Source organism: Streptomyces sp. NPDC013157 (genome assembly GCF_042899865.1).
Taxonomy (GTDB): domain Bacteria; phylum Actinomycetota; class Actinomycetes; order Streptomycetales; family Streptomycetaceae; genus Streptomyces.
The window spans coordinates 55,822-112,636 of the sequence record NZ_JBIBAK010000016.1 but is presented as its reverse complement, the minus strand read 5'-3'; the positions used below and the strand labels follow the sequence as shown (position 1 = coordinate 112,636).

Annotated in this window: 48 protein-coding genes and 2 pseudogenes (2 of these 50 running past the window's edge); 26 read left to right on the top strand and 24 right to left on the bottom strand. The window is 70.8% G+C overall.

Features of this window, described 5'->3' with window-relative positions; all coding sequences use genetic code 11:
* Positions 1–760, bottom strand: partial view of a PP2C family protein-serine/threonine phosphatase gene (locus tag ACFY6U_RS37735; RefSeq protein WP_390045652.1) — the 5' portion only. The gene continues 362 nt to the left of window position 1, outside the view; only the first 760 of its 1,122 coding nucleotides appear in the window; it begins with the start codon at positions 758–760; its stop codon lies off the left edge, out of view.
* A gap of 170 nt (positions 761–930) precedes the next feature.
* On the opposite strand from ACFY6U_RS37735, the gene ACFY6U_RS37730 reads away from it, so the two are divergent.
* The 3 genes from ACFY6U_RS37730 (at position 931) to ACFY6U_RS37720 (ending at position 3,368) form a co-directional block, all read left to right on the top strand.
* A complete protein-coding gene (locus ACFY6U_RS37730; protein WP_390045650.1) occupies positions 931–1,371 on the top strand; it encodes a hypothetical protein in 441 nt (146 codons plus the stop codon).
* Positions 1,372–1,691: 320 nt separating this feature from the next.
* Positions 1,692–2,657 carry a hypothetical protein gene (locus tag ACFY6U_RS37725; RefSeq protein WP_390045931.1) on the top strand — a complete coding sequence of 322 codons (966 nt, stop codon included), beginning with the start codon at positions 1,692–1,694 and terminating at the stop codon, positions 2,655–2,657.
* 114 nt (positions 2,658–2,771) lie between these two features.
* On the top strand, positions 2,772–3,368 hold the full coding sequence (locus tag ACFY6U_RS37720; protein WP_390045648.1) for an HAD family acid phosphatase: 597 nt from the start codon (positions 2,772–2,774) through the stop codon (positions 3,366–3,368).
* Here ACFY6U_RS37720 and ACFY6U_RS37715 read toward each other — a convergent pair.
* Positions 3,347–4,715: pseudogene (locus ACFY6U_RS37715) on the bottom strand (PLP-dependent aminotransferase family protein). The gene ACFY6U_RS37720 and the pseudogene ACFY6U_RS37715 sit on opposite strands and share 22 nt — an antisense overlap.
* 76 nt (positions 4,716–4,791) lie before the next feature.
* On the opposite strand from ACFY6U_RS37715, the gene ACFY6U_RS37710 reads away from it, so the two are divergent.
* The 5 genes from ACFY6U_RS37710 to ACFY6U_RS37690 all read left to right on the top strand — a co-directional run bounded on the left by ACFY6U_RS37710 (position 4,792) and on the right by ACFY6U_RS37690 (position 13,139).
* Positions 4,792–5,604: an alpha/beta fold hydrolase gene (locus ACFY6U_RS37710; RefSeq protein WP_390045647.1), complete on the top strand. Its 813-nt coding sequence runs from the start codon at positions 4,792–4,794 to the stop codon at positions 5,602–5,604.
* Between the two features lie 306 nt (positions 5,605–5,910).
* On the top strand, positions 5,911–7,866 hold the full coding sequence (locus ACFY6U_RS37705; RefSeq protein ID WP_390045645.1) for an FUSC family protein: 1,956 nt from the start codon (positions 5,911–5,913) through the stop codon (positions 7,864–7,866).
* Between the two features lie 263 nt (positions 7,867–8,129).
* Positions 8,130–9,632 (top strand): VWA domain-containing protein, encoded by a 1,503-nt coding sequence (locus ACFY6U_RS37700; RefSeq protein ID WP_390045643.1) that lies wholly within the window; start codon positions 8,130–8,132, stop codon positions 9,630–9,632.
* 136 nt (positions 9,633–9,768) lie between these two features.
* The gene (metG, locus tag ACFY6U_RS37695; protein WP_390045641.1) at positions 9,769–11,487 is read left to right on the top strand and encodes a methionine--tRNA ligase; all 1,719 of its coding nucleotides are present in this window, start codon (positions 9,769–9,771) and stop codon (positions 11,485–11,487) included.
* A 161-nt stretch (positions 11,488–11,648) separates the two neighbouring features.
* Positions 11,649–13,139 carry a polysaccharide pyruvyl transferase family protein gene (locus ACFY6U_RS37690; protein ID WP_390045639.1) on the top strand — a complete coding sequence of 497 codons (1,491 nt, stop codon included), beginning with the start codon at positions 11,649–11,651 and terminating at the stop codon, positions 13,137–13,139.
* Between the two features lie 73 nt (positions 13,140–13,212).
* Here the strand turns inward: ACFY6U_RS37690 and ACFY6U_RS37685 are convergent, their stop codons facing one another.
* The gene (locus ACFY6U_RS37685; RefSeq protein WP_390045637.1) at positions 13,213–14,565 is read right to left on the bottom strand and encodes a polysaccharide lyase family 1 protein; all 1,353 of its coding nucleotides are present in this window, start codon (positions 14,563–14,565) and stop codon (positions 13,213–13,215) included.
* Between the two features lie 189 nt (positions 14,566–14,754).
* Between ACFY6U_RS37685 and ACFY6U_RS37680 the strand changes: the two genes are divergently transcribed.
* The gene (locus ACFY6U_RS37680; RefSeq protein WP_390045635.1) at positions 14,755–15,231 is read left to right on the top strand and encodes a hypothetical protein; all 477 of its coding nucleotides are present in this window, start codon (positions 14,755–14,757) and stop codon (positions 15,229–15,231) included.
* A 127-nt stretch (positions 15,232–15,358) separates the two neighbouring features.
* Complete coding sequence (locus ACFY6U_RS37675; protein WP_390045633.1) at positions 15,359–16,768, top strand: FG-GAP repeat protein; 1,410 nt, start codon at positions 15,359–15,361, stop codon at positions 16,766–16,768.
* Between the two features lie 67 nt (positions 16,769–16,835).
* Here the strand turns inward: ACFY6U_RS37675 and ACFY6U_RS37670 are convergent, their stop codons facing one another.
* Entirely contained in the window at positions 16,836–17,753 is a 918-nt protein-coding gene (locus ACFY6U_RS37670; protein ID WP_390045631.1) for an intradiol ring-cleavage dioxygenase, read from the bottom strand.
* 141 nt (positions 17,754–17,894) lie between these two features.
* Entirely contained in the window at positions 17,895–19,658 is a 1,764-nt protein-coding gene (aspS, locus tag ACFY6U_RS37665; RefSeq protein ID WP_390045629.1) for an aspartate--tRNA ligase, read from the bottom strand.
* Between the two features lie 169 nt (positions 19,659–19,827).
* Here aspS and ACFY6U_RS37660 point away from each other — a divergent pair, with 169 nt between their 5' ends.
* Positions 19,828–21,951 (top strand): SpoIIE family protein phosphatase, encoded by a 2,124-nt coding sequence (locus ACFY6U_RS37660; RefSeq protein ID WP_390045627.1) that lies wholly within the window; start codon positions 19,828–19,830, stop codon positions 21,949–21,951.
* Here ACFY6U_RS37660 and ACFY6U_RS37655 read toward each other — a convergent pair.
* The 4 genes from ACFY6U_RS37655 to ACFY6U_RS37640 all read right to left on the bottom strand — a co-directional run bounded on the left by ACFY6U_RS37655 (position 21,948) and on the right by ACFY6U_RS37640 (position 27,067).
* Positions 21,948–22,979, bottom strand: a complete 1,032-nt coding sequence (locus ACFY6U_RS37655) for an AI-2E family transporter (RefSeq protein WP_390045625.1) — start codon at positions 22,977–22,979, stop codon at positions 21,948–21,950. The two genes, ACFY6U_RS37660 and ACFY6U_RS37655, sit on opposite strands and share 4 nt — an antisense overlap.
* A gap of 291 nt (positions 22,980–23,270) precedes the next feature.
* Positions 23,271–24,248 carry a pirin family protein gene (locus ACFY6U_RS37650; protein WP_390045623.1) on the bottom strand — a complete coding sequence of 326 codons (978 nt, stop codon included), beginning with the start codon at positions 24,246–24,248 and terminating at the stop codon, positions 23,271–23,273.
* A 112-nt stretch (positions 24,249–24,360) separates the two neighbouring features.
* Positions 24,361–26,316: an Ig-like domain repeat protein gene (locus tag ACFY6U_RS37645; protein WP_390045621.1), complete on the bottom strand. Its 1,956-nt coding sequence runs from the start codon at positions 26,314–26,316 to the stop codon at positions 24,361–24,363.
* Between the two features lie 268 nt (positions 26,317–26,584).
* Positions 26,585–27,067 (bottom strand): SseB family protein, encoded by a 483-nt coding sequence (locus ACFY6U_RS37640; RefSeq protein WP_351486434.1) that lies wholly within the window; start codon positions 27,065–27,067, stop codon positions 26,585–26,587.
* 176 nt (positions 27,068–27,243) lie between these two features.
* Here ACFY6U_RS37640 and ACFY6U_RS37635 point away from each other — a divergent pair, with 176 nt between their 5' ends.
* The 5 genes from ACFY6U_RS37635 to ACFY6U_RS37615 all read left to right on the top strand — a co-directional run bounded on the left by ACFY6U_RS37635 (position 27,244) and on the right by ACFY6U_RS37615 (position 32,239).
* Positions 27,244–29,070 carry an acyl-CoA dehydrogenase gene (locus tag ACFY6U_RS37635; RefSeq protein ID WP_390045619.1) on the top strand — a complete coding sequence of 609 codons (1,827 nt, stop codon included), beginning with the start codon at positions 27,244–27,246 and terminating at the stop codon, positions 29,068–29,070.
* Positions 29,071–29,152: 82 nt separating this feature from the next.
* Entirely contained in the window at positions 29,153–30,451 is a 1,299-nt protein-coding gene (locus tag ACFY6U_RS37630) for a M18 family aminopeptidase (RefSeq protein WP_390045617.1), read from the top strand.
* Positions 30,452–30,525: 74 nt separating this feature from the next.
* On the top strand, positions 30,526–30,777 hold the full coding sequence (locus tag ACFY6U_RS37625; protein ID WP_294008175.1) for a DUF6458 family protein: 252 nt from the start codon (positions 30,526–30,528) through the stop codon (positions 30,775–30,777).
* A gap of 166 nt (positions 30,778–30,943) precedes the next feature.
* Complete coding sequence (locus ACFY6U_RS37620) at positions 30,944–32,050, top strand: glycosyltransferase (protein ID WP_390045616.1); 1,107 nt, start codon at positions 30,944–30,946, stop codon at positions 32,048–32,050.
* A 30-nt stretch (positions 32,051–32,080) separates the two neighbouring features.
* Complete coding sequence (locus ACFY6U_RS37615) at positions 32,081–32,239, top strand: hypothetical protein (protein WP_294008171.1); 159 nt, start codon at positions 32,081–32,083, stop codon at positions 32,237–32,239.
* A 51-nt stretch (positions 32,240–32,290) separates the two neighbouring features.
* Here the strand turns inward: ACFY6U_RS37615 and ACFY6U_RS37610 are convergent, their stop codons facing one another.
* The 3 genes from ACFY6U_RS37610 to ACFY6U_RS37600 form a co-directional block, all read right to left on the bottom strand.
* Entirely contained in the window at positions 32,291–34,102 is a 1,812-nt protein-coding gene (locus ACFY6U_RS37610) for an NHL domain-containing thioredoxin family protein (protein WP_390045614.1), read from the bottom strand.
* 241 nt (positions 34,103–34,343) lie between these two features.
* Positions 34,344–35,204, bottom strand: a complete 861-nt coding sequence (locus tag ACFY6U_RS37605) for a calcium-binding protein (RefSeq protein WP_390045612.1) — start codon at positions 35,202–35,204, stop codon at positions 34,344–34,346.
* 145 nt (positions 35,205–35,349) lie between these two features.
* A complete protein-coding gene (locus ACFY6U_RS37600) occupies positions 35,350–35,742 on the bottom strand; it encodes a cupin domain-containing protein (RefSeq protein WP_390045610.1) in 393 nt (130 codons plus the stop codon).
* Between the two features lie 53 nt (positions 35,743–35,795).
* Here ACFY6U_RS37600 and ACFY6U_RS37595 point away from each other — a divergent pair, with 53 nt between their 5' ends.
* Positions 35,796–36,803, top strand: a complete 1,008-nt coding sequence (locus tag ACFY6U_RS37595) for a GlxA family transcriptional regulator (RefSeq protein WP_390045609.1) — start codon at positions 35,796–35,798, stop codon at positions 36,801–36,803.
* Positions 36,800–37,294: an LURP-one-related family protein gene (locus ACFY6U_RS37590; protein ID WP_351486425.1), complete on the top strand. Its 495-nt coding sequence runs from the start codon at positions 36,800–36,802 to the stop codon at positions 37,292–37,294. The genes ACFY6U_RS37595 and ACFY6U_RS37590 overlap by 4 nt, the downstream gene beginning before the upstream one ends.
* A gap of 3 nt (positions 37,295–37,297) precedes the next feature.
* Here the strand turns inward: ACFY6U_RS37590 and ACFY6U_RS37585 are convergent, their stop codons facing one another.
* Positions 37,298–38,095: a carbon-nitrogen family hydrolase gene (locus ACFY6U_RS37585; RefSeq protein WP_390045607.1), complete on the bottom strand. Its 798-nt coding sequence runs from the start codon at positions 38,093–38,095 to the stop codon at positions 37,298–37,300.
* Positions 38,096–38,277: 182 nt separating this feature from the next.
* On the opposite strand from ACFY6U_RS37585, the gene ACFY6U_RS37580 reads away from it, so the two are divergent.
* Together ACFY6U_RS37580 and ACFY6U_RS37575 are read left to right on the top strand one after the other, a co-directional pair.
* Positions 38,278–39,102, top strand: a complete 825-nt coding sequence (locus ACFY6U_RS37580) for a maleylpyruvate isomerase family mycothiol-dependent enzyme (RefSeq protein WP_390045606.1) — start codon at positions 38,278–38,280, stop codon at positions 39,100–39,102.
* A 79-nt stretch (positions 39,103–39,181) separates the two neighbouring features.
* On the top strand, positions 39,182–39,946 hold the full coding sequence (locus ACFY6U_RS37575) for an SAM-dependent methyltransferase (RefSeq protein WP_390045605.1): 765 nt from the start codon (positions 39,182–39,184) through the stop codon (positions 39,944–39,946).
* A 146-nt stretch (positions 39,947–40,092) separates the two neighbouring features.
* Here the strand turns inward: ACFY6U_RS37575 and ACFY6U_RS37570 are convergent, their stop codons facing one another.
* Together ACFY6U_RS37570 and ACFY6U_RS37565 are read right to left on the bottom strand one after the other, a co-directional pair.
* On the bottom strand, positions 40,093–41,394 hold the full coding sequence (locus tag ACFY6U_RS37570) for a nitrate/nitrite transporter (RefSeq protein WP_390045603.1): 1,302 nt from the start codon (positions 41,392–41,394) through the stop codon (positions 40,093–40,095).
* Entirely contained in the window at positions 41,391–42,041 is a 651-nt protein-coding gene (locus tag ACFY6U_RS37565) for a GntR family transcriptional regulator (RefSeq protein WP_390045601.1), read from the bottom strand. Before ACFY6U_RS37565 ends, ACFY6U_RS37570 begins: the two co-directional genes overlap by 4 nt.
* Before the next feature lie 197 nt (positions 42,042–42,238).
* Here ACFY6U_RS37565 and ACFY6U_RS37560 point away from each other — a divergent pair, with 197 nt between their 5' ends.
* Positions 42,239–43,138, top strand: coding sequence for a D-alanyl-D-alanine carboxypeptidase family protein (locus ACFY6U_RS37560; RefSeq protein WP_390045600.1), 900 nt, complete (start codon positions 42,239–42,241; stop codon positions 43,136–43,138).
* 63 nt (positions 43,139–43,201) lie between these two features.
* On the opposite strand, the gene ACFY6U_RS37555 is transcribed toward ACFY6U_RS37560, so the two are convergent.
* Genes ACFY6U_RS37555 through ACFY6U_RS37545 form a run of 3 tightly spaced genes read right to left on the bottom strand, consistent with a single transcriptional unit; the run spans position 43,202 to position 45,089 of the window.
* Positions 43,202–44,008: a dienelactone hydrolase family protein gene (locus tag ACFY6U_RS37555; protein ID WP_390045598.1), complete on the bottom strand. Its 807-nt coding sequence runs from the start codon at positions 44,006–44,008 to the stop codon at positions 43,202–43,204.
* A complete protein-coding gene (locus ACFY6U_RS37550; protein ID WP_390045597.1) occupies positions 44,005–44,196 on the bottom strand; it encodes a DUF397 domain-containing protein in 192 nt (63 codons plus the stop codon). The genes ACFY6U_RS37555 and ACFY6U_RS37550 overlap by 4 nt, the downstream gene beginning before the upstream one ends.
* Positions 44,197–44,201: 5 nt before the next feature.
* Complete coding sequence (locus tag ACFY6U_RS37545) at positions 44,202–45,089, bottom strand: helix-turn-helix domain-containing protein (RefSeq protein ID WP_390045595.1); 888 nt, start codon at positions 45,087–45,089, stop codon at positions 44,202–44,204.
* Between the two features lie 93 nt (positions 45,090–45,182).
* Between ACFY6U_RS37545 and ACFY6U_RS37540 the strand changes: the two genes are divergently transcribed.
* Entirely contained in the window at positions 45,183–45,860 is a 678-nt protein-coding gene (locus ACFY6U_RS37540) for an ATP-binding protein (protein ID WP_390045593.1), read from the top strand.
* Positions 45,754–46,014 (top strand): annotated as a pseudogene (locus ACFY6U_RS37535) (DNA-binding protein); the annotation flags it as partial. The gene ACFY6U_RS37540 and the pseudogene ACFY6U_RS37535, both read left to right, overlap by 107 nt.
* A gap of 147 nt (positions 46,015–46,161) precedes the next feature.
* Here the strand turns inward: ACFY6U_RS37535 and ACFY6U_RS37530 are convergent.
* Genes ACFY6U_RS37530 through pdhA form a run of 3 tightly spaced genes read right to left on the bottom strand, consistent with a single transcriptional unit; the run spans position 46,162 to position 49,788 of the window.
* On the bottom strand, positions 46,162–47,592 hold the full coding sequence (locus ACFY6U_RS37530; RefSeq protein ID WP_390045591.1) for a dihydrolipoamide acetyltransferase family protein: 1,431 nt from the start codon (positions 47,590–47,592) through the stop codon (positions 46,162–46,164).
* 10 nt (positions 47,593–47,602) lie between these two features.
* Positions 47,603–48,583 (bottom strand): alpha-ketoacid dehydrogenase subunit beta, encoded by a 981-nt coding sequence (locus tag ACFY6U_RS37525; protein ID WP_351486408.1) that lies wholly within the window; start codon positions 48,581–48,583, stop codon positions 47,603–47,605.
* 2 nt (positions 48,584–48,585) lie between these two features.
* Positions 48,586–49,788, bottom strand: coding sequence for a pyruvate dehydrogenase (acetyl-transferring) E1 component subunit alpha (pdhA, locus tag ACFY6U_RS37520; protein WP_390045589.1), 1,203 nt, complete (start codon positions 49,786–49,788; stop codon positions 48,586–48,588).
* Positions 49,789–50,317: 529 nt separating this feature from the next.
* On the opposite strand from pdhA, the gene ACFY6U_RS37515 reads away from it, so the two are divergent.
* On the top strand, positions 50,318–51,361 hold the full coding sequence (locus tag ACFY6U_RS37515) for a phosphotransferase (RefSeq protein ID WP_390045587.1): 1,044 nt from the start codon (positions 50,318–50,320) through the stop codon (positions 51,359–51,361).
* Between the two features lie 45 nt (positions 51,362–51,406).
* On the opposite strand, the gene ACFY6U_RS37510 is transcribed toward ACFY6U_RS37515, so the two are convergent.
* The gene (locus tag ACFY6U_RS37510; RefSeq protein ID WP_390045586.1) at positions 51,407–52,996 is read right to left on the bottom strand and encodes a protein kinase; all 1,590 of its coding nucleotides are present in this window, start codon (positions 52,994–52,996) and stop codon (positions 51,407–51,409) included.
* 318 nt (positions 52,997–53,314) lie between these two features.
* On the opposite strand from ACFY6U_RS37510, the gene ACFY6U_RS37505 reads away from it, so the two are divergent.
* Positions 53,315–54,961 (top strand): protein kinase, encoded by a 1,647-nt coding sequence (locus tag ACFY6U_RS37505; RefSeq protein ID WP_390045584.1) that lies wholly within the window; start codon positions 53,315–53,317, stop codon positions 54,959–54,961.
* A 125-nt stretch (positions 54,962–55,086) separates the two neighbouring features.
* Here ACFY6U_RS37505 and ACFY6U_RS37500 read toward each other — a convergent pair whose 3' ends face one another.
* Entirely contained in the window at positions 55,087–55,626 is a 540-nt protein-coding gene (locus ACFY6U_RS37500; protein ID WP_351486401.1) for a bacterial proteasome activator family protein, read from the bottom strand.
* Between the two features lie 188 nt (positions 55,627–55,814).
* Here ACFY6U_RS37500 and ACFY6U_RS37495 point away from each other — a divergent pair, with 188 nt between their 5' ends.
* Positions 55,815–56,420, top strand: a complete 606-nt coding sequence (locus ACFY6U_RS37495; protein ID WP_390045582.1) for a hypothetical protein — start codon at positions 55,815–55,817, stop codon at positions 56,418–56,420.
* Positions 56,421–56,496: 76 nt separating this feature from the next.
* On the opposite strand, the gene ACFY6U_RS37490 is transcribed toward ACFY6U_RS37495, so the two are convergent.
* Positions 56,497–56,815 carry the end of an NAD(P)H-quinone oxidoreductase gene (locus ACFY6U_RS37490; protein ID WP_390045580.1) on the bottom strand. It continues 662 nt past the right edge of the window, so 319 of the gene's 981 nt are visible here — the last part of the coding sequence; its start codon lies beyond the right edge, outside the window; it ends in the stop codon at positions 56,497–56,499.

Here is a 56,815-nt window from a genome sequence, read left to right as displayed (position 1 = left end):
CCACGACGTCCGGGGCGTCCGGCGGAAAGCCCAGCAGGACCGCCGTGGCGAAGCGGTCGCCGTCGTCCCGGCCCAGCGCCACCGTATGGCTCCGGTGCCGGATCATCCGGGTCTCCAGCCGGTCGGCCACCGTCGCCAGGTCCCGTTCGTGGTAGCCCGCCTCGCGGAACGTCCCCAGCAGCGCCGCCGCCGTCTCCACCGCCCCCAGCCCCTTGCCCTGCACGTCCCCGACCAGCACCCGCGTGCCGTGCAGCCCCGGCTGGATGTCGTAGAAGTCGCCGCCCACCCGGGCCTGGGTGTCGGCGGCCAGGTACACCGCCGCGTGCTCCAGCCCGGCCCACCCCGGCGGCAGCGGCCGCAGCACGGTGCGCCGGGTCGTCTCGGCGATGTCCCGCATGTGCAGCATCCGCCGTTCGCCGTTCCTGCGGATCACGCAGGCGAGGATGGCCAGCAGCCCCGCGAAGGCGACCAGGATGAAGTCGGGCAGGCCGGCCCGGTACTGGTGGGGCCAGGCGTTGTCCACGGCGACGTAGTCGAGGACGGAGAGCACCGCGAAGACCGCCGTCGTCCAGACCCCGCAGATCGCCGCCGCGATACCGGGGACCAGGACGATCCAGGAGACGATCCGGAACCGCTCCGTGGTGTTGAGGTCGACCGCCGTGATCCCGGCGAGCAGCAGGAGCGGCGCCACCCAGGCGATGCTCCGGCCCCTGGCCCACAGCAGCTCCTTGCGCCGCCGCTCGGCCTGGTGGTCGGTCACGAGAGTCAGGGAACCACGGGCGGGGACGCGTCGCACGTCGTGGGACGCGCCGTACGGAACGCCGTACGGAACGCCGTACGGAACGTCGTACGGGATGTACTGACCGACTTGCCAGGGGGTACCCGCAGGTGTGCTCTGGAAGGTGGGGGCGAGGAGAGAGGAGCACGCTCATGGCTCAAGCGGCACCCACGTCCGGCGGAATGCCCCGGAGCGGCCGGACGCCCGACGTGTTCAGCACACAGATGCACGCCAGGGCCCGGGTGGCCATACCGGTCGTGACCGGGCTGATCTACGGCTACTGGGCCGCGGCCAACCGGCGCATGGGCGGGCCCATCACCGGCGGGAACCTGCTGTTCGGCTTCCTGACCGCGCTCGTCTTCGCGGTGGTGCTGTTCGGCGTGCTGACCATTGCCCCACGGCTGCGGCGGGAGCTGCACGCGGTGGTGTGGACGGCGTTCATGGGCGTCGCCTTCGGCTTCCTGTACAGCCAGAGCGGCGACTCGGTCCTCCGGTGCATCGCCATGGCGCTCGCGGTCGCGGCGGTGACGTTCATCGTGATGTTCTACCGGTTCTACACGCACGAGGACGCGGCCGGACACCGCATCCGGTAGCCGGCATCCGCTGGCCGCGTACCCGGTGACAGCGCGTCACCGGTCCGCGCGTGGGCCCCGGCCCCCACGGCCGGGGCCCACGTGTTTCCCCTTTTTCCCCTCACCAGTCGCCGGGACGCCGCGGGCGCTCGGCGACGCCTCCAAACCAGGAAACACCCGTTCGGGTCAACCCTCCACCGGAGCGCGGCGCCCCAAGGGTTTCCGGGCGCCGGCACCGCCGTACCACCCGTTCGGACCGGCCCGCGCCCCGCGATCCCCCGAATGCAGTCACCCCGCTCGCCTGACCGGCCCTCAGGGGCTTGCCTGGAAGCGTGCCCTCCGTGCCCCCGGGGTCCCCCTGGCCCACGCCGCCCTCAGCAGGTCTCCGGCGTGCCCTGTCGGCCCTGCTGATCGCGCTGGGCTGCCTGCTGCTGCCGTTCGGCGCGCTCGCGGCCTGGGCGGCGTACGGGCTGGCGGACACCGGACAGTACGTCAGCACGATGGCACCGCTGGCCGACGACCCGGATGTCCGGGACGCCGTGGCGGACACCGTCGGCGACGGCATCATGCGCGAGGTGGACGTCGGCCGGCCGATGCGGGGCACGGTCGCGCCGTTCGTACGCGAGGCGGTCCGTTCCTTCACCCAGACCCGGGCGTTCCGGCTGGCCTGGGACGCCGGCAACCGGGCCACCCACGACGCGGTGCTGCGCGCGCTCCAGGACGAGCGCGAGGAGCCCGTGACCGTCGACCTCGCGCCGGTCACCGCCCAGGTCAAGGACCAGCTCACCCAGGACCATGTGCCGCTCGCGGCCCGTATCCCGGTCCAGCACACGGCCGTCGCGGTACTCCCGGCGGCCGAACTGGACCGGCTCCGGAAGGGGTTCCACGTGCTCGAGGTCGCCGGCTTCTGGCTGCCCGTCGCGGCCGTCGTCTTCGCGGTCGGCGGCATCGCGCTCGCCGTCCGCCGCCGCCGCGCCGTCACGGCCACCGCGCTGGGCACGGCCCTGGGCGGCGCCCTGCTCGGCCTCGCCCTCGTCATCGGCCGCCGGCTCACCCTGGCCGACCTGCCGCCGGATGTCTCGCACCCGGCCGCGGCCGCCGTCTACGACGCCCTGACCGCCACCCTCCGCACGGTCTCCTGGCTGCTCCTGGCCCTCGGCCTGACGGTGGCCGCGCTGGCCTGGGTCGGCGGACACCTGCGCCGGTCCAGGACGCGGGAGAGGCGGCAACCGGCCGCCGGCCCAGCCGATTCCGCGTCCCTCAGGGCCGATTCACAGGCTCCTGACCAGAACATGCCAGTCATGTAACCGGTTGCTCCTCCCGGAGTCACCCGGCGGGCGCACCGGCCGACCACCGTGGCGCAACGACGGCCACCGGCACGGAACACCGGCGGCCGACGTGAGCTGAGGAGCCCCCACCCGATGAACCGTCTCACCGCGCGCCGTGCCGCTGTTGCCGTGACGGCCGGCCTCGCCCTGTCGTTCGCCGCCGCCCTGCCCGCGCAGGCCGCCGACTCGACCGTCACCGAGGCCCAGTGGCTGTCCGACGTCGCCGCCGTCACCGGCCCCGCGCAGAGCTACATCGACGGCCGCGTCGCCGCCGACACCTCCGGCGCCAAGCCGGCGATCGTCCTCGACATCGACAACACGTCGCTGGAGACCTACTTCGAGGGCGCCGGCACCAGCACCCCCGCCACCCCGCCGGTGCTCGCCCTCGCCCAGGACGCGCACGCCAAGGGGGTGAGCGTGTTCTTCGTCAGCGCCCGCAGCAACCTGTTCAACGCGGTGACCAAGTCCAACCTGACGTCGGTCGGTTACCCGGTCGACGGCCTCTACGCGCGGACCGTCGCCCAGCTGCTGACCGAGTCCGTCGCGGACTTCAAGACCTCGCAGCGCAAGGCGATCGAGGCGAACGGCTACGACGTCGTCGCCAACATCGGCAACAACACGACGGACCTGACCGGCGGTTACGCCGACACCACCTACAAGCTGCCGGACTACGACGGCCTGCTGGACTGACCGTCCGCCGGGGGGTGCCGCGGACCGCGCGCCGCGAGGGCGGCCAGCGTCCGCAGCGCCCCCGCCAGCTCCGGCTCCGCGGCCGACGCGAGCCCGAGCCGTACCGCGTCCGGCGTCCGCTTCGGGTCGACGCGGAAGGCGGTACCGGGCGTGACGGCGATCCCGCGGGCGGCCGCGGCCGCCGTGAAACCGTCCGCCCGCCACGGCTCGGGCAGCTCCCACCAGGCGAAGTACCCGTGCGGATCGGCCCGTACGGCGAACCCGGCCAGCGCCTCGCGGACCAGCCGCTGCCGCCGTGCGGCCTGCTCCCGCTTGGCCGCCACGAGCCGCGCCACGGTCCCGTCCCCGATCCACCGCACCGCCGCCTCCAGTGCGAACGCCCCCGCGCTCCATCCGCCGGACCGCACGGCCGCCGCCACCGCGTCCACCCGGCCCTCCGGCACGACGGCGAACCCGGCGGTGAGACCGGGCGCGACCCGCTTGGAGAGTCCGTCGACGAGATGGACGAGCCGCGGCGCGAGGGCGGCGAGCGGCAGCGGCTCGGGGTCGCGGTGCAGGAACGACCAGATGCGGTCCTCCACGACCGGAAGCCCCAGGCCGTCCACCGCCCGCGCCAGTCGGAGCCGGCGCTCGGCCGGGACGGTCACCGACGTCGGGTTGTGCAGGGTCGGCTGGAGGTAGAGCGCGGACAGCGGCGCGGACCGGTGCACGGCGAGCACGGACTCGACGAGGGGCCCGTCCTCGTCGGCCCGCACCGGGACGAGCGTGACGCCGAGCCGCCCGGCGACCTCCTTGACCAGCGGATACGTCAACGGCTCCACCCCGACCCGGCCGCCCGGCCGTACCAGGGACCCCAGGGTGGGCGGCGATGGCCTGCCGGGCGTTGCCGGTGAAGACGATGCGGCCGGGGTCGGGCCACCAGTCGCCGGTGGCGAGCAGCCCGGCGGCGGCCTCCCGGGCGTGCGGGGTGCCGTCGGCGGCGGCCGGCCGCAGGGCGTCGGTGAGTGCGTCGGGCCGCAGCAGCGGAGCGAGGGCCGGGGCCAGCAGTTCCGACTGCCCCGGTACGGAGGGGTAGTTGAGCTCCAGGTTGACGCGGGCGGCACCGTCCTCGACGAGCGCCCGCCCCTGCGGCACGGCCTGCGCGGCCCGCACGAACGTCCCCCGCCCGACCTCGCCCACCACCAGCCCGCGCCGCACGAGTTCGGCGTACACCCGCCCGGCGGTCGAGGCGGCGATCCCGTGCCGCCGCGCGAACGCCCGCTGCGGAGGCAGCCGTTGCCCGGCCCGCAGCCGCCCCCGCGCGATGTCCAGCGCGATCCGGTCGGCGATCCCCCGGAAGTCGTCCACGGTCCCCCCTCTCCCATTGCACCGAGAGCAAAGATTTTATTGCACCGAGGAGCTGTGGATCCCTAGGGTCGTGCACATGCCCCCCTTCCTCGCATACGACGACAGCGGCCTGCAAAATCCGCAAAACTCGCACATCCCTCTCCTCCTCATCCACGGTCACCCCTTCGACCGCACGATGTGGCACCCCCAGGTGGCCGCCCTCGCCCCGGCCCGCCGGGTCGTCGCCCCCGACCTGCGCGGTTACGGCGCCTCCCCGGTCACCCCCGGCAGCACCCCGCTCTCCCGCTTCGCGGCGGACATCGAGGAACTCCTCGACACACTGGGCGTGCGGAGCTGCGTGCTCGCCGGCCTGTCGATGGGCGGCCAGATCGCGATGGAGTGCTACGACCGCCTCGGCCCCGCACGCGTCCGGGGCCTGGTCCTGGCCGACACCTTCCCCGACCCTGAGACCCCGGAGGGCAGAGAGGCCCGGAACGCCATGGCCGACCGCCTCCTGAGGGAGGGCATGCGCGACTACGCCGACGAGGTCCTGGAGAAGATGGTCGCCCCGGACGCCCACCCCGACGTGAAGACCCACGTCCACCGCATGATGACGGCCACGAACCCCGAGGGCGCCGCGGCAGCCCTGCGCGGCCGCGCCGAACGCCCCGACTACCGCCCCCTGCTCTCCAGGGCGACGGTCCCCGCCCTGATCGTGGTCGGCGCGGACGACGAGTACACCCCCGTCTCCGACGCCGAGGCCATGCACGCCCTCCTCCCCGACGCCACACTCCGCATCATCGACAAGGCGTCCCACATGCCCAACCTGGAACAGCCGGAGGACTTCAACCGGGCGTTGGGAGAGTTCCTGGCACGGGTCGACGAACAGTTCGCCATCCCGGACGAGTGACGCAGCGCCTCTGTCAGCCCGCCCGGCACCCAAACCCGAAAACCGCACAGCACCCCCCTCAGCCCGCCCGACACCCAAACCCGAAAACCGGACAGCACCCCCCTCAGCCCGTCCGGCGTTTGAGGACGAGGCCGTTCAGGCCGAAGCGGGGGCCCGGGGGCGGCAGCCCCCGAAACGGCGACCGGCGACCGGCGACCGACGCCCGAACCCGCACCCGCACCCGCACCCTGCGCCTGGCCGATACCGACCACCGCGCCCTCGTCGTGGACCTCACCCTCCACCGGCACAAGCACTGATAATGGGCGTATGTCCCGCGAGTTCCCCATCGGCCTGACCCCTCCCGACTGGCTGGTAAGGAACCTCCGGCCCCAGCAGGCCGCCCCCCTCAACTGGGCCGCCCTCGCCCGCGCCGCGCTCGCCATGAGCCTCCCGCTCGCCGTCGGGCTCGCGGTCGGACAGCCCGCGTACGGGGCGCTCGCCTCGATGGGCGCCCTGTCCGGGGTCATCGGCGACACCGCCGACGCCTACCGGATGCGGATCCTCAACATCGCGGTCCCGCAGCTCTTCGGCGCCGTCGGCGTCACCGTCGGCTCGCTGGTCTACGGCCAGGGCTGGCTCACGGTCGCCGTCGTCACCGGCATCGCGCTGCTCTCCGGGATGATCTCGACGATCGGCGCGGTCTCCTCCGTCTCCGGCCTCCTGCTCCTGCTCAACTCCGTCATCGGCGCGGGCCTGCCGCTGCCCGGCGCCTGGTGGCTCACCCCGGTGCTGATGACCGGCGGCGGCCTGCTCGTCCTCCTCCTCGCCCTGCTGGCCTGGCCGCTGCGCTCGGGCGTGCCGGAACGCGCGGCGGTCGCCGCCGCCTACCGCACCGTCGCCGACCTGCTGTCCGTCAGCGACGGCGACGACGACGAGGCGTACGACCACGCCCGGCACACCGTCACCCAGTCGCTGAACCAGGCGTACGACCTGATCCTGGCCCGGCGCGCCCGGTACCGCGGCCGCAGCCGCGAACTCACCCGCATGCTCGCCCAGTTGAACGCGATCACCCCGGTGGTGGAGGCCGCCCCGGCCGTCCGGCTCGCCCTCCGCGCCGGCAAGCCGCTGCCGCCCGAGGTCCCGGCGGCGGTCCTGCACATCGCCGACGCCGTCGAGACGGGCTACACCGGCCCGATAGGGCTGCACCTGCCCGAGCCCGGCAACGAGACCGGCCGCGCCGTCGACCACGCCCTGCGGCACGTGGCCGAGGTCGCCACCAGCCCCGACGTCGACCCGCGCGGCATCGACGACCGCCTGGGCCGCCCCGCCGCCCTCGGCATCCGCACCGCCCGCGCCGCCCGCAACGTCGTCCTCTCCGCCAACTCCTGGCGCTACGGCATCCGACTCGCCCTGTGCATCGGCATCGCGCAGGCCCTGGTCTCCCTCGTCCCGGTCCCGCGCTCCTACTGGGTCGCCCTCACCATCACCTTCGTCCTCAAGCCCGACTTCGGCTCGGTCTTCTCCCGGGCGCTGCTGCGCGCGCTCGGCACGGTGGCGGGCCTGGTGGTGGCGGCGACGGTGCTCACCGTCGTACCGCGCGGCTGGTGGGACGTGCCGGTGATGATGGTCCTGGCGCCTCTGGTCCCGGCCCTGACCCCCCGGGGCTACGGCTTCCAGACCGCCGCCATCACCCCGGTCATCCTGCTCCTCTCCGACAACCTGAACCACCAGGGCACGGCACTGCTCCTGCCCCGTCTCCTGGACTCCCTGATGGGGTGCGCGATCGCGCTGATCGCCGGGTACCTGCTGTGGCCGGAGAGCTGGCGCACCCGGGTCGGCGACCGGCTGGCCGACGCGGTGGCGGACACGGCGGCCTACGTCGAGCTGGCCTTCAAGGCGGACGCGGAGCCCGCCGCCCGCGCCCGGCTGCGGCGCCGCCTCTACCGCGACCTTTCCGTCGTCCGCACCGAGTTCCAGCGCGCCCTGACCGAGCCGCCGCCCACCGGCCGCCGGGCGGCCGCCTGGTGGCCCCTCGTCGTCGCGGTGGAACGCATCGTCGACGCGACGACGGCGGCCCGGGTCCGGGTACGGCACGGGGCGCCGCCCCCGGACCGGGCCGAGGTCGACCAGGTGACCCTGCAACTGCGCGAGCTGGCGGAGGGCGTCCGCCGCTCGGAGACCCTGGTCGCGATCCGCACGGACCTCACGGGCCCGCCGGACAGCGTCCTGGAACCGCTGCGCCAGGAGGTGGCGGCGGCCAGGGCGATCGCCTCTCCCCACTGAGGTTTCCGTCTCACCTGTCGGTGTCGCACGCGTCCCTGCGCCACACGGCGACGACGTGGTCGTGCACACGAACATCCGCCGAACGGCCGGGAGATGAACCGAACGGAGACGAGGGGGGACTTGAGAACAGCCTGGGACTGGACCGCCGTACGCCCGACAGGAGTCATCGACCCTCCCCAAGATCGCAACCTGGGGCCGCTAACCTTACGTGTCCGTCCTGGCCAGCGATTGACGGGTATCAACTCACGCGAAGGGTTGCGCACATGGGCATTCTCACTCTCCTGCGGAACGCATTCGGCAGGTCGCGAAAGCCGCGCCCTGCCGAGGCAGAGGGTGCGGACCAGCTCCCTTCGCAGTCGAAGCAGCGGGCACCGGAAGCACCGGCAGCGGTCCCGGAGCCCCGCGAGGCGACGACCGACGAACACGAACTGGTATCGGCCGCCTTCGACAACGTGACCGTACCGAAGCAGGCGAACCGAACGATCGAGCCGGACCTCGAGGTCCACACAGAGCCGACACCCGAGCCCGAGCCGACAGAGCCGGCGACCGAGCCCGAGGCGGCGGCAGCGCCGGTGGCCGAGGTGGCTGAAGAGGCAGCCCCGGAGCCGGCGGCCGAAGTACCCGCGGAGCCGGAAGCCGACCCGGTCGCCGAAGCTGCGGCTGAAGCTGCAGCTGAGCCGACGCCGGACCCGGAGCCCGAGACCGAGCCGGTCGCCGAGACCGAGGCAGAGCCGGTGTCGGAGCCCGAGACCGAGCCGGTCGCCGAGACCGAGGCAGAGCCGGTGTCGGAGCCCGAGCCGGCAGCCGAGACCGCTGCCGAGCCGACCCCCCAGCCGGAGCCCGAGGCCGAAGCGGCCGCGACTCCCGAGCCGGCAGCCGAGACCGCTGCCGAGCCGACCCCCCAGCCGGAGCCCGAGGCCGAAGCGGCCGCGACTCCCGAGCCGGTAGCCGAGACCGCCCCGGAACCCACCCCCGAAACGGCCCCCGAACCGGTCGAGGCGCCAGCCGAGACCGCCACCCCGGAACCCGCCGCGGCCGCCGACGGCGAGCCCGCCCCACAGGGGCCACCCGCACCCGACGACGAACCCGTCACGGGTGGTGCGGGCGGGAACACGAAGGCCGAAGGCGAAGCCGAGGCCACGCCCCCCGGCGACGCCGCAACCACCGCCCTCGCCAAGGCCAACCTCACCGGCACCCGCGCCGCCACCTACCTCGTCCTCGACCGCTCCGCGAGCATGCGCGCGTACTACAAGGACGGCTCCGCCGCGGCCCTCGCCGACCAGACCCTCGCCCTCGCCACCCGCCTCACCCCGGACGGCGAGACCCCCTCCGTCCACGTCGTCTTCTTCTCCACCGAGGTCGACGGCACCACCGACCTCACCCCCGCCTCCCCCGAGAACGCGATCGACGACGCGCACGCCGGCCTCGGCCGCATGGGCCGTACCAGCTACCACGCGGCCGTGGAAGCCGTCCTCGCCCACTACGACGCGAACGCCACCCCCGGCGCCCCCGCCCTCGTCGTCTTCCAGACCGACGGCGCCCCGGACGCGAAGACCCCGGCCACCCAGTCCCTCACGGACGCCGCGAAGTCCCACCCCTCCGTCTTCTTCTCCTTCGTCGCGTTCGGCGAGCACGAGAACAAGGCCTTCGACTACCTCCGCAAGCTGAAGACCGACAACGCGGCCTTCTTCCACGCCGGCCCGACCCCCCTGGAGCTCACGGACGCGGAGCTCTACGACGGCCTCCTGATCGACTGGCGCCCGTAGCCCCACTGGCACGGCCCCGCCCCCCGCTGCCGCCCGCTTCTCACCCAATAAAACGGGAAGCGGGCGGCATACACATGTCGGCTACGATTTCAAGGTTCGCAATAGCAGCAACAATCCGACCTGGGAGCAGCCCCCGATGGCTCGACACCTCATCACCAGCGCCCTTCCGTACATCAACGGGATCAAGCACCTGGGCAACATGGTGGGGTCCATGCTCCCGGCGGACGTGTACTCCCGGTACCTCCGCCAGCGCGGCCACGACGTCCTGTACATCTGCGCGACGGACGAGCACGGCACCCCCGCCGAGCTCGCGGCGAAGGAGCAGGGCCTCCCGGTGGACGAGTTCTGCGCCCAGGCGCACGACGCGCAGAAGGCGGTCTACGACGGATTCGCACTCGCGTTCGACTACTTCGGCCGGAGCTCCTCCCCCGAGAACCGCGAGATCACCCAGCACTTCGCCCGCCGCCTGAACGAGAACGGCTTCATCGAGGAGCGGTCGATCCGCCAGGTGTACAGCCCGGTCGACGGCCGTTTCCTCCCGGACCGCTACGTCGAGGGCACCTGCCCGCACTGCGGCTACGACAAGGCCCGCGGCGACCAGTGCGAGAACTGCACCCGCGTCCTGGACCCGACCGACCTGATCAACCCGCGCTCGGCGATCTCCGGCTCCACCGACCTGGAGATCCGCGAGACCAAGCACCTCTTCCTGCTCCAGTCCAAGCTGGAGAACGAAGTCCGCGAGTGGGTCTCGAAGCACGACAGGGACTGGCCGCAGCTGGCCTCCTCGATCGCCCACAAGTGGCTGACCGAGGGCCTGCACGACCGCGCCATCACCCGCGACCTGGACTGGGGCGTGCCCGTCCCGGCCGACACCTGGCCGGAGCTGGCGGCCGAGGGCAAGGTCTTCTACGTCTGGTTCGACGCCCCGATCGAGTACATCGGCGCGACGAAGGAGTGGGCCGACCAGGACCCGGAGAACCGTGACTGGAAGTCCTGGTGGTACGACGTGGACACCACCGTCCGCTACACGGAGTTCATGGCGAAGGACAACGTCCCCTTCCACACGGTGATGTTCCCGGCCACCGAGCTCGGCGTCCGCGAACCGTGGAAGAAGGTCGACTACGTCAAGGCCTTCAACTGGCTGACGTACTACGGCGGCAAGTTCTCCACCTCGCAGAAGCGCGGCGTCTTCACCGACCAGGCCCTCGACATCCTGCCCGCCGACTACTGGCGCTACTTCCTCATCGCCAACGCCCCCGAGTCGGACGACTCGTCCTTCACCTGGGAGCACTTCACGGCGACGGTGAACAAGGACCTGGCCGACACCCTCGGCAACTTCGTCAACCGCGTCCTGTCCTTCTCCAGGAAGCGCTTCGGCGACGACGTCCCGGCCGGCGGCACCCCCGGCGAGGCGGAGACGAAGCTCGGCGAGGAGATCGCCGCGCTCCTCGCCGAGTACGAGTCCCACATGGAGTCCCTCCAGTTCCGCAAGGCCGCCGCGGCCCTGCGCGCCCTGTGGTCGGCCGGCAACTCCTACCTGGAGGAGAAGGCCCCCTGGCTGGAGATCAAGACGGACAAGGACGGAGCGGCCCTGACCCTGCGCACGGCGATGAACCTGATCCACCTCTACGCGGTGGTCTCGGAGCCGTTCATCCCGGCGACGGCGAAGACGATGCGCGAGGCGTTCGCCCTCACCGAGGACACCGCGGCCTGGGTCACCGCCGACGAGGCGAAGGCACTGACCGCCGTCCCGGCCGGCACCCCCTTCACCGTGCCCCCGGTCCTGTTCGCGAAGCTCACGGACGAGGACCTGGAGACGTACAAGACCCGCTTCGGCGGCGAGACCGCCGCGTAGGCAAGCCGTACGCACCACCCGCGACCCACCACCGAAGGGCCGGCAGGAGGACCCCCTCCCGCCGGCCCTTCGGTGTGCGTGAGGTAAATCCCAGACAAGAGACCGATCAGTCTCTTACTTCTCCTTCACTCTGCATTTACCTCCGGGATAGTGTGCCGTTCGTGAAACGAATCCTGATCCGCTCCGGGAAGAGCCCGTTCCGTGTCGCCACTCCGGCGGAGTTCATCCACCAGGACCTGATCGGGACCAACACCGGGAACCTGATCTTCAGCGACTCGGCGCACAAGATGCTGACCACCCCGGACACCGAGGTGACGTCCAACGGCATCCGCACCGACCCCTCCGCCCGCCGCGCCGCGGAGATCAACGAGCAGTACGACGTGTTCGTCGTCCCGCTCGCCAACGCCTTCCGCCCCACCTTCCAGGCCTCCCTGGACCGGCTGACCACGCTGATCGAGCAGCTCACCATCCCGGTCGTGGTGTTCGGTGTCGGCGCCCAGGCCCCCGCGGACTACGACACCGCGTGGCTGAACCCGATGGCGGACTCGGTCCGCCGCTTCGCCCGCGCGGTCCTGGACCGCTCCGCCTCCATCGGCGTACGCGGCGAGCTGACCTCGGACTACCTCAAGGGCCTCGGCTTCCACGACGTCGACATCATCGGCTGCCCGTCGATGTTCCTGTACGGCGACACCTTCCCGGAGATCCGGGCCACGGAGCTGACCGCCGGCTCACGCATCGCCCTGAACCTCTCCCCGGACGCGATACCCGTCGGCGACATATCGGGCATCGCCCGGCACGCCTGGGAGCGCTACCCCCACCTCACCTACTACGCGCAGAACACCGTCGACGCGGAACTGCTGCTGTGGGGCGACACCTCCCCGGAGTCCGGGCACACCGACCCCTTCCCGCTCCAGCTCAGCCACGTCCTGCTCCAGGAGAACAAGGTCCGCATGCCGCTGGACCCGGCCACCTGGATCGACGAACTGCGCGGCTACGACTTCGCGTACGGCACCCGTATCCACGGCAACGTCGCCGCCCTGCTGGCCGGGACCCCGAGCGTCGTCCTCACCCACGACTCGCGCACCCTCGAACTGTGCCGCTACTTCGACATCCCGCACCGCTCGCTCACCGAACTGAGCGCCGACACCGACCCGCGTGACCTCTACGAGGACGCCGACTTCTCCGCGATGATCAAGGGGCACGGTGAGCGCTTCGAGCGCATCATCGCCTTCCTCGACCGCAACGACCTCCAGAACACCTACACCCACGGCGACGGCGGCGCCGCCTTCGACGCCCGGCTGGCCGCCCTCGACCTGCCCGCGTCGATGCCGGTCTGGGACGGCGGCGACGACGGCCAGATGCGCTACCGGTTCAGCCGGCTGCGCGAGCGGATCACCGCGGCGGACGCCAAGGCCGCCCGGCACGCCAAGGAGAACAAGGAGCTGCGCACCCGGCTGACCACCGCCGAGAAGCGCGCCACCGAGACCACCCGCCAGCTCGACGCACTCCGCAAGGAGCTGAAGGCCGCCACCAAACAGCTGTCCGCGGTGGAGCGCCGCGTCACCGGCATCGACAAACGCCTCCTGGTCCGCCTGGGCCCGGCCCTGCGCCGCCGCGTCCGCCGCTCGAAGCCCGCGACCCCGCAGAGCTGAGCCCCGGCACCAGCTCCCACCGGGGCCACGGTGATCGTGGCCCCGGTGCAGCAGACGGCGGCCGGTGCGGGGGTCAGCGCGCGGTCAGCACCCCCGCCCCCGCCGTCTTCGCCAGCTCGGCCGGCAGGTTCTTCGCGCTGCTCTCCAGGCCCGCCGTCAGGGTCGGCGTCCAGTTCACCGTCGTCTTGATCTTCTTGGAGTTCGCGGCGTTGTAGGCGGCGACGAGGTCGGTCGTCGTGCCGTTGACGAGGTTGCCGCTGCCGGCGACCGAGCCGGTGCCGTCGCCGCTGAGCAGCTTGGAGACCTTGACGGAGCCGGGCACGGTCCAGAAGTTGTTCTGGGCCACGACCTGGGCCTTGGCGCGCGAGTTGATGCTGTACTGCAGGGTGTAGCCGTTGAGCGGCGTGACGGCGTAGACGTTGTTGTAGATGTGCACCTGGCCGACGCGGGTCAGCGGGGCGCGCTGGACGACGCCCTTCCAGACGTTGTGGTGGAGGGTGACGCGCAGCTTGCCGCTCGGCTCGCTGTCGCTGCTGCCGATCAGCATCGTCTTGTCGTGGCTGGTGAACTGGTTGTGCTCGACGGTCACCAGGTCCGAGCTCTTGGTGATGTCGAGTTCGCCGTCGTGGACCTGGTACTCACGGCCGTAGTACTTCGGGTTGAGGCTGTCGAAGTGGCCCGCGTCGGTGAACGTGTTGTGGTCCGCCCACACGTGCGTGGCCCCGCGCAGCGTCACCGCGTCGTACTCGGAGTTCCAGTTGCCGCTGTCGCCGTCGGTCGGGTCCCACTGCGGGAAGCAGTCCTCGGTGTCGGAGAACGTCAGGTTGCGGACGATGACGTTGTCGACCTTCTGGATCTGGAGCATGCCGCCGGTGATGCCGGCCTTGGTGCCGGGGACGCCGACGATCGTGGTGTTGGCGGGCACCTTGAAGACGATGTTCGCGGCCTGCTTCTTCTGTGCGGCGGCGCGGGCCGACTCCTGGGCGCCGGAGGGCAGCTTGGAGCGGCCGTAGGTCGACGGGTCGAACGCCTTCAGATAGGCGCTCAGCGAGTACCCTGTGCCCGCCGCGTAGCCGGCGCAGGTCAGCTTCTTGCCGGAGTCGTCGGTGTTGGCGTCGATGGTGCCCTTGATCTTGACGATGCGGGGCGTGGTGTCGCTCGCCGAACCGAGCGCCCTCACCAGCTGGGCACGGGTGGAGACGGTGAAGGTGTGCGCGGAGTCGGCCTTCGCCCCACCGGTCGTACCGGAACCGGACGACGCCCAGCCGTCCTTGGCGGCGAGCGTCTGGTGGTACAGGTCCACGGCCGACGTGGCGTTCGCGCTCAGCACGAGCGCACCGGCACCGACCCCGGCGGCCACGACGGCTGCGGAGACGACCAGGGCACGGCGCTTACGGAGAGACCGACGGTGAGAGGCAGAGGCCACGGGGGAGTCCTTACGTACGTCCGAAGTGCTGGGGAGGGCCCGCCGGGGGGCGGGCTTCACTCCTCTGTGGTCACGGAGATCGAAAAAGTTGCCGTCACCTTCTGCCGGACCGGGCGGAAAGACGTGAATTTTTTGGAGGAGCGGCGGCCCCGTACCTGCATGCTCACAACACATCCGTATGGTTTCGCCATGGCAATCCCCGAGCTCATCCCGATCGCCTACGAGCCCCACGGCCGTACCGAGGCCATCGGTCACTACACCGGCGGCCAGTTCCTGGCGTCGGTCACCTACGCGTTCCCCGAGGGCTTCCGGCTCGACGAGGGCTGGGAGGAGCAGAAACGGCTCTACGCGGTGCTGCATCTCTTCGACGCCGAGGGCAACTACCGCGACTCGCAGATCTGGTGCGCGGGCAGCTGGGCCGAGCAGCAACTCGATCCGGACGGCACCGGTTCGGTGCTGGCGCGGGCCCGCGCACACCTGGCCGGCATGCTGCGCAGCCTCCCGCGGCGGACCTACAAGGACATCGCGATACGCCCGTTCCAACTCAGGGTGGACGGCGTGTTCTTCGGGCTGGTGGCGAAGGACGACGAGGACGGCGGGTGGGCCGAGCTCTACCCGGACCACCTGGGCTTCGGCGACCCCTGGGACGGCCGGTACGACGCCTGACCGGTATGGCCACGCCCAACTGCTGGTAAAGTCCGTGCACTTGTGCCAGGGCGGGGGAGCGAGCGGGGTGGGATGCGCGTGCGCCCCCTGCCGATGGGGCAGTCGGTGAATCCACAGGGGGTCACTCATGCGCAGATGGGGTGCGGCCGCGTTCGTGGCCGCCGCTCTGGTCGGCGGCGTCCTGCTGCCGGCCGTCCCGGCCGCCGCCGCACACGGCGCCGTGCCCGGCGACTTCAACGGCGACGGCTACCGCGACGCGGTCCTGCCCGCGCCGGGCGCGAACGTGTCCGGCAAGGAGGGCGCGGGCGCGGTCGTCGTGCTGTACGGCTCCGCCTCCGGGCTGTCGACGAGCCGCCGTAAGACCATCACCCAGAACACCGCCGGCGTGCCGGGCGTCAGCGAGGCCGGCGACGGCTTCGGGTCCGCCACCGCCACCGCCGACCTGAACCGGGACGGCTACGCCGACCTGGTGGTCGGAACGCCGTACGAGGACACCTCCAAGGGCACCGAATCCGGCGCGGTGACCGTGCTCTGGGGCAGCAGGAGCGGCCTGACGAGCGGCACGGACCTGCCGTCGCCGTACTCCTCCCCGTCGCACTACGGCGAGGACGTCGCCGCGCTCGGCCTCGGCGCCGGGTCGAAGACGCGGGTGGCGGCCGCCGGAGGGGACGGGACCGTGACCTTCGGCGGACCGTTCAGCCGGACGGGAACGTTCGGCTCCGCCGTCCACAACGACGACACGGCGTCCCCTCTCTCCGTCGCGCTCGGCGATTTCAACGGCGACGGCGTGCCCGACCCGGCCTCGTCCACCGACCGGCTCAGCGGCCTGAGCGGCGGCGAGATCTACACGACCGCCGCCTACGGCGACGCGCTCAAGGGCAACGGCCTGATCACGGCCTCCGGCGACATCAACGGCGACGGATACGCCGACCTCGTGGCCGGCGACCCGGACGAGCCGGAAAGGGCGGGCGTGGACGGGGCGACGGGCGGCCGCGTCCTCGTCTGGTACGGCTCCGCCACGGGTGTCTCGCCGGCCACGACGCCCGTGCAGATCACGCAGAACACGGCCGGCGTCCCCGGCGCGAGCGAGAAGGGCGACACCTTCGGCGCGTCGCTGGCGGTGGCCGACCTCAACCGGGACGGACTCGCGGACATCGTGATCGGATCGCCGTTCGAGAGCCTGGCCAGGAGCCGGGCGGGTCAGGTGACCGTGGTCCCCGGCCGCCGCAGCGGCGCCCTCGGCACCGGCTCCTACTCCTTCTCCCAGGACACCGCGGGCGTCCCCGGTGCCTCCGAGACCGACGATTTCTTCGGTACGACGGTCTCGGTCGGGGACATCGACAAGGACGGCAGGCCGGAGCTGTTCGTCGGCGCGGCGGGCGAGAACAACTCCACCGGGGCCGTCTGGGTCTTCCCCGGCGGCTCCACCCGGCCGACGGCCTCCGGCAGCCGCGTCATCACCGCACCCGCGGTCGGCCTCACGCAGACATCGTTCCCCACCCTGCTGGGCGGCGACGGACTGCTCCCGGTGATCTGAACGCACCGCACCCACCGAAGCGCCCGGGGCTTCGCACCTGAGCCCCGGGCGCCCGCGTAACGGATTGTCAGCCGTTGTTCGTCTCGTCCGGTTCGACGCCCAGCGTCAGATGGCCGCGGACACCCCGGGCGATGTGGTGGCGGTCGTACTTGAGGTACAGCAGGCCGCCCTCGTGCCCGTTGTCCGGGTAGATGGTGTCCTCGTCGAGGGTGGTGCGGGTGGTGGTGTTGCTCGCGTACGGCTCCACCGCGGCCGACAGGAGCACCGACTTCTCGTCGAAGAACAGCTGGCCCGTGTGGCAGGTGTGGCCGCCCTCGTACCCGGCGTCCGTCCACTCGCCGTCCACATGCACCTTGACGTGGATGTGGACGCACCGGCCCTGGTACCAGCCGGGGAAGACGGTCTTGAAGGTGACCTGCCCGTGCCGGTCGGTGTGCCAGGTGCCCCGCAGGTAGCGGGTGTCGTCGGTCGGCTCCTGGTGGCCGCCGCCACCGCCGGGCGGGGGCCCGGTGGGGGTGCCGGTGGGCGCGTCGGTCGGTGCGTCGGTCGGCGGGGTGCCGCCACCGCCGCCACCGCTGCCCATCTCCTCGTACCCCGAGTAGATGCCCGACGCGTTGCAGTGCCAGATGTCCACGGCCGCGTTCCGCAGCGGTTTGCAGGTCTCCGCGTCGATCACCCTGAGGGTGAGGTGCAGGGGGATGCCCTCCTGGTCCTCGGTGACGTCCTGGCGGAGCTTGTCGGCGTCGATGTAGTACGGGCCCTCGACGAGTTCGGAGGTCAGCGTGTAGCAGGCGCCCTCCGAGGCAGAGGCGGAGGCCGCGGCTCCGGTGCCGGTGTCCGCGGCGGTGCCGTCGGTCGCCGCGAAGGCGCTGCCGACGCCCACCGCGGTCACTGCCACACTGCCCGCCGCCAGGACCGTACGGCGGGCCAACTTCCTTCTTTCTTCAGGGGATTGATCGTCCGTGGGGGTGTGGGTGTCTGTCATGGTCAGGGACCGTAGACAAGGCTGAGCGGGCGCGAACATCGGAGAGAGCTGTGAATACGTGGTGCACAGGCGAAAGGCTCGAAACCGACGCCGGTTTCGAGCCTTTCCTTCAGCTGTGCTGGTTCTGCGTGCCTGTGTGCCTTACTTCGGCTGCGGCTTCCGGATGGAGATGTTCAGCTCGCGCAGGCGGGTCTCCTCCAGCTCCGTCGGGGCGCCCATCATCAGGTCCTGGGCGTTGCCGTTGAGCGGGAAGGCGATGGTCTCGCGGATGTTGGGCTCGTCGGCGAGGAGCATGACGATGCGGTCCACGCCCGGAGCGATGCCGCCGTGCGGCGGGGCGCCGAAGCGGAAGGCCCGGAGCATGCCGGCGAACTCGCGCTCGACGGTCTCCTCGTCGTAGCCCGCGATGCCGAAGGCCTTGAGCATGATGTCGGGCTCGTGGTTCCGGATGGCGCCGGAGGACAGCTCGACACCGTTGCAGACGATGTCGTACTGCCAGGCGAGGATGTCCAGCGGGTCCTGGTTCTCCAGGGCCTCCATCCCGCCCTGGGGCATGGAGAACGGGTTGTGCGAGAAGTCGATCTTCCCGGTCTCCTCGTCCTTCTCGAACATCGGGAAGTCGACGATCCAGCAGAACCGGAAGACGTCCTCCTCGAAGTGCCCGGAGCGCCGGGCGGCCTCGACCCGGACCGCGCCCATGATCTTGGAGACCTCGTCGAACTCGCCCGCGCCGAAGAAGACGGCGTGCCCGGCGGCCAGCTGGAGCCGCTTGGTGAGCTCGGCGACGTTGTCCTCGGTGAGGAACTTGGCGATCGGGCCGGTCAGCGAGCCGTCCTCGCCGACGCGCACCCAGGCCAGGCCCTTGGCGCCCTGCGAGACGGCGTAGTCGCCGAGCTGGTCGAAGAACTTGCGGGGCTGGTCCTGGACCGCCGGGACCGGCAGGGCGCGCACGTGCTTGCCGGCGAAGGCCTTGAACTCCGAGCCCTCGAAAATGTCGGTGATGTCGACGAGCTCCAGCTGGGCGCGGAGGTCCGGCTTGTCGGAGCCGTACTTCAGCATCGCCTCGCGGAACGGGATCCGCGGGAAGGGGGAGGTGACGTGACGGCCGTTGCCGAACTCCTCGAAGAGCTCGGTCATCAGCTGCTCGATGGGCTGGAAGACGTCCTCCTGCTCGACGAAGCTCATCTCGACGTCGAGCTGGTAGAACTCGCCCGGCGAACGGTCGGCGCGGGCGTCCTCGTCGCGGAAGCAGGGCGCGATCTGGAAGTAGCGGTCGAAGCCGGAGATCATCAGCAGCTGCTTGAACTGCTGCGGGGCCTGCGGCAGGGCGTAGAACTTGCCCGGGTGCAGGCGGGAGGGGACCACGAAGTCACGCGCGCCCTCGGGGGAGGTCGCGGTGAGGATCGGGGTGGCCATCTCGTTGAACCCGAGGGCGACCATCTTGTGGCGCATGGCGGAGATCACGGCCGTGCGCAGCATGATGTTGCGGTGCATGCGCTCGCGGCGCAGGTCCAGGAAGCGGTACTCCAGGCGCCGCTCCTCGTTGACCCCGTCCTCGGTGTTGATCGTGAACGGCAGCGGGGCGGCCGCGCCGAGCAGCTCGACCTCGCCGACCTCGACCTCGACCTCGCCGGTGGGCAGGTCCGCGTTGATGTTCTCGGTTCCACGTGAAACAACGCGGCCGTCGACGCGGACCGTGGACTCCTTGGAGAGCTTGTCCAGGGCCTCGTAGGCCGCGGTGCCGGGCCGGGCCACGAGCTGCGTGATGCCGTAGTGGTCGCGCAGATCGATGAAGAGGATGCCGCCCAGGTCGCGCCGATTGTGCAGCCAGCCGCTCAGCCGGACGTCGGTGCCGACGTCAGAGGCGCGGAGCTGGCCGCAGGTGTGGGACCTGTACCGATGCATCGTCGGATGTTCCTCTTCTTCGTGGTCTGCCGAGGTGCTCTCCTCGACCGGCACCGGGCCATGGTGCCCGGACCCACCAAGGGTACCGGCCGCCCAAAGATCGCCTCCCACCATTAATCCGGTGCAGAAACAGTGGCACTCTGCGATCTCATCTTCCTAAAGTAGGGCAATGCGAACTGGCGAGCCCCTGCCCGCCGTGGAGGACGTCCTAGCCGCCCTCGCGACCGGGCTGTGGCACTGGGACACCGCCACCGGGCTGGTCACCGCGGATGCGGAGGCGGCCCGGCTGATCGGGCTGCCGGCCGAACCGTCCGTCCTGTCGGAGGCCCTGGTCCGGTCCCGTTTCCACCCCGTGGACTGGAACGAGAACACGAGCATCACCCGGCTGGCCGCGGTCGAGGGCACCCTCGGGGAGGTCCGGCTGCGGGTCATGGACGAGCGAGGCCGGCTGATCCGGACCGTACGCAGCCGTTTTCGACCGGTGTACGACTCCGAGGAGCGCGTGTACCGGGTGACCGGCACCATCCAGGAGGTCTCCGAACCGTCCCCCGGCACCGCGGTCCAGCATCCGGTGACCGGCGACTGGCGGCGCTCCCGGGAGGCGTTCCTGCTGGACGCGGGCCGGGCGCTGGCCGAGGCGCGGTCCACGGAGGAGGTGCTGCGGGTCGCCGCGGGCCTGTCGATGCCCGGGTTCTCCCCGGACGGGCTGGTCGTCTTCGGGGTCAAGGGCGACCGGCTGATGATGATCGGCCACCACGGCCAGGACATCGACGAGGACAGCCCCTTCAGCAGCATGCCGCTGGACACGGACTACCCGGCAGCCGAGGTGGTACGGACCGGCCGGGCCGTCTACCTCTCCTCCGCCGAGCAGTACAGGTCCCGTTACCCGGTGACCTGGCCGCTGGCCGAGCGCTTCGGGCGGCAGTCCTGGGCCTTCCTGCCGCTGACGGTGGCCGGGCGGACCATGGGCGCCTGGATGGCGGGCTTCACCTATCCGGTGTCGTTCACCCCCGACGAACGGTCCGTGCTCACCACGGTGGCCCGGATGCTGGCGCAGGCCCTGTCCCGGGCCGGGATCGCCGACTCCGAGCGGGAGCTGACCGACGGCCTGCAGCGCTCCATGCTCCCGACGCTGGGCCCGGAGATACCCGGCATGGACGCGGCCGCCCGCTACATACCGACCGGCGGCGGGCTCCAGGTGGGCGGCGACTGGTACGACATCATCCCGCTGCCGTCCGGCCGGCACGCCCTGGTCATCGGCGACGTCCAGGGCCATGACGTACGGGCCGCGGGCCTGATGGGCCAGCTGCGGATCGCGCTGCGCGCCTACGCCTCCGAGGGCCACCGCCCGGACGCGGTGCTCTCCCGGGCCTCCCGTTTCCTGCACGGGATCACCTACGCCGAGGACGACGCCGACCTGCGCTTCGCGACCTGCCTGTACGTCGAGGCGGATCCGGCGACCGGGGTGCTGGAGATCGCCCGTGCGGGCCATCTCGACCCGACGATCCGGATGGCCGACGGCACGGTGCTGCGGCGGCCGACGGCGGGCGGGCTGCCGCTCGGCATCGACCCGGACGCCGACTACCCGACGACGCGGTTCGCCCTCGAACCCGGCGAGACCATGATGATCTGCACCGACGGTCTGATCGAGACCGGCGGCCACGACATGGAGAGCGGCTGGCAGCGGATCCGGACGATCATGGAGGAGCACGGCGACGGCGACCTGGAGAAACTCGCCGACGGCCTGGTCCAGGCCGTTCACGGGCCGTCCTCGCACCACACCACCGGGCCGCTGGCCGACCGCCGCGAGGACGACATCGCGGTCCTGCTGCTGTCCCGGCCGGGCGCCGGCCGCGGCGAGGAGCCCCTGGCGGTACGGCCGCGGATCCGCCGCACCCTGTTGTCGGTGGCCCAGGACGAGCCCGAGCGGGTCGCCGAGGCCCGCCAGCACGTGCGCGAGCTGCTGCACGACTGGGGTTCGCCGGACCAGGTCGACTCGGCGGTGCTGCTGGTCTCCGAGATGCTCACGAACGTCCTCGTGCACACCGACGCGGACGCGCTGCTGCTCGCCGAGGTCTCCGGGCGGGCCCCCGAACGGCGGCTGCGGGTCGAGGTCACGGACGCGGGCGACGACCTCCCGCACAAGCGGCGCCCCGGCGAACTGGCCTCGTCCGGCCGCGGCCTGGTCCTGATCGAGATCCTGGCGGAGGCCTGGGGCGTCGACCCGCGCGGGCAGGGCAAGAGCATCTGGTTCGAGCTGTACGAGTCCGGCAAGGAGGCCGGCGGGTCCTAGCGGGTGGCGTACCGGGCGTGCAGTTCGTGTACGACCCCGAAGGCGGCCGCCGTGAGCGGTACGGCCAGCAGCATGCCCAGGATCCCGGCGACGGAGGCCCCGGCCGTGATGGTCAGCATCACCACCGCCGGATGCATCTGCACGGTCCGGCTCTGGATCATGGGCTGCAGCACGTGCCCCTCCAGCACCTGCACGGCGAGTACGACGCCCAGCGCCCACAGCGCGATGACGAAGCCGCGGTCGGCGAGGGCGACCAGGACGGCGACGGCGCCGGAGATGAAGGCGCCGAGGTAGGGGATGTAGGCGCCGACGAGGACGAGCGCGCCGAGCCCGACGGCCCCCGGTACGCGCAGGACCAGCAGGCCGACGGTGATGCAGACGGCGTCGATGAACGCGATGACGGTGGTGCCGCGCATGAACCCCTCGATGCCCTCGAAGGCCCTGCGGGCCATGGCCTCGACCATGTCGGCACTGGAACCGGGTGCCACGGCCCGGATGGTGGCGACGACCCGGTCCGAGTCGCGCAGGAAGAAGAAGACGAGCAGCAGCGCGAGGACGGCCATGGCGATGCCCTCGCCGACCACGCTGACACCGCTGATGACGTTGGAGGCGGCGGTCCCGCCGAACTTGGCGAGCAGGTCCCTGGCGCTGCCGGCCAGGTCGCCGATCGAGGTCCCGGCGGCTCCGAAGTGCTGGGCCAGGGACTTCGCGGCCTGTTTGAGGGAGGCGACGATCTGGTCGCCGGTGTCGACGAGAGCCGCGACGACGATGTAGACGGCACCGCCGGCGACGGCGACGACCGCGACGCAGGTGAGTCCGGCGGCGAGGGAGCGGTGTACGCCGACCCGTACGAGCCGCCGGTGCAGCGGGCCGAGCAGCGCGGTGCCGAGCAGGGCGAGCAGGACCGGGGTCACCGCGGTGCGGAACTCGGCGCAGAGCCGGATGCCGACGTAGCCGACCCCGGCGGCCAGCAGCAGCACGGCACACCACGCGGCGAAACGGCGCACGGGCTCGGGCAACAGCTGCACGAGTCCTAGCGGACCATGCGAGGCCGGCGGATGCCCCGCCGTACACCCCCTGCCGAGTGAACCGGCCCCGCACTTCCCGTACCAGGGGGCTCCCGAAACCTTTGCCCACCCACCACCCGACTCGGTCGATGAAAAGGCGAGGCCGAAGGTGGGAAGGCGACCCGGCCGATGAAAAGGCGAGGTCGGAGGTGGGAAGGCGACTCGGTCGATGAAAAGGCGAGGTCGAGTCGGTGGTGAATGCCGAGAGGCCCGGCGCGGGATGGCGCCGGGCCTCTCCGGGGGCTGTGTCGGTTACGCCTGCGGGCCGGTCTCCGTCATGCCGTGTACGGCCGGGATCGTGCCCAGGCGGCCCTTCTGGAAGTCCTCGAAGGCCTGCATGAGCTCGTCCTTGGTGTTCATGACGAAGGGGCCGTAGTGGGCCATCGGCTCACGGATCGGCTCTCCGCCGAGCAGGACGACCTCGAGGTCCGGCGTGTGCGAGTCCTGCTTCTCGTCCGCGCGGACGGTGAGGGAGGAGCCCGCGCCGAAGACGGCCGTCTGGCCCAGGTGGATCGGACGGCGCTCCGCGCCCACCGAACCCTTGCCGGCCAGCACGTACGCCAGCCCGTTGAAGTCCTCGCGCCAGGGCAGCGTGACCTCGGCGCCCGGGGCGACGGTCGCGTGGATCATCGTGATCGGGGTGTGGGTGATGCCGGGGCCGGCGTGGCCGTCCAGCTCGCCCGCGATGACGCGCAGCAGCGCACCGCCGTCGGGAGTCGTCAGCAGCTGCACCTGGCCGCCGCGGATGTCCTGGTACCTCGGCGCCATCATCTTGTCCTTGGCCGGGAGGTTCACCCACAGCTGGAGGCCGTGGAAGAGACCGCCCGAGACGACGAGGGACTCCGGCGGGGCCTCGATGTGGAGGAGGCCGGAGCCGGCCGTCATCCACTGGGTGTCGCCGTTGGTGATGGTGCCGCCGCCGCCCTGGCTGTCCTGGTGGTCGAAGATGCCGTCGATGATGTAGGTGACGGTCTCGAAGCCGCGGTGCGGGTGCCAGGGGGTGCCCTTGGGCTCGCCCGGCGCGTACTCCACCTCACCCATCTGGTCCATCATGATGAACGGATCCAGGTGGCGGTAGTTGATCCCCGCGAACGCCCGGCGCACCGGGAAACCCTCGCCCTCGAAACCGCTCGGCGCGGTCGTGACGGTGAGCACGGGACGGGCCACGGCGTCGGCCGGTGCGGCCACCCGAGGCAGGGTGAGCGGGTTCTCGACGGTCACTGCAGGCATGTTGGCTCCTCCTTGTGCGCCCAGTTTAGTTGAGCGTTGAACTTTCTGCCACCCCTAACGACGAAGGCCCGGAGGGCATTCCCTCCGGGCCCGTCGTCCCCCGTTCGGTGGATCAGTTGCTGAAGTAGAGGTAGTTCCACGCGCCGTAGGTCGTGGAGTTCACGGTGTCGCCGGACGAGCCGTTGACGTACACCGACCGCATCCGCGCCCGGATGCCGGACTCACCGGGAGCGTCGAGCTGCACGGACGTCTTGCCGTTCGTGCCGAGCCCGAAGTACTCGGAGTCCGTCGCGTACCACTTGCCCTGGTAGTAGACCTCCAGGTCCAGGCGGTGCTCACGGCCCGGGTAGTAGGTCATGGTCGTGTTGAACACCGGGCTGGTGTTCTTGTGGAACCAGCGGTACGACGTCGAACCGATCTTCGCCGTCTTGTAGTACCTCGAGAGCGAGGTGGAGATCTTGACCCGCGCGTACGCCGTGACCTTCGCGGTCTTCGGCGCGTAGCGGGCGTCCCCGTCGAAGACCGCGGAGACGGCCGTGTCGCGGGTCATGTCCACCCAGGCGGCGATGTTCCCGTGGGAGTCCACCTTGCCGGTCTTGATCAGCTTCTTGCCCTTGTCACTGCCGAAGGGGTCCGCGTAGATCTTGACCGAGCGGTTCTTGTACGTCGTCCCGAGGTGCGCGGTGAACTTCACGTCGGCGCCGTAGTTGTACAGCTTGCCGTTGTTGTTCAGGCTCAGGCTCGTGCCCGCACGGGAGACCGAGACCTTGTCGGAGGCGGTGGCCGCGGTGTGGTCGGCGTCGCCCGCGTAGGTCACCTTGTAGGTGACCGTGCCGCCGGCCGGCGGGGTGTCGGCGAAGGAGTAGGTACCGTCCGACTTCACCGTGACGGCCGGCAGCGCCTTCCCGCCGGGGCTCTCGAGGTCTGTGCGGGTGACGGAGAGCTTGGCGCCGACGGGCAGCGCGACCGTCGCCGAGAGCTTGCCGGTGACGGTGAGCTTCTTGGCGCGGGGCGCCGAGCTCGGGGCGTTGACCGTGAGCGTCGGCACGTTGAGCGTCGGCTGGGTCAGGACCTTGAGCGTGAAGGTGCCGCCGTTCGACGCCAGCGCGAAGATCCGCGAGGAGTCCGGCGCCCAGCGCAGGTTGCCGGTGGCGTAGTCGGTCGAGGTGCCGAGGCTGTAGGTGCGCAGCGGCTTGGTGGCGTCGGGCCGGTACACGGCGACCTTGCCGGCGTTGAACTGGGCGACCAGCCCGTTCGGCGCGATGTCGGCACCCCACGCTCCGGGGTAGGAGCCGGCCTTGCTGAACTTGCCGTCCGCCCACGCGTCCCGGTCGGTGCCGTTGACCAGCACCTGGTCGGCGCCGGGGACGAGGTCGATGTCCCCGATGCCGTCGTTCAGGGTGTAGTCGCCGAAGTACCAGGCGGTGGCCTTGGGGGCGCCGTCCGAGACGTCGAGGACGGCCATGGAGTCGGTGGAGATGCCGGTCTGGCCGACGGCCAGCACGCCCGGCCGGTTCGGGTCGGTGTCCAGCAGCGCCTGGCCCCAGAGGCCCACCGAGGTGCCCTCGGTCGGGAACTGCGCCATCGCCACCGGGTCGGCCCCGCCCGCCGGGTCCGCCGACGGGTCGATGGAGCCGATGTCGCCGTCCCACTGGTCGCCGTACGAGAACCACGCCTTGCCACCGGTGAAGGCCAGGTGGCGGGGGCCGGTGTCGGTCGGGATGCTGTACGTCGTCTTCACGTCCAGCGTGGCCGGGTCGAGGGCGAGGATCTGGTGGGTGTTGGGCAGGGCCGCGTACAGGGTGCTGCCGTCGTCCGACAGGGCCAGGTCGCTGACGCTGCCGAGGCCGGCGTCCGAGTCGACGAGAGTGCCGTTGTAGTCGGAGGCGAGGATCCGGCCGTTCGCCGCGTCGCCGACGAACACCCGCTGGAGCGGGCCGTCCACGACGAAGCCGCCGATGTTGGTGACGGTGGTGCCGGCAGCCGAGGCGGTCCCCGCCGCCACGACGCTCAGCGCCGCCGAGCTGAAGACGACCGCGAGCGCCGTCGCGACCGAAGTGCTGCGCATGCGCACAGTGATGAAACCCCCAGTGAGAACCCGGGTTCGCCGGGTGGATGAGAGCGCCGCGCAGCACCCGGACACGACCGCAGAAGAGCGGTTGCGTGCGGGGCGCGGCTGCCAGGGGAAGCCTATGGCATGGCTGTGACAACCGGGGGGTGAGTTTTCAGAGGGCAGCGCCCCGAAGGGGCGCTGGGGGAGGAACTGCGCGACCAACCACGACGGCGCCGCAGACGGCAATCGGCAGACCGCAGATCGCGGCACTCCCAGCGAAGCGCTACCCGTACATCCGCCGCATCGCGAACTCCACCATCTGCTCGACCGCCTTCGCGTCGAAGACCATCCGGTGTTCGCCCTCCATGTCCAGGACGAAGCCGTAGCCGGTCGGGAGGAGGTCGATGACCTCCGCGCCGGTGATCACGAAGTACTTGGACTCCTTGCCCGCGTACCGGCGCAGCTCCTTCAGCGAGGTGAACATCGGGATCACCGGCTGCTGGGTGTTGTGCAGGGCCAGGAACCCGGGGTTGTCGCCGCGCGGGCAGTACACCTTGGACGTGGCGAAGACCTGCTGGAAGTCCTCGGCGGTCAGCTGACCGGTGGTGAAGGCGCGCACCGCGTCCGCGAGCGAGGGCGGGGACGGCTCGGGGTAGAGCGGCGGCTGCTGGCCGTACCCCCCGAGGCCGCCTGCCATCTGCTGCTGCGACGAGGCGTACTGCTGCTGAGCGGCCCCACCGTCCATGGGCTGGCCGTATCCATACATGCGCGCAAGCCTACCGAGACACGCGGTGTCCGCGAGAAGGTAGACCCTTCTCACACTTCACCCGAGGGGGGTTGCGTCTTATTACCGACGGGTAGCATCATCGGTGCTACTCGTTGGTATGTGAAAGCTTGCGCGAGGATTCAGTGCCTCGCCGATCCGGATACGGAGCAGTCACCATGGGGCACTACAAGTCCAACCTCCGCGACATCGAATTCAACCTGTTCGAAGTGCTCGGGCGCGACAAGCTGTACGGCACCGGCCCGTTCGCCGAGATGGACACCGACACCGCGAAGAGCGTCCTGGAGGAGCTGGCCCGGCTCGCCGAGAACGAGCTGGCGGAGTCCTTCGCCGACGCCGACCGCAACCCCCCGGTCTTCGACCCGGAGACCAACACCGCCCCGGTCCCGGCGTCCTTCAAGAAGAGCTACAAGGCCTTCATGGACTCCGAGTACTGGCGCCTGGGCCTGCCCGAGGAGATCGGCGGTACGACCGCCCCCCCGTCGCTGATCTGGTCCTACGCGGAGCTGGTCCTCGGCGCCAACCCGGCCGTGTGGATGTACTCCTCCGGCCCGGCGTTCGCCCGCATCCTCTTCGAGGAGGGCACCGAGGAGCAGAAGAAGTGGGCGCAGATCGCCGTGGACCGGACCTGGGGTTCGACCATGGTGCTCACCGAGCCCGACGCGGGTTCGGACGTCGGCGCCGGCCGTACCAAGGCGGTCCAGCAGGAGGACGGCTCCTGGCACATCGAGGGCGTGAAGCGCTTCATCACCTCCGGTGAGCACGACATGGAGGAGAACATCCTCCACTACGTCCTCGCCCGCCCCGAGGGCGCCGGCCCCGGCACCAAGGGCCTGTCCCTCTTCCTCGTCCCGAAGTACCTCTTCGACTTCGAGACCGGCGAGCTGGGCGAGCGCAACGGCGTCTACGCGACGAACGTCGAGCACAAGATGGGCCTGAAGGCCTCCAACACCTGCGAGATGACCTTCGGCGACCGCCACCCGGCCAAGGGCTGGCTCATCGGCGACAAGCACGAGGGCATCCGCCAGATGTTCCGGATCATCGAGTTCGCCCGGATGATGGTCGGCACGAAGGCCATCTCGACGCTGTCCACCGGCTACCTGAACGCCCTGGAGTACGCCAAGGAGCGCGTCCAGGGTCCGGACCTCGCGAACTTCATGGACAAGACCGCGCCCAAGGTCACCATCACCCACCACCCCGACGTCCGCCGCTCGCTGATCACGCAGAAGGCGTACGCCGAGGGCATGCGCGCGCTCGTCCTCTACACCGCCTCGATCCAGGACGCGATCGCCGTCAAGGAGGCGAACGGCGAGGACCCGAAGGCCGAGCACGCGCTCAACGACCTGCTCCTGCCGATCGTCAAGGGCTACGGCTCCGAGAAGGGCTACGAGCAGCTCGCCCAGTCGCTGCAGACCTTCGGCGGCTCCGGCTTCCTGCAGGAGTACCCGATCGAGCAGTACATCCGCGACGCCAAGATCGACACCCTGTACGAGGGCACCACGGCGATCCAGGGCCAGGACTTCTTCTTCCGGAAGATCGTCCGCAACCAGGGCGCGGCCCTGAACTCCCTCGCCGAGGACATCAAGAAGTTCCTGGCGCTGGGGACGGGCGGCGAGGAGCTGGCGGGCGCCCGCGAGCACCTCGCGAAGGCGGCCGTCGAGCTGGAGGCCATCGTCGGCCTGATGCTGACCGACCTCGCGGCCACCGAGCAGGACGTCAAGAACATCTACAAGGTGGGCCTCAACACCTCCCGCCTGCTGCTCGCCTCGGGTGACGTGATCGTCGGCTACCTGCTGCTCAAGGGCGCCGCGGTCGCCGCCGAGAAGCTGGAGACGGCGTCGAACAAGGACAAGGCGTTCTACACCGGCAAGATCGCGGCAGCGAAGTTCTTCGCGGCCAACGTGCTGCCGGGCGTCACGCTGGCCCGCAAGGTCGCGGCCGGCGTCGACCTCGACCTGATGGAGCTGGACGAAGCCGCATTCTGACCGTTCTGTCCGACCGAGTCCGCCGCGGTGGCCCGCTCCTTCACAGGGGAGCGGGCCACCGTACGTCGTTAAGGTGAAGCACATGAGCGAACCCTCCCGCTTCGATCGCGGTCACACCGACGACCTGATGTCCTTCCTCGCAGCCGGTCCCACGCCGTACCACGCCGTGGCGAACGCCGGCGCACGACTGGAGAAGGCCGGTTTCCGGCAGGTCGCCGAGACGGACGCCTGGGACGGCACCGCCGGTGGCAGGTACGTGCTGCGCGGCGGCGCGATCATCGCCTGGTACGTCCCGGAGGGCGCCGCGCCGCACACGCCGTTCCGGATCGTCGGCGCCCACACCGACTCCCCGAACCTGCGGGTCAAGCCCCGTCCGGACACCGGGGCGCACGGCTTCCGCCAGGTCGCCGTGGAGATCTACGGCGGACCGCTCATGAACTCCTGGCTCGACCGGGACCTGGGCCTGGCCGGCCGGCTGAGCCTGCGCGACGGCTCCACCCGCCTCGTCGACGTGGACCGGCCGCTGCTGCGGGTGCCGCAACTCGCCATCCACCTGGACCGTTCGGTCGGCAGCGAGGGCCTCAAGCTCGACAAGCAGCGCCACCTCCAGCCCATCTGGGGCCTCGGCGACGACGTCCGCGACGGCGACCTGATCGCCTTCCTGGAGCAGGAGTCGGGCCTGCCGGCCGGCTCGGTCACCGGCTGGGACCTGATGACCTACACCGTCGAACCACCCGCCTACCTGGGCCGCGACCAGGAGCTGATGGCCGGTCCCCGGCTGGACAACCTGCTCTCCGTGCACGCGGGTACGGCGGCGCTGGCGGCCGTGGCGGCGGCCGGCGCCGAACTGCCCTGCATCCCCGTCCTCGCCGCCTTCGACCACGAGGAGACCGGCTCCCAGTCCGACACCGGCGCGGACGGCCCGCTGCTCGGCAGCGTGCTGGAGCGCTCGGTGCTGGCGCGCGGCGGCTCGTACGAGGACCGGGCGAGAGCTCTGGCGGCCACCGTCTGTCTCTCCTCCGACATGGGCCACGCCGTCCACCCCAACTACGCCGAGCGCCACGACCCGACGCACCACCCCCGGGCCAACGGCGGCCCCATCCTCAAGGTCAACGTCAACAACCGCTACGCCACGGACGGTTCGGGCCGCGCGGTCTTCGCCGCCGCCTGCGAGAAGGCCGGGGTTCCCTTCCAGACCTTCGTCTCCAACAACTCGATGCCCTGCGGCACCACGATCGGCCCGATCACCGCGGCCCGGCACGGTATCCAGACCGTCGACATCGGCTCGGCGATCCTCTCCATGCACAGCGCCCGCGAACTGTGCGGCGCCGACGACCCGTTCCTGCTGGCGAACGCACTGGTGGCGTTCCTGGAGGGGTAGTTGCACATGGCCCGCCCGCCCCTGGGTACCCGGTGTGAACCGGAACCACCGAACCTGAAGGGGAGGCAACACTCATGGGGCTCGGCGGGTGCATCATCCTCATCGCCGTGGGGGCCATCCTCACGTTCGCGACCGACTGGCACATGAACGGCGTCAACCTCGACGTCGTCGGCCTGATCCTGATGGCCGTCGGCATCATCGGCGTCGCCACGTTCAGCAGCATCGCCAGCCGCCGGCGGGTCATGGTGCCGCCGACGACGACGGTGGTCGAGGAGGAACGGCATCATCACCACCGTGACGGATACGGAGACGGATACGGCGTGTAACGGACACAGCCACACCCACAGGGTCATCACAGGCAACCGTGAGCAATCCGTTACAGCTTTCAACTACCGAAGTTGTACGGATTTCGTGAAGACTTTCGATCACTGACGGGTCCGGAGCATCGGCTTCCGGATCCACCGAGGTCTTCACGACAGGGGGTACCGAGCCGTGCGCCGTCACGCCACGCGCCGTGCCCACGCCGCGCCCGAGGAACCGGGCGACAGACCAAGACTCGCCGTCCTGATCCCGGCACACAACGAGCAGAAACGTATCGCCGACGCGATCGACGGCCTCTGGGAGCAGACAAGGCGCCCCGACCTGGTCGTCGTCGTCACCGACAACTGCACCGACGACACGGCCGGCGTCGCCACCGCCCACGGCGCCCAGGTCTTCCCCACCCAGGGCAACACCCACAAGAAGGCCGGTGCCCTCAACCAGGCCATCGCGTGGGTGCTGCCGCACCTGGACGACCGGGACCTGCTGCTCGTCCAGGACGCCGACACCGTCCTCAACCCCTGGTTCGTCGAGACCGCGCTGGCCACCTTCAACCGCAAGGTCGGCGCGGTCGGCGGCGTGTTCTACGGCGAGGACGGCGGCGGCCTCCTCGGCCTGCTGCAGCGCATGGAGTTCCACCGCTACGCCTGGGAACTGGAGCGCACCGGCGGCAAGGCCCAGGTCCTCACCGGCACCGGCACGATGTTCCGCGCCCGTGTGCTGCGCGAGGTCCGCGCGGCCCGACGCGCCGGCGAGCTCGGCGGCGGCACCGGCTACTACAGCCTCGCCTCGCTCACCGAGGACGACGAGATGACCAAGGCCGTCAAGACCCTCGGCTACCGGGCCATGTCCCCGGCGGGCTGCTCGGTCACCACCGAGGTCATGCCGACGCTCCCCAAACTCTGGCACCAGCGGCTTCGCTGGCAGCGCGGCGCGCTGGAGAACCTCCGCGACTACGGCTGGACCCGGGTCACCGCCCGCTACTTCATGCAGCAGTTCCTGATGGGCTTCGGCGCGCTCTCCTTCCTGGTCTACCTGACCTACATGGCCGCGTACACCTCGCTGTACGGCTGGCCGGGCCTGTCGCCGTTCTGGACGGCGATCGGCCTGATCTTCGTCGTCGAGAAGACCGTCTCGGTACGGCGGGCGGGGCCGAAGGCGGTCCTGGTCGCCGCGCTGATGGTTCCGGAGATGCTCTACGACCTCTTCCAGCACGCCGTCTACTTCACCTCGCTGTGGGGGCTGGTGCGCCGCAGCGAGGAGAAGTGGGTGGCGACGTGAGATTCCCTCAACCCTCTTAGGAGAAAAGCGATGTACGGCAGAGTGATCGGCGCGGGCACGGCCGGTGCGGGCGGGGCGACCCTGGCCGCCACCGGGCTCTGGATCAACAGCATGGCGATGGTGGTGGCGGCCACGACGCTGGTGGCGGCCGGGGTGGCGGTGTTCAAGCTGGTTCCGCGGAGGCGCTAGCCGGTCCGGTCGTGGTGTGGCTGCGGGTGCCTGGGGCGGGTCGCGCAGTTCCTAGGCGTCCTGATCCATCCCGGCCAGGACAAGAGGAAGCCGACTCGCCCCTCCCTCAGTCATACGCACCGGAACTCCCCAGTCCTGCTGGTGCACATGGCAGGCCGGGTATGCGTTGGCCTCGTCGTCGTCACAGGACGCGGCCATCGCCGAGACGTGCAGGACGCCCTCCTCGACGGCCGGGTTCAGTTCCAGCTCCCTCGACAGGTCGGTGTCCGCGCCCTCGCCCTTGAGCAGCAGCTCAGGCGGGGTCGAGGAGACCAGCAGGCGGGTCGACGGGCCGTACCGGGTGTCCAGCTTCTGGCCCGCCGGGGCCTGGAAGACCACGTCGAGCCGGAGCCTGCCGGGAGCGACCTCGGTCGCCGCGCGCTGGGTGCGGTGGGCGACCGACGCCACCCGGGCCGCCTCCTCGGGCAGTCGCAGCCGGGTCAGCCGGTGGCGGCCCGACTCCACCACCACGATGTCCTCGCCGGCCAGCACCGCGTCACTCGGCTCCCGCAGGTCCGTGGCCAGCGTGGTGACCTCGCCGGTCGCGGGGTCGTAGCGGCGCAGCGCGTGGTTGTAGGTGTCGGAGACGGCGACGGAACCGTCCGGGAGCGCGGTCACACCCAGCGGATGCTGGAACAGGGCCTGTTCGGCCGCGCCGTCGCGATGCCCGAAGTCGAACAGCCCGGTCCCCACCGCGGTGTGGACGTGCCCGTCCGGGTCGACCCAGCGCAGTGCGCTCGTCTCGGAGTCGGCGAGCCAGAGACGGTCGGCGGTGGCCGCCAGGCCGGACGGCTGCGCGAACCAGGCCTCGGCGGCCGGCCCGTCGACCAGTCCCTCGTTGGTGGTGCCGGCGGCGACGGCGACCGTCCCGCGCTCCGGGTCGTACGCCCACAACTGGTGCACGCCGGCCATGGCGATCCACACCTTGCCGCCGAAGACGGCCACGTCCCAGGGGGAGGACAGGTCGATCTCACGGGCCGGGCCGGAGGTCGGGGAGCCCTGCCACCACTGCCGGCCGGTGCCGGCGAGGGTGGTCACCGCACCGGTGGCCAGGTCGAGGCGGCGCAGGGCGTGGTTGACGGTGTCGGCGACGACCACCGAGCCGTCGTCGAGGAGCGCGAGGCCCTGAGGCTCGTTGAAGGCGGCGGTGTCCGCCGTGCCGTCGGTCAGACCGCGCGTGCCGGAGCCGATCCGCCGTACGACCGTCTCGGCGTCCTCCGCCAGCTCCACCAGCTGGTGCCGGGTGGTGTCGCTGACCAGGAAGTTCCCCGAGGGCAGCAGGAGGGCCTTGCCGGGGAAGCGCAGGGTCGTCGGCTCGGGCTCCGGCGCCACGTACGGCCCGTCGCCGCGGCGCAGGGTGCCCTTCGCCTCGTGCTCCGCCTCCAGCTCCTCGACCAGCCGCGCGATGGCGTGCGCGTGGCCCTCGCCCGCGTGCTGGGCGACGACGTACCCCTCCGGGTCGATCACGACCAGCGTCGGCCAGGCCCGGACCGCGTACTGCTTCCAGGTGGCGAGCTCCGGGTCGTCCAGCACCGGGTGCTCGACGCCGTACCGCTCCACCGCGTCGACGACCGCACGGTGCTCCGCCTCGTGCACGAACTTGGGCGAGTGCACCCCGACGATCACCACCGTGTCCCGGTGCCGCTCCTCCAGCTCACGCAGCTCGTCCAGGACGTGCAGGCAGTTCACGCAACAAAAAGTCCAAAAATCGGCAATTACGATGCGCCCGCGGAGCTCCGCGAGGCTGAGCTGCCTGTCACCTGTGTTGATCCAGCCGCCCTTGCCGATCAGCTCGGGGGCGCGGACGCGTACGCGCTTTGCCATGGTTCAAGCCAACCACAGGCGCGCGTGGCGCTATTCCTGCACGTGTGGCCGAGGCGCACGCCCCGGCCACACGTACGACGTGCCGTTCTTGCTCATTCGTGCCCGCATCCCTCGACACCGCGGCCGAGCAGCCCGGTCAGCAGGTGACGGCCCCGTTCCTCGTCCCAGACGACTTCCGACGAACCTCAGGACCTTCCTGGGGTCCGGGGCCCGGCTTCGGGCCCCGGACCCGTCGGTCCGCTCAGTCCTGGTGCACCACGTCCGTGCCAGGGCCGCCGGAGAGCGTGTCCCGGCCAGGACCGCCGTACAGCCTGTCGTTCCCGCTGTTGCCGTACAGCTTGTCGTTGCCGCTGTTGCCGTACAGCACGTCGTCGCCCGTGCCGCCGTACAGAGTGTCGTTCGCGGTGCCGCCGGTGATCGTGTCCTTGCCGGCGTCGCCGGACAGGTACTGGGCCCCGCTGCCGCCGTGCAGCACGTCGTTGCCCTTGCCGCCCTGCACGATGTTGTCGCCGCCGCTCGCGTTGATCGTGTCGTTGCCGTCGTCGCCCCAGGCGAGACCCTCCGTGCCCACGGTGATGGTGTCGTTGCCCGCGTCGCCCGAGACGTAGGCACCGTCGAGGCGACCGGAGTCGGTGGCCTTGTCGTTGCCCGTGCCGAGTGAGATCTGGGCGTAGAAGTAGATCTGGTCAGTGGCGTTCTTGTAGGCGAGCGTGTCGTCCCGGTCGCCCAGGCTCACGATCAGCGCGGCGTACGGGTCCTGACTGTCCACGAGGGTGACCCGGCAGGAAACCTTGGTGTGGTCCGCGCTGTCGGGGTAGGTGCAGTCGTGGCCCGCGCTGATCGGGACAACGTCGTCGATCACATAGACGATGCCCGTGCGGTCCGCGGTGAGCGATGCGGTGACAGTGGCTTTGTTGGCCTGACCGGCGGCGGCCTTGTAGGTGAGCTGCCAGTCGTACTGGTTGACCGCGGCGGTGGCCGGTGCCGTCGCGGCGTCGGCGGTACCGGCCGTGGTGAGTGACGCGGCCATGGCCGCACCGAGAGCCAGCGTCATCGCCGGGAGGGCGCGTATGGCCCGGCGGCGGGCGGGACGAGCGTGCATGGAAACCTCCGAGAGGAACGTGCGCGGCTACGCGAACTACGCATCGTCGGACTCGGAGCCCACCCGGTTGGTTGGGCAGCTTCCGCACACGCACGGGGACTTCAACTCCCGGACATCCATTGGACCGGAGGAATCCGCGGCCCGGTCAGGTGAGGGCGTGTCCGGTCGTCGCGTCCACGTGCCCGGGAACCTCGTCGTGCCGATCGCCCACCGTGAGGGTTCCGGTGGGCTCGAGGAGCAGGATCTCGGTGGGCACGCGCGCGTGCGGCTTGTGCTCGGTACCCCGGGGGACGGTGAAGACCAAGCCCTTCGGGAGGACGACCGTGCGCTCGCCGGCCGGCTCCCGCAGGGCGATGTGCAGTTCGCCCTCCAGGACGAGGAAGAACTCGTCGGTGTGGTCATGGACGTGCCACAGATGCTCGCCGTCGACCTTGGCGACGCGGACGTCGTAGTCGTTGACGGCGGTGACGATGCGGGGGCTCCACAGGTCGTCGAAGGAGGCGAGGGCGTGGGTGAGGGAGATGGGTTCGCTGGTCATGGCGATCATCCTGGGGCGTGGACCGGCGTTCGCGTGAGTGCTAGAAATCGCATATGCCGCAAGGATCCTCTCAGTCCCCACGGTCGACCCACCGGGTGGCCGTGATCGTCGACGCGGGCACCAATCCGTTCGAGGTCGGGGTCGCCACCGAGCTGTTCGGGCTGCCGCGGCCCGAGCTGGGGCTGCCCGTCCCGCCGTACGAGGTGACGCTCTGCGCGCCCACGCCCGAGGTGCGCATGAACCACGGCTTCTTCACGCTCAGCGGGGTGGCGGGGCTGGCGGCCGTGGACGAGGCGGACACGGTCGTCGTACCGGGGCGGCCCGACAACGTCGTACCGCGCGGTGCCGACGTCCTCGACGCCGTCCGGCGCGCGCACGCGCGCGGGGTGCGGATCGTGAGTTTCTGCACCGGGACCTTCGCGCTCGCCGAGGCCGGGCTGCTGGACGGCCGGCCGGCCACCACGCACTGGCGCTGGGCGGACGCCTTCCGGGAGCTGCATCCCCGGGTGCTGCTGCGGCCCGACGTGCTCTTCGTCGACGACGGCGACCTGCTCACCGCCTCGGGCAGCGCGGCCGCGCTCGACCTGGGGCTGCACATCTGGCGGCAGGACCACGGGGCCGAGATCGCCAACGCGGTGTCCCGGCGGCTGGTGTTCGCCTCGCACCGGGACGGCGGTCAGCGGCAGTTCGTGGAACGGCCGGTGCCCGAGGTGCCGGACGAGTCGCTCGGCCCGCTGCTGGCCTGGGCGCAGGAGCGGCTCGGGCAGCCGCTGACCGTGGCGGACCTGGCCGCGCGGGCCGCCGTCTCCGCCGCCACCCTGCACCGCCGGTTCCGCGCCCAGCTGGGCACCACCCCGCTGGCCTGGCTGACGGGGGAACGGGTGGCCCTCGCCTGCCGTCTGATCGAGCGCGGGGAGGAACGGCTGGACGTGGTGGCGGCGCGCAGCGGGCTCGGCACCGCGGCCAACCTGCGGGCGCGGTTGCGGCGCGAGACGGGACTCAGCCCGTCGGACTACCGGCGGCGTTTCGGGCCGGTGGGGCGGGAAGGGGTACAGGTATGAGATTCCTGGTACGCGACCGGCTCCTCGGCTTCGGTGAGGACTACTGGATCGAGGACGAGCGCGGCGACAAGGTCTTCCTCGTCGACGGCAAGGCCATGCGGGTGCGCGACACGTTCGAGCTGAAGGACCGGCACGGACGGGTGCTCGTCGACTTCCACCAGAAGATGTTCGCCCTGCGCGACACCATGGTGATCGAACGCGAGGGCGAGCCCCTGGCCACCATCCGGCGCAAGCGGCTGTCGCTGCTGCGCAACCACTACCGGGTCCGGCTGGCCGAGGGCACCGAACTGGACGTCAGCGGCAAGATCCTCGACCGCGAGTTCGCCGTCGAATACGACGGTGAGCTGCTGGCCGTGGTCTCCCGGCGCTGGCTGCACGTACGGGAGACCTACGGCGTCGACGTCGTACGGGACGACGCGGACCCGGCGCTGCTGATCGCGGTGGCGGTGTGCGTGATCCACCTGGCCGACAAGGAGCGGGACGGGGACTAGGGGCTAACGGTGGCGCGGGGGGTCCAGGCCGAGCAGGCGGTCCTTGAGGGCCGGGAACTGTTCGCGGGTCGCCGCGACCTTGGCCGGGTCGAGGTCGACGGTGAGGACCTCCTCGCCGGCGCCCGCCTCGGCCAGCACCTCACCCCACGGATCGACCACGATCGAGTGACCGGCCTGCGGAACCCCGGCATGCGTCCCGGCCGTTCCACACGCGAGCACGAACGCCTGGTTCTCGACCGCCCGCGCCTGGGCCAGCAGCGTCCAGTGCGCGCGCCGGCGCTCGGGCCAGCCCGCCGAGACCACCAGCGTCTCGGCGCCGGCGTCGACGAGTCCGCGGAAGAGTTCGGGGAAACGGAGGTCGTAGCAGGTGGCCATGCCGAGTGTGGTCCCGGGCAGCCGGACCGTCACCAGCTCCTGTCCCGCGCCCATCAGCACCGCCTCGCCCTTGTCGAAGCCGAAGCGGTGGATCTTGCGGTAGGCCGCGGCCAGCTCACCGGAGGGGGAGAAGACGAGAGCCGTGTTGTAGAGGGGGCCGTCCGGGTCCCGCTCGGGGATCGAGCCGGCGTGCAGCCAGACGCCCGCGTCACTCGCCGCCTTCGCCATCGCCTCGTACGTCGGGCCTTCGAGCGGCTCGGCCTCCGTGGCGAACTGCTCGTAGGCGAACGCGCCCGTCGTCCACAGCTCAGGCAGTACGACGAGATCGGCGTCCGTCTGCTCGCGCACCAGTGCGGTCACGCGCTGCCGACGAGATTCGACCGATTCGCCCTCGTTTACATCGATCTGGATGAGCGAGGCGCGCACACTACCACCGTCCTGGCATTCGAGCCGTCCACACGGGCCTACGATCGTCACACGAAAGCACTGCCGGGGTGCCTCACAGCAGCGTAACTTAGCGTTTCAAGACACCCGCCGACAGCAGCCACCTCCCGCTGGCAGCGCCGCCACCACCTGCCCGAGTACCGACCGCCGAGGGGTCCCGTTCCGTGAGTCTGCATCCCACCCTCCAGCCCTACGCCGACGCTTGGACCCACTCCATCGAAGCGATATCCGAGCTGGTGACGCCGCTTGTCGAGGGCGAGTGGAACCGGCGGACCCCGTGCCCGGGCTGGTCGGTGCGGGACGTGGTCTCCCACGTCATCGGCCTGGACTGCGAGATGCTCGGCGACCCGCGCCCCATCCACACCCTGCCGCGCGACCTCTTCCACGTCACCAACGACCAGCAGCGCTACATGGAGATGCAGGTCGACGTCCGCCGCCACCACACGGCGCCGGAGATGACCTCCGAGCTGGAGTACGTGATCATCCGCCGCAACCGCCAGCTGCGGAACGAGTCGCGGGACCCGGGCGCCAAGGTGCGCGCCCCGCTCGGCACCGAGCTCACCCTCGAAGAGTCCATGCGCGGCCACGCCTTCAACGTGTGGGTGCACGAGCAGGATCTGCGGGCCGCCCTCGGGCGCCCCGGCAACCTCGACTCCCCCGGCGCGCACATCGCCCGTGACGTGCTGCTCGGCGAGCTGCCGGCCGTCGTCGCCGAGAAGGCGAACGCACCGCGCAGTTCGGCCATCGTCTTCGACGTGCACGGCCCCATCGAGTTCCTGCGCACCATCCGCGTCGACATCCAGGGCCGCGGCACCCTCGAAACGGCCCCCGCCCTCGGTCCCGCCGCCACCTTCACCCTCGACTGGGAGACCTTCGTCCGCCTGGCCTGCGGCCGCACCACGCCGGACGCGGTCGCGGACCGGGTGAAGGCGGAGGGCGAACCGGAGCTGACGGCGGCGATCCTGCGCAACTTCGCGGTCACGCAGTAAGAATCGGGAAAGAGGCGGGCGCGGGGTGCGTCGGTAATTCGGTGCCCTGCGGCGGCCGTCCCGACCTATCTTTCCCGGCATGACCTCTGCGACCGCGCCACAGGACGACCTCCCGCCCCGCCTCACCCGGCTCACCTTCCACGGCCCGCTCTCCGAGGCCCGTGCGACCGCGATGGTCCGGCGCCTCGCGGGCTCGCAGCCCGGCAGCGTGCTGGACATCGGCTGCGGCTGGGGCGAGTTGATGCTCCGGCTGCTGGCGGCCGTACCGCAGGCCCACGGCGTCGGAGTGGACGTGAACGCGGCGGACCTGGAGCGGGGGCGGCGGGCCGCCGGGGCGCGAGGGCTGGCCGGCCGGGTGGAGTTCGCCGAGGAGTCCGCGGTGGGCACCGGCCGCGGCCCGGCCGACGTGGTGCTCTGCCTCGGGGCGAGCCAGGCACTGGGCGACGATCTCGTGCCGGCCCTGCGGGAGCTGCGGCGGCTGGTGGCCGACGGCGGGCGCGTCCTGCTCGGCGAGGGTTTCTGGCAGCGCACCCCGACCGAGGCGGAGCTGGCCGGAATGTGGCCGGGCGCCTCGGCCACCGACCACCACGACCTGGCCGCCCTGACCGACCTGGCGGTGGCCGCCGGCTTCCGCCCGGAGTGGATCGAGACGGCGAGCATGGAGGAGTGGGAGGAGTTCGAGTCGGCGTACCAGGCGGACACGGAGGTCTGGCTGGCGGCCAACCCCGGCCACCCCCTGGCGACGGAGACCCGAGCCCGCCTGGACAGCCACCGCTCGGCCTGGCTGACGTACCGGGGTGTGCTGGGTCTGGCCTACCTGACCCTCGTCCCGACGGCGCGATGACCGCCTCACCCGCACCCACGGCTTACTGATCGCCGAACCGGCTGACCGATCGCTCGCACATCCGGAAAGCCGCCGACGGCGATCAGCCCCACAGGTCGCCGAGCCTCTCTGCCCACAGCAAACGGGTGGTGCGCGGGTGGGAGAACCTATGCGGGCACGTGCACCGTCTCCACCCGGCTCGCCACCAACCGTTCCCGCTCCCGCCGGACCGCCCGCCCCCGCAGCCGCAGAATCTGGCTCACCCCCAGCGCCTGGAGCACGAACACGCACGAGAAGGCCACCGCGTAGTTGTCACCGGTGGCATCCAGCAGCACGCCCACCGCGAACAACGTCGTCATCGAGGCCGTGAAACCACCCATGTTGGTGATCCCGGACGCGGTCCCCTGCCGCTCGGGCGGGTTGGCGGGCCGCGCGAAGTCGAAGCCGATCATCGACGCCGGCCCGCACGCGCCCAGCACCGCGCACAGCACCACCAGCAGCCACATCGGGGCATGGTCGGCCGGATACACCAGCGTCGCCGCCCACACCACGGCCGTCGCCCCGACCGTGCCCAGCGCCAGCGGCAGCCGCGCCGTGTGGTGCCGGGCGACGATCTGGCCGTAGACCAGTCCGACCACCATGTTGCAGAGGACGACCAGGGTCAGCAGCTCACCGGCCGTGGCGCGGGACAGCCCCTGCGCCTGGACCAGGAACGGCAGTCCCCACAGCAGCAGGAACACCATCGCCGGGAACTGGGTGGTGAAGTGCACCCACAGGCCCAGCCGGGTCCCCGGCTCCCGCCAGGACGCGGCGATCTGCTTCCGCACGTAGGCCGCCCCCTGGTGCGGGAAGGGCTCCGGCTCGTGCCCCTCGGGGTGGTCCTTCAGGAAGAACAGGACGAGGACCAGGACGACCGCACCGGCCAGGGCGCTGCCCGCGAACGCCGGGGTCCAGCCGATGCCGTGCAGCAGCCGGGCCAGGACCAGCGTGGAGACGAGGTTGCCCGCCATGCCCGCCAGACCGGCGAGCTGGGCGACGAGCGGACCGCGCCGGGCCGGGAACCAGCGGGTGCCGAGCCGCAGCACGCTGATGAACGTCATCGCGTCACCGCAGCCGAGCAGCGCGCGCGAGGCGAGCGCGGTGCCGTACGACGGGGAGAAGGCGAAGCCCAGCTGCCCGGCGGTGAACAGCACGGCGCCGATGGACAGCATCTTCTTCGTGCCGAGGCGGTCGACCAGCAGGCCGACGGGTATCTGCATGCCGGCGTAGACCAGCAGCTGGAGTATCGAGAACGTGGACAGCGCCGAGGCGCCCACGTGGAAGCGGTCGGCCGCGTCGAGGCCGGCGACCCCGAGGGACGTCCGGAAGATGACGGCGACGAAGTAGACCGAGACGCCTATGCTCCAGACCGCCACGGCCCGGCGGCCGCCCGGCGGATCACCGGGCAACGACACGCTGCCGCGACTCATCGGACCTCACCCCGCGCCAGGTGCGCGAACCAGTCGACGTGCCGGTGCACCAGGCCGACCGCGCGATCGGCATCCCCCGCGCGCAGCGCGTCCAGGATCTCCTCGTGCTCGGTCAGCGACTTGGCGATGCGGTCGGGGTGCGCGTGCATGATCGCGACCCCCATCCGCAGCTGGCGGTCGCGCAGCTGGTCGTAGAGGCGGGAGAGGATCTCGTTGCCGCCGTCGCGGACGATCGCGGCGTGGAAGCAGCGGTCGGTGACGGCCGCGGCGGCCAGGTCACCTGCGGCGGCCTCGGCCTTCTGCCGGTCGAGCAGCTCCTGGAGCCGGGCCACCAGCCCCGCCGACGCCGGTACGGCCTTGCGCACCGCGTGCTCCTCGACCAGCATCCGGGTCTCCACCACGTCCGCGATCTCCTGCGCGGAGACCGGGAGCACCATGGCCCCCTTCTTCGGGTAGAGCTTGATCAGACCCTCGACCTCGAGCCGCAGCAGCGCTTCCCGCACCGGGGTGCGGGAGACGCCCACGGCGTCGGCCAGCTCGCCCTCGGTGAGGAGGGTGCCGCCTTCGTAGTGGCGGTCCAGGACGCCCTGCTTGACGTGGGAGTAGACGCGGTCGGCGGCGGGGGGCTGCTTGACGGCCAGGCTCATGCCCACAGCTTAGATACAACACGTACGCAAGCGGCACGGGAGTCCATCATCCGGACGTGATGTAAATCGCTCTCAGCAGCCGCACAACCATCTGTGCTACTTACGTGTCACACACGTGCGGCCCCACTCGCTTCGGCACCCCCAACTCGGCCGCACGCCAGGGGCATTACGACTCGACTCGACTCGGGGTATTTCAGTTGATTACCGGTATTAAGGGCACCCGCCTCCGCAAGGCCGTCGCCATCGCCGTCACGTCCGGCGCGATGCTCGCGACCGGAGCCCTCACCGCGGCGCCCGCGCAGGCCGTCACCGCGCCCACGATCGTGGCCAAGGGCGGCTACATCATGAACAACGCGAACGCGAAGACGCTGTACACGAAGAAGGCGGACACCGAGCTGTCCACCGGCTCCACCACGAAGATCATGACCGCCAAGGTCGTGCTCGCCCAGTCGAACCTGAACCTCGACAAGAAGGTCACGATCCAGAAGGCGTACAGCGACTACGTCGTCGCCAACAACGCCTCCCAGGCGCACCTCATCGTCGGCGACAAGGTCACCGTCCGCCAGCTGCTTTACGGGCTGATGCTGCCCTCCGGCTGCGACGCCGCCTACGCGCTCGCGGACACGTATGGCTCGGGCACCACCCGCGCCAAGCGCGTCGCCAACTTCATCGGCAAGATGAACACCGCCGCGAAGAACCTGGGCCTGACCCACACCCACTTCGACTCCTTCGACGGCATCGGCAACGGCAACAACTACTCGACGCCGCGCGACCTGACGAAGATCGCCAGCAGCGCGATGAAGAACTCCACGTTCCGCACGGTCGTCAAGACGAAGAAGTACACGGCGAAGACGATCACCAAGACCGGCTCCACCCGCACCATGGGCGCCTGGACCAACACCAACACGCTGCTCAGCAGCTACAGCGGCGCCATCGGCATCAAGACCGGCTCCGGCCCCGAGGCCAAGTACTGCCTGGTCTTCGCCGCGACCCGCAATGGCAAGACGGTCATCGGCACCGTCCTCGCCTCCTCCTCGATCACCCAGCGCGCGACGGACGCGACGAAGCTCCTGAACTACGGCTTCGCGACCATCTGACCCACCTCGCACCGAGCCGACGAAGGCCCGCCGCAGCGGTTGTCTGCGGCGGGCCTTTGCCGTTCAGCCGTGCCCGACATCGAGGTGGCGGCACACGAAGTCACGCCACAGAGCGATGGCAACGTCTTGGTTCTCGCCATGGCGACCGGGGAAACCGACCACCACCTTCTCCTTCGACCCGAACGCGTCGAAGAGAGCCAGTTGCCCGTCCCGGGGAAAGATCTCGTCATCCCATTGAATGTGGAACAGGACGGGGGCGGTTGTCCGTCCGGCGTCCGTCGCGACGCGTTCCGGGGCAGCAAGGCCGCTGTGCAGGGCCGGGGTCTGACTGAGGCCGAACATGCCCAGGACCGCGCAGCGGAGCCGGTCACCCAGGGCAGCCGCGAGGGGAAGGCCGAACCGGGTTCCCATGGACATCCCGAGGTAGGCGAGGTTGTCCCCGTCGGTGACACCCATGCCGGCTAGAGCGTCCACACACGCCTGCCAGTCCTCGGCCGTCCGGTCGAGAACGACGTCGATCCCTTCTTCGACCACACGGGACTGATACTCCGCGACGCTCAAAAGACCGGGAACCCGGTCACCGTGGTACGGCCCGTCGATCGCCAGAGCGGCAATGCCCCGTGCGGCGAACCAACGGGCCAGGCTGACGATGCGCTCACTTCGCTTGTGCCCGCTGCCACCGTGCCCCAGCAGGACCAGGGGAGGGAGCGACGAAACGGGCGTGGACGGCAACCAGAGCACGCCAGGAACAGCGCCGGTCTGTCTGTCCAGAAGAAACGTCCGCTCTACGGCGCCGCCATCAACGGCGCGACGGTCGCCCCACTCGATTGCCGATCCCGGGTCCCCGGCCGGTGTGCGGCGAGCGCTCATACCCGGGAGCGTCCTGCGGATATCGCAAACGATGTCCAGGCCGACGGAGAGACCCGGATCATTGGCCCGTCCGCGTCCTTGGAGTCCCGGACAACCACTACACGGGGGATATTGCGGGCGACTTCGACGCACTCCTGGCCGGCATCTCCACCGCTGTAGCTGGACTTGACGAACTCGAACTCGCTCACCGGTCCTACATCTCCTTGCGAATGGTCTCGATCAGATCGACGGCGTTGCGTTCCGCCAGCCCGACCCGCGCGATGCGGTCGAAGATCCGGCCATGACGGGCGGCGTCCTCTTCAGTCTCCAGCCAGAGGGTAGAAGAAGGCACATCCATGTGTACGACGTCCAGCGCTGCGGGTTCGGCGAACGAGACGATGCTGAACGCCCCGATCATGCCGGGATTGGCCCCTGCCAGGAACGGCACCACCTGGATCTTCACCGTGTCCAGGGCGGCCAGTTCGAGCAGATGCCCCAACTGTTGCCGCATCACTTCACGGCCACCTGCCGACTGACGCAGTGCACCCTCGTGGATCACCGCCCACAACTCCAGCGGGCGTTCCGACCGTAGTCGTGCCTGTCGGGCAAGCCTCGCTTCCACGAAGGGCTCGATGTCGCTTGGGTCCTCCCAGGAGCCGGCACCCACCGCCACGGCCCGCGCATAGTCCGGCGTCTGCAGCAACCCTGGAATAAAGGCGAGTTGCCACGTGCGGATGCTGGTGGCGATGTCCTCAAGGGCGACGTACTCAACCATGGCGGGAAGCTGCGGGTACTGATTCCACCAACCCTTCGCCTTGCGCCTTTCCCGATCCGTCCGCGCCAGCGCAAGCAGCCGCTCGATCACCGCGTCGTCGCTCTCGCCGTACAGGTGGCACAGCGCACGGATGTCCGGGTCCCGTATGGGCACGCCACCGCGCTCCAATTTGGCGACCTTGGCCACGGACGACGACAGCGCCTCGGCGGCGTGAGGCTGACGCATCCCACACGCCTCCCGCATACGCAGGAGCTCACCGCCCAACCTCCGCGCGAGCACCGTCGATACGGTCCTGCCCCGGTCAGGGTCCCGGTACCTGTCCGCCATCGCGCCTCCCCTGTCACAGAGTCGACCATCGTCTCTGGCGTGACCGTACTGCAGGCAAGTCAGTTCGAGTAAATATTTCTGGCTGAGAACTTGATGGCACGTTCCGCCGATGGCTACCGTTTGTGCTCAATCAGCCACGCATCCAATCAGTTGGCGGAAGGGCACCGTGCTGTCCTCACCTACGCCGCACGGCGAAGCCACCCCAACCCCCAGCTCCCGGAGGATCCTGTGACCGACTCCTGCCCTCCCGGTCCCTCGAAGCCGTACGACCGCTACGACAGCGTCAGTTACACCCCGTTTCCCCAGAACATCCCCCGCGCCCGCAGACGCGTCGCCCAACTCGCCGTCGCCTGGGGACACCACCCCGGCGTCGCCGGCGACGCGGCCTTGCTGGCCAGCGAGTTGTGCACGAACGCGTTACTGTACGGGTGCCTGCGAGACCGCCTGTTCCGCGTGGAGACATCACTCACCGGCACCGCGCTCCGCGTCTCCGTCACCGACCCGAGAGGCGAACGGCTCCCGGACGCCGCCGTCTCCGCCGCCCCCGGTGATCAATCCGGCCGCGGCCTGCTCATCGTCCGTATGCTCGCCTCCCGCTGGTCCGTGGAGAAACTGACCGTCGGCAAAAGCGTCTGGGCGGAACTCGACACTGCGAGGATCGCTACCGACCACCGAGTCCGTACTCGCCGACTGGCGACGGCGGTTGTCCGTGACCGAGGAGGTATGGACAGTGGCCGTCGTGATCGCCCCTGTCCTGGTCGAGAAGGGTGAGCTGCGCGAGCCGCTCGAATCGATCGCCGCGCGTACCGGCCTGACGGTGCACCGCGTCAACGAGTGTCTCCGGCTGCTGCGCAAGCACGCCTGCATTCACTCGCGGGGTGGGACGGAGAACGGGGCGCCGGTCTACGTGCTCAACCAGCACTGAGAGTTGCGAAGGAAAGGGAGTGGGCGGTCGCAATCCGAAGTTGCGGCCGCCCACTCTCAGGCTATGTCCCTCAGACCGGGAGTGTCCGCGAGACCGTAAGCAGAACTTACGGTCTCAGTGTTCACGCTTGTCAGAGAGGGGCAGGCCTCACGCCCAGGTGATCAACCGCTTCGGCTGCTCCAGGATCGCGGCGATGTCCGCCAGGACCTTCGAGCCCAGCTCTCCGTCCACCAGCCGGTGGTCGAAGGACAGGGCCAGTGTCGTGACCTGACGCGGCTTCACCTTGCCCTTGTGGACCCACGGCTGGAGCTTGATCGCGCCGACGGCGAGGATCGCCGCCTCGCCCGGGTTGAGGATCGGCGTGCCCGTGTCGATGCCGAAGACGCCGACGTTGGTGATGGTCACGGTGCCGCCCTGCATCGCCGCGGGTGACGTCTTGCCGTCCCTGGCCGTGCCGACCAGCTCGCCGAGCGCCTCCGCGAGTTGCGGGAGCGTCTTCGCGTGGGCGTCCTTGATGTTCGGCACGATCAGGCCGCGCGGGGTGGCCGCGGCGATGCCCAGGTTGACGTAGTGCTTGAGCACGATCTCCTGGTTCGCCTCGTCCCAGGACGCGTTGATGTCCGGGTTGCGCTTGATGGCGACCAGCAACGCCTTCGCGATGAGGAGGAGCGGGTTGACCCGGAGGCCCTGCAGGTCCTTGTCCTGCTTCAGCTCCTCCACCAGCTTCATGGTGCGGGTCACGTCCACCGTCACGAACTCCGTGACGTGCGGGGCCGTGAACGCGGAGCCCACCATCGCCGCCGCCGTCGCCTTGCGGACACCCTTGATGGGGATACGGGTCTCGCGGGCGCTGTCGGGGGAGGCGACGGCCGGGGTCGCGGCGAGCTCAGGGGCGGCCGGCTGCGGCACAGCGGCCGGTACCGCCGTCGGCGCTGCCACCGCCGCGTGCACGTCCTCGCGCGTGATGATGCCGTCCGGGCCGGACGGAGTCACCGTGGCCAGGTCGACGCCCAGGTCCTTCGCCAGCTTGCGCACCGGCGGCTTCGCCAGCGGGCGGGGCCGCTCCTCCTCCACGGCCGGGGCAACGGCCGGGGCAGGGGCGGGGACCGGAGCGGGGCCGTGGCCGTTGAGCTCCTGCTGGACCGCTGCCTGGACGGCCGCCTCGGCGACCGTGACCTCCGGGCCCTTGCGCGGGCGGCGCTTGGTGGAGGAGGCCGCCACGCCGTAGCCGACGAGGACCGGCTGGCGGCCCTCCGGCTTCTTCTCCGGCTCCGGGGAGGGGGCCGGGACCGCGGCGGGCTCCCCGGCCGGCGCCCCGCCCGTCACGTCCACCGCGATGATCGCCGTGCCCACGTCCACCGTGGTGCCCTCGGCGAAGCGCAGCTCGCGGACCACGCCGTCGTAGGGGATGGGCAGTTCGACGGCCGCCTTCGCCGTCTCGACCTCGCACACCACCTGGCCGTCGGTGACCGTGTCGCCGGGCTGGACGTACCACTTGAGGATCTCGGCCTCGGTGAGCCCCTCGCCCACGTCCGGCATCTTGAACTCGCGTACGGACGCTTCCGTCATCGTCGTCACGACCCTCTCCTCAGTACGCCAGGGCACGGTCGACGGCGTCGAGCACCCGGTCCAGGCCCGGAAGGTACTCCTCCTCCAGGCGGGCCGGCGGGTAGGGGGCGTGGTAGCCGCCGACCCTGAGAACCGGGGCCTCCAGGTGGTAGAAGCAGCGCTCGGTGATGCGGGCGGCGATCTCCGCGCCCGAACCGAAGAACACCGGGGCCTCGTGGACCACGACCAGGCGGCGGGTCTTCTCGACCGAGGCCTGGATCGAGTCGAAGTCCATCGGGGAGACGGACCGCAGGTCCAGGACCTCCAGCGACTTGCCCTCCTCGGCGGCCGCGTCGGCGGCCTCCTGGCAGAGCTTCACCATCGGGCCGTAGGCGGCGAGGGTCAGGTCGGTGCCCTCGCGGACCACGCGGGCCTTGTGCAGCGGACCGGGGATGGCTTCGGTGTTGACCTCGCCCTTGTCCCAGTAGCGGCGCTTGGGCTCGAAGTAGATCACCGGGTCGTCGCTCTGGATGGCCTGCTGCATCATCCAGTAGGCGTCCGAGGAGTTGGACGGAGAGACGATCTTGAGTCCGGCCACGTGCGCGAAGAGCGCCTCGGGGGACTCGGAGTGGTGCTCGACCGCGCCGATGCCGCCGCCGTAGGGGATGCGGACGACGACCGGCATCTTGACCTTGCCGAGCGAGCGGGCGTGCATCTTCGCGAGCTGGGTGACGATCTGGTCGTACGCCGGGAAGACGAAGCCGTCGAACTGGATCTCCACCACCGGGCGGTAGCCGCGCAGGGCGAGGCCGATCGCGGTGCCCACGATGCCGGACTCGGCGAGGGGGGTGTCGATGACGCGGCTGTCGCCGAAGTCCTTCTGCAGCCCGTCGGTGACCCGGAAGACACCGCCGAGCTTGCCGACGTCCTCGCCCATGACGAGGACCTTGGGGTCCGACTCCAGGGCGCGGCGCAGCGACTCGTTGATCGCCTTGGCCAGAGCCATCTTTTCCGCTGCCATGGTCAGGCCCCCTCTACGTCCGCGAACGACGCCTGGTAGGCGGCGAACTGGGCTCGCTCCTCGTCGACGAGCGCATGCCCGTCGGCGTACACGTTCTCGAAGATGGCGAAGTTGTCCGGGTCCGGCATGGCCCGTACCGCTTCGCGCACTCGCCTGCCCAACGCCTCGGACTCGGCTTCGAGTTCCGCGAAAAATCCGTCGTCCGTGTGGTTTGAGGCCTCCAGGTACCGGCGCAGGCGCAGGATCGGGTCCTTGGCCTCCCAGGCCAGCCGCTCGTCGTCGCCCCGGTAGCGGGTTGGGTCGTCGGAGGTGGTGTGGGCGCCCATCCGGTACGTGTACGCCTCGACCAGCGTCGGGCCCTCGCCGCTGCGGGCGCGCTCCAGCGCCCACTTCGTGACCGCGAGGCAGGCCAGCACGTCGTTGCCGTCGACCCGGACGCCGGGGAAGCCGAAGCCCTGGGCGCGCTGGTAGAGCGGGACGCGGGTCTGCTTCTCGGTCGGTTCGGAGATCGCCCACTGGTTGTTCTGGCAGAAGAACACCACCGGGGCGTTGTAGACCGCGGCGAAGGTGAACGATTCGGCGACGTCGCCCTGGCTGGAGGCGCCGTCGCCGAAGTAGGCGATGACCGCCGAGTCCGCGCCGTCCTTGGCGACGCCCATCGCGTAGCCGGTGGCGTGCAGCGTCTGGGAGCCGATGACGATCGTGTAGAGGTGGAAGTTGTTGCTGTTGGGGTCCCAGCCGCCGTGGTTGACGCCGCGGAACATGCCCAGCAGGTTGGTCGGGTCGACCCCGCGGCACCAGGCGACGCCGTGCTCACGGTAGGTCGGGAAGACGTAGTCGTCCTCGCGGGTGGCGCGCCCGGAGCCGATCTGGGCGGCCTCCTGGCCGAGCAGGGACGCCCACAGGCCCAGTTCGCCCTGCCGCTGCAGGGCGGTGGCCTCGGCGTCGAAGCGGCGGGTGAGCACCATGTCGCGGTACAGGCCGCGCAGCTCGTCGGGGGTGATCCCGGCGACGTACGCGTCGTACTCGGCGTTCTTGACCCGCTTGCCCTCGGGGGTCAGCAGCTGCACGAGCTCGGGATCGGTGCTCTTCTTCGCGGTGGTACGGCTGGTGGTGCGCTTGGTGCCGGTCTTGCTGCCGGTGGTACCGGCCTTGCCTGCGGCGCTGCGTCGCGGTGTGCCCGCGGCACTGCTGTCCACGCTCACGTGTGCTCCTCCGTCGGTCCGGCCCCCGGGGTTGCCGGGTGAACCAGTGCGGCTCACCTGCTTCCGACACCCATGGCACGGGGTGTGTGCCACTCGGCCGGGAACAGGCGTGACAGGTGCCCCGGCGAGCGCCCTGCAACATGCACGTTACCCAGTGCTCCACATTTCTGTGAAACCCCTCCTGACCTGCGTTTTTGCTTGGAAATCCAAGTACTTTCTGCTTGGGATTCCCAGTAGATCGACGCGGGCCGGAAGCTTGCTGGTCAGAGCCTTGCAGGAGGCCGGAGCAACGGCACGTTATCCCGCCGCCCGGGGCCACGGGAAGATGTCGAGGTGTCCGGTCTGCTCCCCGAAGAGCGGGCGCGCGCCGCGCGCGGCGCGCTGACCCTATGCTCCGCGCGCCGTCACGGCGGCGCATCTTTCGCACTTGCATTCGCCATGACCCATCGCGTGACCGAAAGCGACCACCGACGACTGCCTGTGACAACCCGCAGCTCACAGGGTTGGCGCTTGCCCTAGCATCTGCCGCGTGCCGCGCTCATGTTTACCCCCCCTCGTACCCCACGCGCCCCCTCTGGGCGCCCTGCTCCGGCTGTACGCCGCCGGTTCCGCACTCGCCTGCGAACCGGTCGAACAGGGCCTGCTCAACCGCGGCTACCGCCTCTGCACCACCCGCGGCCGCTACTTCCTGAAACACCACTTCGACCCCGACACCGCCGATCCGGCCGCCATCGAGCGGCGTCATCTGGCCACCCTGCGACTGGCCGCCCTCGGCGTCCCGGTCGCCCCGCCCCTCGCCGACCGCGACGGCCGTACGGTCGCCGTCGTCGGCGGCCACGCCTACGCGCTGCACCCCTGGATCGACGGCCGGCACCGGCACGGCGGCCAGCTCACGCGCGGGGAGTGCGCGCGGCTCGGCGCGCTCCTCGGCGCCGTGCACGCCTGCCTGGAGCGCGTGATGCCACCCAAGGGGCGCACCCGCCCGGCAACCAGCCCCCACCCCGTCGAGAGCGCCGACCCGGCCGACACCTTCGCCCTCATCGACGACCTGCTCGCCCACGTCAGTCGGCACCGCCCCGCCGACTCCTTCGACGAACTCGCCCGCCACCGGCTGCTCGAACGCCGTGCGCTCCTGGAGCAGCACACCGCCCGGCGCCCCCCGCGCGGCGCCTCGGTGGGCTGGGTGCACGGCGACTTCCACCCGTTCAACCTGCTCTACAAGGACGACGCGCCCGCCGCGATCGTCGACTGGGACCGGCTCGGCGTGCAGCCCCGCGCGGAGGAGGCCGTACGCGCCGCCGCGATCTTCTTCGTGCGCCCGGGGGGAGCGCTCGACCTGCGGAAGGTACGGGCGTACGCGCACGCGTACCGGCGCGCGGCCGGGGCCACGCCCTCGGAGCTCGCGGCGGCCGTGCATCGCGTGTGGTGGGAGCGGCTCAACGACTTCTGGATGCTGCGCTGGCACTACGAGCGCGGCGACACCCGCGCGGACACCCAGTTCCCGGCCGCCTCGGCACTGGCCGTGTGGTGGACCAGGGAGTACGACGCGGTGTGCGACGCGTTCGTGCAGTAGCGGCTGATCGGCGGCGGCCGGTCAGCCGAAGGGTGTCGGTGTCCTTCAACCGCCGCCGACACCGGTGCCGGCGATCGAGCCGGCGTCGGTGCCGCCGTCGTCGCCCGCGCCTGTCGTGTCGGAGGGCTGCGTGTCCGGCGAGCTCTCGGAGTCGGTGGGCTGCGAGGCGCTCGCGGTGTCGCTCGGCTCGTCGGTCGGCTCGCTGCTCTGCTGCTGGGACTGGCTGTAGGTCGGGGTCGGCGACGGCGTGTAGCCGGAGTTGTCGTTGTTGTTGCCCGAGCCGCTGTCGTCGGTCGCCGTGTCCGTGGCCGTGTCGCTCGACTCGTCCGACGGGCTGGAGCTCGGCGTCTCGTCCTTGGTGGTCTGCGAGGTGGTCGGCGACTGCGACGTACCGGTGCCGCCGTCGCCGCCGCCCCCGCCCTTGTTCAGCGCCAGCGCGACGCCCGCCGCGATGGCGATCACCGCGAGGACGGCCAGGATCCACAGCTTGCCGCGGCCGCTGCCTCTGTTGCCGTGCCCCTCGAAACCGCCGTCGTCGCCGCCCCCGTAGCCGCCCGGCAGGATCGGCTGCGGGATCTGCGTGGTCCCGGCGCCGGTCGTCGGGTGCGGCATCACGGTCGTACCGGCGAAACCGGCCGCCGGTGTGTGCCGGCCGTCGTGCACGGTGACCGGGCCGGTGTTCCAGGTGCCGGTGTGGCCGCCCTGGTCGTACAGCATCTGCAGGCCGTACTGGACCAGGCCGCGCATCTCCTCGGCGGTCTGGAAGCGGTCGTCGGGCTCCTTGGCGAGCGAGCGCATGACCAGGCCGTCCAGCTCCGGCGGGGCCGCGCCCTCGGAGGTCTGGGAGGGCGGCACCGGAATGTCCTGGACGTGCTGGTAGACCACCGCCAGCGGGGTCTCGCCGATGAACGGGGGCCGCAGGGCCAGGAGTTCGTAGAGCAGGCAGCCGGTGGCGTACAGGTCGGAGCGGTGGTCGACGGCCTTGCCGAGCGCCTGCTCCGGGGAGAGGTACTGGGGCGTGCCCATGACCATGCCGGTCTGCGTCATCGTCGTGGAGGCACCGTGCAGGGCGCGGGCGATACCGAAGTCCATCACCTTGACGGCGCCGTTGTGCGTGATGATCACGTTGGCCGGCTTGATGTCGCGGTGCACGATGCCGTGCTGGTGCGAGTAGGCCAGTGCCTCGAGGACGCCGGAGACGATGATCAGGGCCTGCTCGGGCCCCGGCGCCTCGGCGTTGATCAGCAGGTCGCGGATGGTGCGGCCCTCGACCAGCTCCATCACGATGTACGGCACGGACTGGCCGCCCACCACGTCCTCGCCGGAGTCGTACACCGCCACGATCGCGTGGTGGTTGAGCCCGGCGACCGACTGTGCCTCGCGCGTGAAGCGGGCCTTGGAGACCGGATCCTCGGCGAGGTCGGCCCGGAGCAGCTTCACGGCCACGGTGCGGCCGAGCCGTACGTCCTCGGCCGCGAACACCTCGGCCATGCCGCCCCGCCCGAGCCGGTGGGTGAGCCGGTACCGGCCGTCGCCGACCAGGCCCTGGTTGCCCCACATCTCCGGCGCGTCTGACATGCCGCCGCCAGTCGCCTCGGGGTCGGACGGGCCCTGGGCGCTGTGCGTCTGTGCCATCGGTCCTCGCCGTCGTTTCTGCCCGCGGTGCGCGCGGTGTTGTCACGGTCTCCGTCGGCCACGCTACAGCCTCCGCGCAACCCGTCGGTCCGGGATCCGGCCCGTGGACGGACCGGCCATCAAACCCGTACCACTCGCCGCCGTGCAAATTCTGTGTACCGGACGTACGGCCCCTGTAACTCTTCCGCGGCTGTTGTTTCGCGTACGGTCACGGAACGGGCACCGCGCTTGACGTGTCACTGCCCTCCGGCAGACTTGGCCGGGAATGAGACATTCGATCAACAAGGGTGCCTGAGTGCCGGGCGGGGGACGGGGAAAATGAGCCAGGACGGCACATACGGCCGTTACGCGGGGCGGGCTCTGGCCGGTGGCCGCTACCAGCTGCGCGACCTGCTCGGCGAGGGCGGCATGGCCTCCGTGCACCTGGCGTACGACGCGGTCCTGGACCGGCAGGTCGCGATCAAGACCCTGCACACCGAACTCGGCCGGGAACAGGCCTTCCGCGAACGCTTCCGCCGCGAGGCCCAGGCAGTGGCCAAGCTCACGCACTCCAACATCGTCTCCGTCTTCGACACCGGCGAGGACGCGCTCGACGGCTCGACCATGCCGTACATCGTCATGGAGTACATCGAGGGCCGCCCGCTCGGCTCGGTCCTGGACGAGGACGTACGGCAGTACGGCGCGATGCCCGCCGACAAGGCGCTGAAGATCACCGCGGACGTGCTGGCCGCGCTGGAGATCAGCCACGAGATGGGGCTGGTCCACCGCGACATCAAGCCCGGCAACGTGATGATGACCAAGCGCGGTGTCGTCAAGGTGATGGACTTCGGCATCGCCCGCGCCATGCAGTCCGGGGTCACCTCGATGACCCAGACCGGCATGGTCGTCGGCACCCCGCAGTACCTCTCCCCGGAGCAGGCGCTCGGCCGGGGCGTGGACGCGCGGTCCGACCTCTACTCGGTCGGCATCATGCTGTTCCAGCTGGTCACCGGGCGGCTGCCGTTCGACGCGGACTCGCCGTTGGCGATCGCCTACGCGCACGTCCAGGAGGAGCCGGTCGCTCCCTCCTCGGTCAACCGTGCCCTTCCGCCGGCGGTGGACGCACTGGTCGCCCGCGCGCTGAAGAAGAACCCGAACGAGCGTTTCCCGACCGCCGAGTCCATGCGCGACGAGTGCCTGCGGGTCGCCGCCTCGCTCCAGCCGGCCGCACCCAGCATCGTCCCGGGCATCCCGCCGACGCAGAGCGGCGCCGGGGTCGGCTCCGCGGTGTTCCCGCCGGTCGGCCAGGGCACGCCGACGCCTCCCGGGCCGGTGCAGACGCCGTACCAGCCGGCACCGGCCCCCAATCCCTACCGGGCCACGGGGCCCTCACCCGCCTACGGCTATCCGCAGCAGGCGGGCTACCAGACCCCGGCCGGATACGCTCAGCCGGCGCCGTCGACCCCGCCGCCGTACAACATCACGCCCCAGGCGCCGTCCGCCGGTGGCGGTGGCGGCGGGAAGAGCAATCGGCCGGTGGTCATCGGGTCGATCGCGGTGTCGCTCGTCGCGGTGGTCGGCCTGATCGTCGCACTGGCGCTGAACACCGGCGGCGGCGATGACGACACCGGCGGCAGCGGGGGCGGCGGGGGCAGCAGCGCGAGCACCGCGGCCTCGCACGCCTCGGGCTACCGCGGTCCGGACACCTCGAAGACCGTCGAGAAGACCGAGTGCACCGAACCGCAGGAGTCCTACGACGACCCGGACAAGATCCAGGTCCCGGACTTCAAGTTCAAGTACATCAAGTCGGTCAAGGAGTGCTTCCAGGCCGCCGGCTGGCAGATGAAGATCGTCTCCGTGGACGAGAACACCTACGGCGACGGCACGATCATGGAGCAGTTCCCCTCCTCCGGCACCGACGTCGACCCGCAGGACATGCCGACCGTCGAGCTCAAGGTGTCGACGGGCAACCCGCCGACCGGCTGACGCGAGACGCGGCGGGAGTGGCGGGTGCGGCGGGGGGGGGAAGCGGGAGCGGCGGGAGAAGGGGAGTAGGAAGGGCCCGGCGGTTTCGCCAGGCCCTTCGCCGTCTCGGGGGTGTCCGGGAGTCTCTAGAGGTACGGCCCGCCGGAGCGGCCGGCCGGGCCGTGCTCCTCGCCCTCGTGGCCGACGCCCGGCGGCAGCGCACGCCGCATCGACTCCAGCTGGGCGCGGGCCGCCATCTGCTGGGCGAACAGGGTGGTCTGGATCCCGTGGAACAGCCCCTCCAGCCAGCCCACCAACTGGGCCTGCGCGATGCGCAGTTCCGCGTCGGAGGGGGTCGCGTTCTCGTTGAACGGCAGCGAGAGGCGCTCCAGCTCCTCCACCAGCTCCGGGGCAAGACCGTCCTCCAGCTCCTTCACGGAGCTGGCGTGGATCTCCTTGAGCCGGGCCCGGCTGGCCTCGTCGAGGGGAGCCGCGCGCACCTCCTCCAGGAGCTGCTTGATCATGCTGCCGATCCGCATGACCTTGGCGGGCTGTTCCACCATCTCCGTCACCGGGATCTCGCGGGAGTCCTCGTCCCCGTTGCCGCCACCGAGTGCCATCCCGTCCTGGCCCACGACCAGGATCTGCGGATTCTCGGGCGACCGTTCGTTCCTCGGCATCTCCATGCCGCCATTCTCTCGCACCCCTGCACCTCACCACCGTGGTGCCCCCCATGAGGGCTGATCCACCCCTCAAAAGCGCCCCGGACCGGCCGTAGCCCCTTCGGCCGCATCAGAAATGCCGGGTTTGCCATCACATGTGAGGCTGGTGATCGTCGGCCCTGACGACGACTGTGCTCCAGGAGGTCACCGACGTGACTCCAAGGCTGCGACTCCCCCGCGCCGGCAACCGGCCCCTCGGTCAGGTAAGGCTCGCGCCCGCCCGCCCGCTGCTCATCCGGCTGCTGCTCGTCCTCGCGGCGGTCCTGCTCCCGTGCGGCACGGCTGTCGCGTACGGCCCCGAGCCGGCGCCCTCGGACTCCGCCAGCGCCTCGGCCACCCCCGAGCCGTCGCTGGCCGGCACCGTGGCCGGCGAGGGCCGGACACGACCGGGGCGGCCCCAGGGACCGGCGACGAAGGTCGAGGACCAGGACCCCGACGACCCGGACGACCCCAGCACCCCGGACCACTCGGACCACTCGGACCACTCGGAGGACGATGGCGGTCTCGGTGCGGGGACGGCGACGGAGTCTGCCGGGAGCGGCGCCGAGAGCCCCGCGGCCGCCTCCGCACAGCCGCCCCGGGAGGCCGTCCTGACTTCCGCCTCGCCCCAGCCGCACCCGGCGGGCCAGGCGATCGGCCCCGGCCAGGACGACGACACCGAGCCCGTGCTGCACATCCTTCCGCTCGGCAGCGGCCTGGTCATGATCGGCCTCGGGCTCGGCCTCGCCTTCGTCGGCCTGCGGGTACGGCGGGGCTGAGGCGCTACGGCGCTACGTGGCTACGGCGCTACGGCGCTACGGCGCTACGGCGCTACGGCGCTACGGCGCTACGAGGCTACGGGGCGATCAGCAGAACCTTGCCGATGTGCTCGCTCGCCTCGACCACCCGATGGGCCTGCGCAGCGTCCGCCATCGGCAGCTCCCGGTCGACGACCGGACGGACATGGCCCTGGGCGATCAAGGGCCACACGTGCTCCCGGACCGCCGCGGTGATGGTCGCCTTCTCGGCGAGCGGACGGGCGCGCAGCGAGGTCGCGCTGATCGCGGCCCGCTTCCCGAGCAGCGCGCCGATGTTCAGCTCGCCCTTCACACCGCCCTGCATGCCGATGATCGCGAGCCGCCCGTTGACCGCGAGCGCCTGCACGTTCCGGTCC

Excerpts from the sequence above, each read along its gene's own strand:
- ACFY6U_RS37605 (WP_390045612.1), bottom strand. The coding sequence starts at position 35,204 with ATGCACGCTCGTCCCGCCCGCCGCCGGGCCATACGCGCCCTCCCGGCG.
- ACFY6U_RS37505 (WP_390045584.1), top strand. The coding sequence starts at position 53,315 with ATGAGCCAGGACGGCACATACGGCCGTTACGCGGGGCGGGCTCTGGCC.
- aspS (WP_390045629.1), bottom strand. The coding sequence starts at position 19,658 with ATGCATCGGTACAGGTCCCACACCTGCGGCCAGCTCCGCGCCTCTGAC.
- ACFY6U_RS37710 (WP_390045647.1), top strand. The coding sequence starts at position 4,792 with ATGCCCCCCTTCCTCGCATACGACGACAGCGGCCTGCAAAATCCGCAA.
- ACFY6U_RS37635 (WP_390045619.1), top strand. The coding sequence starts at position 27,244 with ATGGGGCACTACAAGTCCAACCTCCGCGACATCGAATTCAACCTGTTC.
- ACFY6U_RS37565 (WP_390045601.1), bottom strand. The coding sequence starts at position 42,041 with ATGAGCCTGGCCGTCAAGCAGCCCCCCGCCGCCGACCGCGTCTACTCC.
- ACFY6U_RS37555 (WP_390045598.1), bottom strand. The coding sequence starts at position 44,008 with ATGAGCGCTCGCCGCACACCGGCCGGGGACCCGGGATCGGCAATCGAG.
- ACFY6U_RS37720 (WP_390045648.1), top strand. The coding sequence starts at position 2,772 with ATGAACCGTCTCACCGCGCGCCGTGCCGCTGTTGCCGTGACGGCCGGC.
- ACFY6U_RS37645 (WP_390045621.1), bottom strand. The coding sequence starts at position 26,316 with ATGCGCAGCACTTCGGTCGCGACGGCGCTCGCGGTCGTCTTCAGCTCG.
- ACFY6U_RS37660 (WP_390045627.1), top strand. The coding sequence starts at position 19,828 with ATGCGAACTGGCGAGCCCCTGCCCGCCGTGGAGGACGTCCTAGCCGCC.
- ACFY6U_RS37610 (WP_390045614.1), bottom strand. The coding sequence starts at position 34,102 with ATGGCAAAGCGCGTACGCGTCCGCGCCCCCGAGCTGATCGGCAAGGGC.
- ACFY6U_RS37670 (WP_390045631.1), bottom strand. The coding sequence starts at position 17,753 with ATGACAGACACCCACACCCCCACGGACGATCAATCCCCTGAAGAAAGA.
- ACFY6U_RS37595 (WP_390045609.1), top strand. The coding sequence starts at position 35,796 with ATGCCGCAAGGATCCTCTCAGTCCCCACGGTCGACCCACCGGGTGGCC.
- ACFY6U_RS37625 (WP_294008175.1), top strand. The coding sequence starts at position 30,526 with ATGGGGCTCGGCGGGTGCATCATCCTCATCGCCGTGGGGGCCATCCTC.
- ACFY6U_RS37500 (WP_351486401.1), bottom strand. The coding sequence starts at position 55,626 with ATGGAGATGCCGAGGAACGAACGGTCGCCCGAGAATCCGCAGATCCTG.
- metG (WP_390045641.1), top strand. The coding sequence starts at position 9,769 with ATGGCTCGACACCTCATCACCAGCGCCCTTCCGTACATCAACGGGATC.
- ACFY6U_RS37705 (WP_390045645.1), top strand. The coding sequence starts at position 5,911 with ATGTCCCGCGAGTTCCCCATCGGCCTGACCCCTCCCGACTGGCTGGTA.
- ACFY6U_RS37650 (WP_390045623.1), bottom strand. The coding sequence starts at position 24,248 with ATGCCTGCAGTGACCGTCGAGAACCCGCTCACCCTGCCTCGGGTGGCC.
- ACFY6U_RS37640 (WP_351486434.1), bottom strand. The coding sequence starts at position 27,067 with ATGTATGGATACGGCCAGCCCATGGACGGTGGGGCCGCTCAGCAGCAG.
- ACFY6U_RS37615 (WP_294008171.1), top strand. The coding sequence starts at position 32,081 with ATGTACGGCAGAGTGATCGGCGCGGGCACGGCCGGTGCGGGCGGGGCG.
- ACFY6U_RS37730 (WP_390045650.1), top strand. The coding sequence starts at position 931 with ATGGCTCAAGCGGCACCCACGTCCGGCGGAATGCCCCGGAGCGGCCGG.
- ACFY6U_RS37700 (WP_390045643.1), top strand. The coding sequence starts at position 8,130 with ATGGGCATTCTCACTCTCCTGCGGAACGCATTCGGCAGGTCGCGAAAG.
- ACFY6U_RS37510 (WP_390045586.1), bottom strand. The coding sequence starts at position 52,996 with ATGGCACAGACGCACAGCGCCCAGGGCCCGTCCGACCCCGAGGCGACT.
- ACFY6U_RS37575 (WP_390045605.1), top strand. The coding sequence starts at position 39,182 with ATGACCTCTGCGACCGCGCCACAGGACGACCTCCCGCCCCGCCTCACC.
- ACFY6U_RS37570 (WP_390045603.1), bottom strand. The coding sequence starts at position 41,394 with ATGAGTCGCGGCAGCGTGTCGTTGCCCGGTGATCCGCCGGGCGGCCGC.
- ACFY6U_RS37630 (WP_390045617.1), top strand. The coding sequence starts at position 29,153 with ATGAGCGAACCCTCCCGCTTCGATCGCGGTCACACCGACGACCTGATG.
- ACFY6U_RS37590 (WP_351486425.1), top strand. The coding sequence starts at position 36,800 with ATGAGATTCCTGGTACGCGACCGGCTCCTCGGCTTCGGTGAGGACTAC.
- ACFY6U_RS37545 (WP_390045595.1), bottom strand. The coding sequence starts at position 45,089 with ATGGCGGACAGGTACCGGGACCCTGACCGGGGCAGGACCGTATCGACG.
- ACFY6U_RS37525 (WP_351486408.1), bottom strand. The coding sequence starts at position 48,583 with ATGGCAGCGGAAAAGATGGCTCTGGCCAAGGCGATCAACGAGTCGCTG.
- ACFY6U_RS37680 (WP_390045635.1), top strand. The coding sequence starts at position 14,755 with ATGGCAATCCCCGAGCTCATCCCGATCGCCTACGAGCCCCACGGCCGT.
- ACFY6U_RS37540 (WP_390045593.1), top strand. The coding sequence starts at position 45,183 with ATGGCACGTTCCGCCGATGGCTACCGTTTGTGCTCAATCAGCCACGCA.
- ACFY6U_RS37600 (WP_390045610.1), bottom strand. The coding sequence starts at position 35,742 with ATGACCAGCGAACCCATCTCCCTCACCCACGCCCTCGCCTCCTTCGAC.
- ACFY6U_RS37675 (WP_390045633.1), top strand. The coding sequence starts at position 15,359 with ATGCGCAGATGGGGTGCGGCCGCGTTCGTGGCCGCCGCTCTGGTCGGC.